This is a genomic window from Bacillus sp. FSL M8-0166, assembly GCF_038008825.1.
Taxonomy (GTDB): Bacteria; Bacillota; Bacilli; order Bacillales; family Bacillaceae; genus Bacillus; species Bacillus safensis.
Genome location: NZ_JBBOZZ010000001.1, coordinates 2759505 through 2817175, shown reverse-complemented (window position 1 = coordinate 2817175; position 57671 = coordinate 2759505). Strand labels below are relative to the sequence as shown.

Sequence of the window (57671 nt, the reverse complement as noted above, 5' to 3'; positions counted from 1 at the left end):
AGAAGACCCGAAAAAACAGGTGTTGTACCTGCCATCATTGTTGGAATTGGCTATCAGACAGAAGCGCCCTATCATCCGCTCAGGCATTATGATCTCACTCTAACCGGGCCTGACGCTTCCATTGGTGGCAAAAGAAAGGATTTCTCCACCCATACATATGGCGGCGCCTCTGCGTTCTTTTCTTTTTTAGAAAAGATTGTAAAGCCTTATATCGAGCAGCGCTTTCCGATCAACCAGAGTCGTCAAACACTGTTTGGGCACTCTCTTGGCGGTCTTTTTGTATTACACACACTATTTGAGCACCCTGATGCTTATCAGACATATATTGCAGGCAGTCCTTCTATCCACTGGAACAAAAAATTATTTCTAGAAAAAGAACACCAATTCACCAATCATATACGTCAGGTGCCTATGGATGTCAGGCTGCTTGTAGGTGTAGGTGAGTTAGAAAAACATCATCCGTGTCAAATGAATGATCATGCAAATTCACTAGCAAATCGTATGCTGCCTTTATCCTCATATGGCTTGCATACAGCCTATCACGAGTTCCCTAAAGAAGGACATACGTCCGTTTTACCGGTGCTGATGAATGACGCTTTTCGTTTTGCACTCTATCATGATGATCCTTTCACAACAACAGACATGAAGGAAAGGCAGTGAACACATGAAACACAGTGGTCTATCTCAAAAAATTGTCCTTGTCACAGGCGCAGGACAGGGTATTGGACAAGCAGTCGCAAAAAGACTAGCCGAAGAAGGTGCGATTATTGCAGCAGTTGATGTAAATGAAGATCAGCTGCAAAGCACCGTCCAGCAAATGAATGATGAAGGCATACGTGCCTTTGCCTATCCAGGTGACATTACCGATCAAGCATCTGTTCAGCACATGGTCGATCAAATTGAAAAGCAGCTTGGCCCCATTTATTTACTGGTCAATGTAGCAGGCATTCTTCGAATGGGTTCTATCGACCAGCTTAGTGCAGATGACTGGCAACAAACTTTCGCAGTCAACACACATGGTGTGTTTTACGTATCTCAAGCTGTCTCCAAATACATGATAAAAAGATCAGAAGGGGTCATTGTGACCGTCAGCTCTAACGCAGGTGCCATTCCTAGAATGAATATGGCTGCCTATGCCGCTTCAAAAGCAGCAGCTACTTCATTTACAAAAACGCTTGGATTAGAACTGGCTGCCTATGGAATCAGGTGCAACGTCGTCTCCCCTGGCTCTACCGCAACACCTATGCAATGGGCTTTATGGCCTGATGAACAAGGAGAAAATCAGGTGATTAAAGGTTCATTAGAGACGTATAAAACCGGTATTCCTTTACAAAAAATCGCTGATCCTCAAAACATCGCTGATGCAGTAATCTTCTTTGCATCTGAGCAATCAAGTCATATTACGATGCAGAATCTCACGATTGATGGCGGCGCAACACTCGGAATCTAGCATTTCATTCAAAAGGAGGCCTTTTCATGAAACATTCATTATTGTCGTCCGAAGAAAAAGTACAATTGCTTCAAGACTATCAGCCAGGTGCTTTTTTCCTTGCTTCCCCTAAACGCACGATACTTGCCGAAGGGATTTTCCAGCATATTGAAACCAATCAGCTAAATGAACTATCCACAAGGGTAGCGCACGTATTTGAAGATGCCAAACAAGCTGGAATTCAAACACCGATTGTGGCTGGTGCTGTCCCGTTTGATCCGGCGCAGCCCGTTCGTTTAAATGTACCAGTCCATGTACAGTTTAGTGATCCACTCGAATTTCAACAAGGTGATGAGGAATCAGAAGTGACATCACAATCCTATGAGGTGACACCTGTCCCTTCTCCTGAAGTCTACATGAATGGTGTGAACGAAGGGTTAGCTAAAATTGAAAAAGGAGAGCTTAGCAAAATCGTCATTTCTCGATCTCTCCATCTCAAATCAAATCAAGACATTCATACGAAAACAATACTCGAACGACTGGCTCGTCATAATACGAATGGCTATACGTTTGCTGCAAATGTAGCTGATCCGAAGTCTTCCCAAAAGCGCACACTTCTTGGGGCAAGCCCTGAGCTGCTCCTTTCTAAAACCGGTTCATCTGTGATTTCCAATCCACTCGCTGGTTCCCGGCCGCGCAGTTCGGATCCAGTAGAAGACCAGCGTCGCCACGATGAACTCCTTACTTCAGCGAAGGATTTACACGAGCATGCAGTGGTTGTTGAAGCTGTCACTAAAGCGCTTTCTCCTTACTGTCATACACTAGATGTGCCTGCATCACCATCCGTCATACAAACTGAAACGATGTGGCATTTATCTACTGTCGTAAAAGGAGAATTAGCAGATGACAGTGTGTCCTCAATAGATTTAGCGCTTAGCCTTCATCCAACACCCGCAGTATGCGGAACACCTACAGCAGATGCACGTGAAGCCATTCAAGCGATTGAACCCTTCGATCGAGGATTTTTTACAGGAATGGTCGGTTGGGCAGATGCAAATGGTGATGGTGATTGGATTGTCACCATTCGTTGTGCAGAAGCTGAGGGTCAATCCCTCCGCCTCTTTGCTGGTGCAGGAGTGGTCAAAGGATCAAAGGCAGAAGAAGAGCTAGCTGAAACATCTGCAAAATTCAACACGATGCTTCATGCAATGGGCATCCATCAGTTATAAAAATACATAGGAGATGACAAAAACATGTTTGTTCAACCACCTACATGGCCAGAAGAATTTGCAAAACGCTACCGTGAAAACGGCTGTTGGCGTGGGGAAACCTTTGGCGGTATGCTTCGTGAACGCGCCGCATCGTTAGGAAATAAAACAGCGATTACATACGCTGATACGCATATGAGCTACCAAGAACTTGATCAGCGTGTCAGCAGTCTTGCCGCCGGTTTTCATCAGCTTGGAATTCAAAAGGGAAGTCGAGTTGTCGTACAGCTTCCTAACATTCCTGCTTTTTTTGAAGTCATTTTCGCTTTATTTCGCATCGGTGCTTTACCCGTCTTCTCGCTGCCATCTCATAGAAGCAGTGAAATCACTTATTTTATTGAGTTTGCCGAAGCAGACGCATATGTCATACCAGATATCGATGGCGGCTTTGATTATCGATCACTCGCACGTCAAGTGAAAGAAAAGCTTCCCTCATTACCTCATGTCATTGTTGCAGGGGAAGCTGAGGAATTCCTTGACTTGGATGATCTGCGCAAGGATCCAGCACTTGATCCTCAAATTCACGTAGAGGCAAGCGATATTGCGTTTCTTCAGTTATCTGGAGGCAGCACAGGCCTTTCAAAGCTTATTCCTCGTACACATGATGACTATATTTATAGTCTTTGGAAAAGCAATGAGGTGTGCGAGCTCACACAAGATAGTGTGTATCTAGCTACACTTCCAGTTGCGCACAACTATCCATTAAGCTCGCCTGGCGTCCTTGGGACGTTATACGCAGGCGGAAGAGTCGTTCTTGCACCTGGATCAAGCCCTGATGTCGTCTTTCCACTCATTGGAAAAGAACGGGCGACCATTACCGCTGTCGTTCCACCAATTGCATTGATTTGGCTAGAGGCCGCTCCTCATCGATCAGATGACTTATCGAGTCTTGAAGTCTTACAAGTCGGTGGTGCTAAATTCAGTGCTGAGGCAGCAAAACGAGTGATGCCTGCCCTTGGATGTAAGTTACAGCAAGTTTTTGGCATGGCAGAAGGTCTGGTCAACTATACCAGGTTAGATGATCCTGAACATATCATTATTCATACACAAGGACGCCCGATGTCTGAATATGATGAGGTGCTAGTGGTAGATGATGAGGACAAGCCCGTCCCGCATGAAGTGGCTGGACATCTTTTAACAAGAGGACCTTATACGATTCGCGGCTACTATAAAGCCGATGAACAAAACAAAAAAGCATTTACACCCGATGGTTTTTACAGAACAGGTGACATCGTGCGATTAACCAAAGAAGGAAATGTTGTTGTAGAAGGCAGAGACAAAGATCAAATCAATCGTGGCGGCGAAAAGGTTGCTGCTGAAGAAGTTGAGAACCATTTACTTGCCCATCCTGACATTCATGATGCCGCCATGGTGTCTATGCCAGATCCTTTTCTTGGCGAACGCTCATGTGCCTTTGTCATTGCGAAAGGAAACAACAAACCAGCACCGCACGTCTTAAAATCATTTCTAAGAGAACGCGGGCTCGCAGCCTATAAAATTCCTGACCGCATTGAATGGATCGATGCGTTCCCACAAACAGGTGTAGGCAAAGTCAGTAAAAAAGCATTAAGAGAATTAGCTGCAACCCATACTGCCAACGTATAAAAATGAGGAGTGAAAATCATGGCAATCCCTACTATTCCTGCATATCCAATGCCAAGCACACAAGATTTACCCGAAAATAAAGTGAACTGGATACCAGATCCGAAACGTGCTGTTCTGCTGATACATGACATGCAGCAATATTTTTTAAATGCATTTCAACAAGATACTTCACCGATCACAGAGTTAGTGCAGCATATTGAACAATTACGTGATACATGCAATGAACTTGGCATTCCAGTCGTCTATACAGCTCAGCCTGGTGACCAAGACCCGAAGGATCGTGCCTTATTAACAGATTTTTGGGGACCTGGACTTGGTGATGATGAAGCATTGACAAAAATCATTGATCAGCTTGCTCCATCTGAAACAGATACAATGCTGACAAAATGGCGTTATAGCGCATTCAAGAAATCTAATTTTTTGGATATTCTTCAAGAAGGCGGGCGTGATCAACTGATCATTACTGGCGTATATGCACATATCGGCTGTATGCTGACAGCCGCAGAAGCATTCATGCTCGATATTGAAACCTTTTTTGTCGCCGATGCCGTCGCTGACTTTTCACTTAAGCATCACAAAATGGCGATGACCTATGCAGCTGAACGCTGTGCGGTCACCACAACAACAAACCAAATCATTAGTCGCTTAACAGGACAAGAAGCAAACAGTGATGATTTATCCTTTGAGGCCATCGTTTACCAAGTAGCTGAGTATCTCCAAATCGAGCCAAATGAAATACCGCTTGACGAGAATCTCGTCTACCTTGGGCTTGATTCAATTAGAATGATGAGCCTAGCGGAAAAGTGGAGGCAGCAAGGAGCGACAGTCAATTTCGTTGAGCTTGCAGCAAATCCAACGCTCGCTCATTGGCGGACTCTTCTTTTCCCAGAAAAACAGCCATCTATCCCAAATATCGATTACTTGTAAAGGAGGAATAGACCCTTGTCGATCCAGTCAGTCGATTCATTCCCGCTAACCGGTGCCCAATCAGGCATTTGGTACGCGCAGCAGCTTGATCCATCTAATCCTATTTTCAATACAGCTGAGTATATAGAGATTAAAGGTCCTATTGATTCCATACAATTTGAAGCAGCCATTAGAAAGACTGTCTTAGAAGCAGATTCCTTGTATATGCAATTCGTTGAGGATACTGACGGTCCAAAGCAATGGATGACATCTAAGAAAGAGATCCCATTTCAATATGTCAATTTACAAAATGAAAAACAGCCGTTTAATGAGGCTAAAGCATGGATGAAAGCCGATCTTTCAACACCAGTCTCTTTAGAGAAAGATGTATTATTCCGTGAAATACTTTTTCAACTTGCTGACGACCGATTTATCTGGTATCAGCGCATTCATCACATTGCCATTGATGGATTCGCCTTTTCGCTCATTGCACGTCGTGTTGCTGAGGTCTATTCAGCCTTATCGAAAGGGACACCTGTGCCTCCTCAAACATTTGGAGCCTTACATGACGTAGTCCAAGAGGAGACCACTTATCGACAGTCCAATCGATATGAAGCTGATCGAGCGTTTTGGAAAAATCGTTTTGCTGATCAACCGGAAATTGTCAGCCTTGCTGAACTTGCCCCAAGAACGTCGGATCATTTTATCCGAAAAACGGCTGGCTACGATGCCGAAAAGGTAAGCAAAATGAAAAAAAATGCTCAAACCTTCGGTGGTACGTGGCATGAAATGATCCTTGCTGCATCCGCTTTATATATGCATCGTATGACTGGTGCACATGATATTGTTTTAGGATTACCAGTTATGATGCGCCTTGGATCGTGCGCCTTACAAACACCTGGAATGGTCATGAACCTGGTACCGCTTCGTTTAACATGCAAACCAGAAATGACACTCTCAGCACTTGTTCGCCAAGTATCTGATGAACTAAAAGCCATTCGCCCTCATCAAAGATATCGTCACGAGGACATGCGGAGAGACTTTAAACTCATCGGAAGAAATCAGCGATTATTTGGCCCACAAATCAATATCATGCCATTTGATTATGATCTCATGTTCGATCAGAGCGTTGGTCAAGCACATAACCTTTCAGCAGGACCCGTAGATGATATATCGATTAACATATATGACCGCGCGGATGGGAACGGATTTCAAATCGACTTTGATGCAAACCCTGCCGTTTACAAAGAGCAAGCAGTTGACGCTCATCAGCAGCGTTTTCTGCAATTGCTGGAGGAAATAACCGGACTAGAGCAAGATCAGACGATCAGTCAATTCAACCTTCTTTTGTCTGAAGAGAAAGAGAACATCCTCAAGCACTGGAATAATACAAAACGAGAATTACCAAAGGAATCTTTACGGGAACTATTTGAAAAACAAGTGCGCAAAACACCACAAGCAAAAGCATTACAGTTTGAAGGAATTACTTTGACCTATGAAGAGTTGAATCAACGTGCTAATCAATTAGCTCATTATTTGAAAAAACATGGCATTGGACCAGAACAATTTGTTGCAATTGCTCTGCCTCGATCCATCGATATGGTCGTAAGTCTTTTAGCCGTCGCCAAAACAGGAGCCGCATATCTGCCATTAGACCCTGATTATCCTAACGATCGTGTTGCCTATATGCTAGAAGATGCCAAACCAGCGTGCTTGCTCACAGTCAAAGAGACAGCAGACGGTTTGGACCATCCGCACATCGTTCAGCTGGATGATTCAACTGTTCATCAGGAGATAGCAGACAGTCCGCATCTCAATCCGACTTGGAGCGAGGGCTCTACACATCAACCGGCTTACATCCTCTACACGTCAGGATCGACAGGCAAACCAAAGGGTGTTGTTGTAACAAAACGAAATGTGATCAACTTTATATTGTCTATGCAAGATTCATTTTTATTAGATCAAGAAGACCAGCTTTTAGCGGTAACGACCATTGCCTTTGATATTTCTGGGCTGGAAATGTTCCTCCCGCTTTTACATGGTGCTGCTATTTTATTAGCAAAAAAAGAAACCATACAAGAACCAGCAAAGCTTTCAGACATGATTCGTTCTCATCATGTCACAATCATGCAGGCAACACCAACGTTATGGCATGCGTTGGCAGATGAATACCCTGATGTGATCACAGGTATGCGTGTTCTTGTTGGAGGTGAAGCACTCCCTGCCTCCCTTTTGCACACACTGCAATCTCTTCAATGTGACATTACTAATTTGTACGGACCTACAGAAACGACGATCTGGTCTACGATGGAAAATGTCACAGCACATCGAGAAAATAGTGGACCGGCAATCGGTAAACCCATTTGGAATACGAGCATTTACATTTTAGATGAAGGACTAAACCCAGTCCCAGCAGGGTCAATCGGTGAACTTTATATTGCAGGTGAAGGAGTATCCAGAGGATATCTTGGACGATATGATTTAACGGCTGAACGCTTTGTCGCTGATCCATTCGGCACAAAAGGCACGAGAATGTATCGTACTGGTGATTTAGCCAGATGGCGTGAAGATGGTTCAATTGATTATATCAGCCGTGCAGATCATCAAATTAAAATACGCGGCTTCCGTATTGAGCTAGGTGAAATTGAAACAGTGATGATGCAGCACCAATCCATAAAGCATACATCTGTTATCGTTCGTGAGGATCAACCTGGACAGCAGCTGCTTTGTGCGTATGTTGTGCTGACAGACGGCTCTTCTCTGCACCCTTCAGAGCTCAGGCAGTTTGCGGCTGCATTACTTCCTGATTACATGGTGCCTTCTGCTGTTGTCGTTTTGCCAGAACTTCCACTTACACCAAACGGCAAAATCGACCGCAAAGCATTACCAGCACCAAATATGTCTTTAGTTAGTTCTGAGCGTACACCTAGAACACCACAAGAAGACATGTTATGTAGTTTATTTGCAGAAACCCTTGGTCTATCTCAAATTGGCATAGATGATAGTTTCTTTGACTTAGGAGGACATTCCTTACTCGCCGCTCGTCTGCTTCGACGTATTCGCGATACACTTGGTGCAGACCTAAGCATGAGTACCATTTTTGAATCTCCTCGAGTTGCTGAGCTTGCGCAGCACATTGACAAAGCGAAGGACATTCGGCCACCGCTTCAGGTAGAAGACAAGCCAGATGAGATTCCGTTATCCTTTGCCCAAAAACGGCTCTGGTTCCTTCATTGCCTTGAAGGACCAAGTCCAACTTACAATATTCCACTTGTCATTCAGCTGACAGGCACACTAGATCAAACAGCTCTAATGGGTGCTTTAGCAGATATCACTGAAAAACATGAAACCCTTAGAACCATTTTTCCAAATAAGAACGGCATGCCAAGACAGGTCATTTTACACCCCAAAAGTGTTCAGCCTGAGCTCCATGTCACAGCTTCAAGCGATCAACAAATTGAGAATCAATTAAACGAAGCCATTCGCTATAGCTTTCAGATCGAAGAAGAACCTGCACTGCGAGCTGAATTATTCATGCTTGATGCAAATCGGTCTGTCCTGCTTCTATTGCTGCATCATATCGCTGGTGACGGCTGGTCACTTGCACCATTGACACGAGACTTAGCGGCTGCTTATGAAGCCCGTATACAAGGAAAATCTATCTCCTTGCCAGCGGAACCTGTTCAATATGCTGACTATGCTATTTGGCAGCAGAAGCTGTTGGGCAGTGAAGAAGAGACGGATAGTCTATTTGCCAAGCAGCTCAGCTATTGGAAAGGTGCCTTACATGACCTGCCTGAAGAACTTGAGCTTCCCTATGACTTCCCACGTCCACAGGAAGGGAGCTTTAACGGTGCGACGATAGATTTTACGATTGAACCCGCTTTACATCAGAACCTCCTTGAGCTTGCAAAGCAGCATCAGGTGAGTTTGTTCATGGTGCTTCAAGCATCCCTTGCAGCATTACTGACACGCCTTGGGGCCGGTACAGATATCCCAATTGGCAGTCCAATTGCTGGACGGAATGACGATGCACTTGACGATATTGTGGGATTATTTGTGAACACACTAGTATTACGTACAAATACAGGTGGTAATCCAACCTTTAGTGAGCTTTTGAAGCGAGTGAGAGACGTTGACTTAGCAGCCTATGAGCACCAGGATCTGCCATTTGAAAGGCTAGTCGAAATCCTAAATCCAACCAGGTCCAGATCACGAAATCCATTGTTCCAGGTTATGCTTGCGTTCCAAAATACACCGAAGGCAGAAATGAAGCTGACACAACTTGACTCAGACCTCTACGTGAAACCAGTAGGGTCAGCTAAATTTGATCTGACCATCGAATTGGCAGAACAAAGAACGGAAACTGGGTCAGCAGCAGGATTAACAGGATTGTTTGAATTCAGTACAGATGTATTTAAACAAAGCACCATTCGAGCAATCGCTGACAGAATGAAGCGCTTTTTAACAGAGGTAGCTGAGCGTCCACATCTGCCGATTGGTCAAGTGAACATTTTATCAGATAAAGAGCGGCAAACATTTCTCCCTGACAAAAAGACATATGCTCAGTTAGACCAAGCATATAGTCTCCCGGCCTTATTTGAAAAAACGGCGCAGCAATACCCTGATCGAGTCGCAGTAACGGATGGCAAGAGGCAGCTTACCTATGAAGAGTTAAACAACAAAGCCAATCGTCTTGCTCATTTATTAATAGAAAGAGGCGTTGGACCAGAACAGTTCGTTGCACTTGCCCTGCCTAGATCAATCGATATGCTCGTAAGCTTATTAGCCGTTCATAAAGCAGGCGCAGCCTATGTTCCGCTTGATCCTGATTACCCAGCAGACAGGCTGGCATACATGATACAAGATGCCAAACCAGTTTGCAGCATCACAACAAAAGCAGATGCAATGCACCTGCCTGCTGATTGCGATTTGATTTTGTTAGACGAAAAGGAAACGAGCGATCAATTGCTGACTACGCCAAATCACAATCCGGCTGATATAGACAGAATTGAGCCGCTATCTTCTCTGCATCCGGCCTATATTATTTATACATCCGGTTCTACAGGGAAACCAAAAGGAGTGGTCATCCCACACCAAAATGTCATCCGTCTTCTAACATCTACTGAACATTGGTTCCATTTTGATGAAGAAGATGTTTGGACAATGTTCCATTCATATGCCTTTGACTTTTCAGTATGGGAAATTTGGGGACCACTTTTATATGGCGGCCGACTTGTCATTGTATCTCATACCATCTCTCGCTCTCCAGAAGAGATGCTGCAGCTCCTAGTTGAGGAAGGTGTGACTGTACTTAATCAAACACCTTCTGCCTTCTATCAGCTCATGCAGATAGACAAGGAACAACAAACACTTGGTCAAGCATTATCACTCCGCTATGTCATCTTTGGCGGTGAAGCATTAGAGCTTAGCAGATTAGAAGATTGGTACAGCCGTCACTCAGACTGTAAGCCAAAGCTAATCAACATGTACGGCATTACAGAAACCACCGTTCACGTTACGTATAATGTACTCAATCGAGATATGATCACAAAGAACTCCAGCAGTTTAATAGGCGAACCGATTCCTGATTTACACGTGTACGTACTAGATGAATACCTACAGCCTGTTCCCCCTGGGACGACAGGTGAAATGTATGTAGCTGGAGCTGGCCTTGCAAGAGGTTATCTAGGCAGACCTGACCTGACATCAGATCGATTCCCTGCCGATCCTTATGGAGCACCTGGCACAAGGATGTATCGCACAGGCGACCTTGCGCGCTGGACAGAAGAAGGGGCTCTTGATTACATCGGCAGAGCTGATCATCAAATTAAAATACGCGGATTTCGCATTGAACTTGGAGAAATCGAAGCCGTACTGGCACGCCACGATGCAGTTGCACAAGTTGCCGTCATGATGCGAGAGGATCAGCCTGGCGACAAACGCTTAGTCGCATATATCGTCACAACTGAAGAAGACCGTTTCGATACTGAAACCCTTCGTCATTTTGCAGCAGCCAGTCTTCCTGATTACATGGTGCCCGCGACATATGTACAAATTGACACCATGCCGCTTACAGCAAACGGGAAGCTTGATCAAAAATCACTGCCAGCACCTCAATTGCATATGCAGCAAGCAGATGGCCGCGGCCCAAGAAACCCGAAAGAGGAAATCCTATGTCATCTCTTTGAAGAGGTGCTTGATTTACCTAAAATCAGCATAGACGATCGCTTTTTTGACATTGGCGGGCATTCCTTACTTGCGGTTCGTTTAATCAGCCGCATTCGTGATGCACTTGGTGTCAAACTAAGCATCGGAACGTTGTTTGAAGCACCAAATGTAGCAAGTTTGGCAGAGAAACTAGAAAAAGGAAGCGATGAAAACGCACTAGACATCCTGCTGCCACTGCGAACAAATGGAGAAAGAAATCCTCTCTTCTGTGTTCACCCAGCAGGTGGTCTGAGCTGGTGCTATGCAGGTCTCTTGAATACATTAGAAAAAGACATCCCTATTTATGGATTACAGGCTCGAGGAATCGCAAGAAAAGATGACTACCCGCACACATTAGATGATATGGCTGCGGATTACATCAAGCACATCAAAACGATTCAGCCAAAAGGCCCTTATCATCTTCTTGGCTGGTCACTAGGCGGAAACGTTGTACAAGCAATGGCTACTCAGCTCCAGCAGCAAGGTGAAGAAATCGCACTCGTTGCGATGCTGGATGCCTATCCAAACCATTTCTTGCCGATTAAAGAAGCACCTGATGAAGAAGAAGCACTCATCGCTCTTCTTGCGCTTGGCGGTTATGATCCAGATACCTTAACAGGTGAACCGCTCACGATGAAAAGTGCCGTCGACATCTTGAAAAAAGATGGCAGTGCACTAGCTAGCTTAAGTGAAGATGCCATTAGAAATCTAAAAGAAACCTATGTTAATTCAGTTCGATTGCTTGGAGAATATCAGCCAAAAACTTATCAGGGGGACATATTATTCTTTAGATCTACCATTATCCCAGATTGGTTTACACCAATTGATCCCGAAGCATGGGCACCTTATATCAACGGAACAATCGAACAGCACGACATTCATTGCCGGCACAAAGACATGTGCCAGCCTAAACCCCTAGCAGAAATTGGTGTCATCTTAGACAACGCACTGCATCGGGTTAAACAAAAGCACTAAGAATAAAGGAGAGATGACAAATGACAAATCCCTTTGATCGTGAAGACGGTGTATTTCTTGTGCTTGTCAATGAACAAGGACAGCATTCACTTTGGCCATCATTTGCACCAGTGCCAGATGGTTGGGAAAAAGTCTTTGGTGAAGACACTAGAAATGCCTGCATCGATTATATCCAGACACACTGGCAGGACTTGCGGCCATTAAGCTTAACAAAAGAACCTGCACTAGCACATGGAAAAACGGAATAAATCATCGCACCCTGATCTCCATCAGGGTGCTTTTTTGACAGAATAAACATCACCATCTTTCAGCTCTTTCTGCTACAATTTAATTGAGAATGTTTATCAACCAATAAGAGATCAGGTGGTTTTATGGGAAACAACAATCAATTATGTACATCGGCAAATGCCGAACAATTCATCTATCGATTAACATATACTGAAAAAATAAATAATGCGGAGCTTCCACATACAGAGCAGCAGCTATCAGATACATTCTGCCTCCTCTTCAGCATAAGCGGCAGCGGTTTACTCACATTGAACGATCAAAAATGGCGTTTGAACCATCTGACACTCTATACGATCAAGCCGGGGGAAACATTTATGTTAAAAACAGAGCCTTATCAAAAACACGAGCTCTATCTGTTTCGCTTTCAGCTCTACACGCTACAAGATCAAAACATAGGAGAAGTATCAACGGAACACGCCCGTTCTTTACTGAATAAATGGCAATTTATCGATATTAGTTCGATTGAACACATTCATTCTTTACTGTCCGATATGACAGAGGAATGGCAAAGACCTGAATCCATTAGCTTTTTTAGAAGCCAAACTCTTTTTCAGCAGCTCATTATGCAGCTTTTCACACTGCATAAAGAAGATATTTGTGACACGGCACATGCCCTTTTCAAAACAAAACAATATATCGATCAACATTCCGAAGAACCCCTCAGCCTTACAAGCCTATCTCATATGGCTGGCATCAGCGCCAATCATTACAGTGAGCTATTTAAAAAGCATTTTGATGTGAGTGTCACTGATTATATCACCAAGAAAAGGATGGCTAGAGCCAAACAATTAATGGCAAAAGGCAACGCAAAGCTCAAAGACATTGCACTGGAAATCGGCTATCAAGATCCGTATTACTTTAGCCGCATCTTTAAGAAAAAAACGGGCATGACCCCTTCTACTTATATGAGAAGCCGTCAGCGAAAAATTGCAGCCTATGGCCATTCCATACTCGGCCAGCTCACACCCATTCATATCATCCCATATGCTGCCCCTCTTCACCCTAAATGGACAGCACATGATTTTGAGCATCATGCAGAAGAAATTCCGATTCACCTGAGTGCACATCGGATCAACGAGCACGCTGAAGCCAATTTACAGCAATTAAAGGAAGCAAAGCCTGAGCTGATCATTGCCAATGATCATGTGACAGAGGAAGAAAAACAAGTGTTAAAAACCATCTGTCCTGTTCACTTTGTTCCATTCACACAATTGGATTGGCGCACTCAATTCAGACAAACAGCTATGTTCCTAAACGAAGCGAAAGAAGCAGAAGAATGGCTGATTCATTACGAGGAACTCGTCATTCAAGCGAAAAAGGCATGCCTTTTCGATCATCCACCAAAAACCGTCCTGCCTCTTCGTATCTTTCAAGATCAGCTCTACTTGTCTGTAAATCGCACCATGTCCGAAGTGATTTTTCATGACATTGGTCTTCTGCCAGCGTTTCAGAATGATGGTCAGCTAATAGAAAAAAAAATCAGCATTCGCTCCATACAACAGCTAGACCCAGATGCCATCTTCCTCTTCTTGCATAAAGAACCAAAAACCATTGCTTTTTATCAAAAGTTAAAGCAACAGGAGGCTTGGCAAAATCTCAAAGCTGTGACGCAACAAGCAGTCTATCCGCTCACTTCTGACCCTTGGCGTGAATACACAGCAGCCAGTCATCAACGAGTCATTCAGGACCTTTTATCTTTTTTTCCGTAAAAAGTCCATCATTTGACAGAGAATTGTCTATGGATAAAAGGACGAAAGCCTAATACAATCTTTAATTGAGAACAATTATCAGTTAAAGGAGAAAACAAATGAAAAAATGGTTCGCATTGCTTATCCTTTGTATCATGACGATCACCGCAGCAGCCTGTGGTGCTGCAGAAAATAAACCTGCTTCAAACACAGCCAAAAGCAAGTCAGCTGAAACAGCAGAAACAAATATCAACTACTTAGATCAAACGTACAAACTCAAAACACCAGTGAAACGAATTGTCATTGCTGGAAGCCTTGAATCAATGGAAGATGCAAAATTACTTGGTATCGAGCCTATTGGTGCTTCTACTGTAGGCGGCACATTCCCTGAATTATTTAAAGACATCACAGCAAAAACAGAAGGCATTGGCGAAAAAACAGAACCGAACCTAGAAAAAATCCTAAAACTAAAGCCAGATGTGATACTCGGATCAACAAAGTTCCCACCTGCAACAATTAAAAAATTGGATAAAGTCCAAACGACGATCCCAGTATCCCATGTCTCTTCTGACTGGGAGAGCAATATTTTATTGCTCGGTACACTTACTGGAAAAAGTGAAGAAGCCAAAAACATCATTTCTGATTATCAGAAAGATCTCAAACAAGCGAAAGAAACCCTGAAAGACAAAAGCAGCAACAAAACAGCTGTCATTTTGCGCATTAGACAGGGCGACCTGTACGTATATCCTGAAGACGTATACTTCAACTCTACCTTATATGGAGACTTAGGATTTACAGTACCAAGTGATATCAAAAAAGCCAAAGCACAAGCATTGATTTCATTGGAGCGCCTAGGCGAACTCAATCCTGACTATATTTTTGTTCAGTTCTCTAAAGAGGAAAACTCATCGAATCCAAATGCATTGAAGGACTTAGAGAAAAATAAAATTTGGACAAGCCTAAAAGCTGTGAAAAATGGGCACATCAATGAAAATGTCGTTGATCCTATGCTTCAAGGAGGAACAGCACTAAGCAAAACAACCTTCCTTGATAAGGCCGTCAAATGGTTAGAGAAAAACAATTAAAAAAAGAAGCGCCAATTTGCGCAATCAGATTGTTGACAAAGGGCTAAAATGTTTAGCCCTTTGTCTTCTTTTCAACGTAGTTGAAAACCTTTAGGAGAGGATACACATGAACGGAACGTTTCTATATGACGAGCTTAACGGGCGTCAACTTGATATTTACCTTCCGCAGGACACCTCTATTGATGTTCCAGCTGTCTTTGTACAAGATGGCTCTTCTTTGTTTAGAACACACCTGCTAGAGATCGAAAGAATGATCGAAACCCAAACCATCTCGCCAATCATCATCGTCGGCATACACCCCTTCAATCGACTTGACGAATATACACCCTGGAAGGCGTCATCACTGCGATCTGGGTTCCCTGACTTTAAAGGCGAGGCACAGACGTATGTGTCTTTTTTAGCGAATGACTTGCTCCCATATATCAAAAGAGAATATCCAGTTCAAGAGACCTGTCATGAACATAGCCACGTAGGTGCTTCATTAGGTGGACTATTTGCAATTTATACCTTATTCATGCACCCTGACCTTTTCAAAAACATCGCATCTATCTCCGGGTCATTTTGGTATCAAGATTTTCTATCGTTTGCTAAACAACACAGCATTCAGTGTGTGGATCACTTTATTTATTTGTCTGTAGGCAGTGAAGAAGGAAAAGGCAAAACATCTGCTCAACAGCACATGCCTTTATTCACCAAACAACTACATGACCTTTTATTACAGAAAGGGATGCAGGAATGGCAGCTGCAATACCACATCGAACAAGGGGAGGGCCATCATCTGAAACAATTTCAAAAAAATTTCATATCGGCCCTAAAGTGGTTTTATAAAAAAGAACGCTAATTTTTTATCAGCATGGCACAAAGCCGATATGATATATTGGAACGTATAGATTTGAAAGAGGAGGGATTTGCGCATGAGACCTTTACAAATCTCAGCCGATACCGCACAAAAGCTTTCTGCATCACTCAATGTACCATTAGAACAAATTATGCATATGCCGCAGCACATCTTATTAGCTAAATTAGCGGAGCTTGAACAGAAGAAAGATCGTTCTTCTTAAAGAAATAAAGGAGTTTACATTCATGGAACAACAACTAGAAAAGTCAACATTACAACCTCGCAGTACAGGACAAACCATCCTGCTGATTGCTGGGATTTTGCTCATTGCATTTAATCTTCGGCCTGCCATTACATCTGTTGGCCCTGTGATCGGCGCGATTCGTTCCGATTTACAGCTTTCAAATGGACTGGCGGGTTTTCTCACGACATTACCACTGCTTTCATTCGCATTGCTTTCTCCAATTGCACCTAAACTCGGAAAACGACTTGGTAATGAACGAACCCTCTGGCTTGGACTTGCTGTCCTTCTCTTTGGGATTGTGATTCGCTCATTTGGCACCATCACCTTCTTAATGATTGGAACGGCACTAGTCGGCGTTGGAATTGCGATCTGTAATGTGCTCTTACCGGGACTTGTGAAGCATAAATTTCCTGCACATGCAGGCTTGATGACAAGTGTATATACGACTTCAATGTCCGTCTTTGCTGCACTTGCATCAGGTGTCAGTGTTCCGCTCAGTCATACAATGCCTGGCGGCTGGAATACATCATTCCTTGTATGGGCTGGACTTGCCCTTCTCGCCATGATGGTTTGGGCGCCGCAGCTTCTTCATCAGAATACAGCGGCCGTCAAAAGCATCTCGCTCACAGAGCAGCCGATATGGCGTTCACGTGTCGCATGGCAAGTGACCTTTTTTATGGGCTTGCAATCATTCCTTTTCTATAGCAGCATCGCTTGGTTTCCTGATATCTTAACATCACATGGAATGAACCTGTCGACAGCTGGCTGGATGCTGTCCATTATGCAGTTTGTTGGGCTGCCATCCACCTTCTTAACGCCCGTTCTTGCAGAAAAATTAAAAACACAAAGACCGCTTGTCGCCGGCCTTGTCCTTGTGTATTTACTCGGAATGATTGGACTTCTTCTCGGGGGATCGACGCCTATTCTTGTCATCTCTGTTCTATTGATCGGCATTGGACAAGGGGCCAGTATCAGTCTTGCCCTCACATTTATCGGTTTACGTACAACCAATATGGAACAAGCAGCTGCCCTCTCTGGAATGGCGCAGTCTCTCGGTTATTTATTAGCTGCTGTTGGGCCGTTCATGATTGGTATCCTTTTTGATTCCACACATACATGGACACCAGCAATTATCATCTTTATCATCATCCTATTTTTCATGTTTTTATCCGGTATGCGTGCTGGACGCAGTGTCTATATTTCAGATCCTTCATAAAAAAAGAACCCGCCTCCTCGTGAGACGGGTTCTTTTCTGCTTATGCCTGCTCTGTCACATGTACCTTTAACGTTGCTTGTACCTCTGGATGAAGCTTTACTGGTACATTTGTGTAACCTAATGCACGGATGGCATCATTCAGCTCGATTTTGCGCTTATCGAGTTTAATTTGATGATCTTTTTGCAATTTATCAGCGATTTGTTTGCTTGTAATCGAGCCAAACAAACGGCCGCCTTCACCTGATTTTGCAGTGAGTTCCACTGTTAACGCCTCAAGTGTTTCTTTTAGTTGTTTTGCTTGTTCAAGCTCTTGGATGGCATTCTTTTTCTCTTTGTTTTTCTGCCCTTCCAATGCACTTAGGTTCGTTGGAGTTGCTTCAACAGCTAACCCTTGTTTGATGAGAAAGTTGTGAGCGTATCCGTCAGCTACATTCTTGACTTCGCCTTTTTTCCCTTTGCCTTTTACGTCTTTTAGAAAGATGACTTTCATCTTTGAACCCCTCCTTCGAAATATTCGTCTATGGCAGCCTTTAACTTCCCTACCGCTTCTTCAATGGTTATACCATAAATCTGGGTAGCAGCGTTAGTCAAATGACCGCCGCCGTCTAATGCTTCCATAATAATTTGAACGTTGATATCCCCTAATGATCTGGCACTAATGCATACCGTGTCGTCATCTCGTCTAGCGACAGCAAATGACGCTTCTACCTCACTCATTGACAACAGGGAATCCGCTGTCTGGGCAATCGTAATTTGATCATAATACTCCGACCTGTCAGATGGCAATGAAGCAATGGCCACCTGATTTTGATACAGCTCTGTATGCTGAATGAGTTTTGCTCGTTTGATGTAATGATCGACGGTTTCTTTTAAGAACTTTTGCACAAGGACAGGATCTGCTCCCTTTGCACGAAGGTAAGATGCTGCATCGAACGTTCTTGACCCCGTTCTTAGAGAGAAACTCTTCGTATCCACGATGATCCCAGCCAGAAGCGCAGTCGCCTCAATCATGTTAATCCGCAATTTCTTCGGCTGATACTCTAAGAGCTCTGTCACAAGTTCTGCTGTAGATGAAGCATACGGCTCCATATAAACAAGTAAAGGATCACGGATAAATTCCTCGCCGCGTCTATGATGGTCAATGACCACGACGTTTTCAATCTTATTCAGCAGTCGTTCCTCCATGACGAGAGACGGTTTATGTGTGTCTACGACGACAAGCAATGTGTCATCCTTTGCAAGCTCCATTGCTTCCTCTGGGGTGATAAAACGTGACCAAAGCTCTTCATAATTTTTAATTTCACTAATTAAGCGTTGAACACTGTCGCCAATCTGGTTGGCATCAATGACAATATAGCCTTCTTTTCCATTGGCCTGGGCGACCTTTAAAATCCCAATGGATGCACCGATCGAGTCCATGTCTGGGAACTTATGCCCCATGATCATGACATTACCGCTTTCAGATACAATTTCTTTTAAAGCATGAGAAATGACCCGTGCGCGTACGCGTGTCCGTTTCTCCATTGGATTCGTTTTTCCACCGTAGAATTTCACTTTTCCATTCGGCTGTTTAATGGCGACCTGATCCCCGCCTCGTCCGAGGGCAAGGTCAAGACTCGACTGCGCAAGTGCTCCAAGCTCTTTCAAAGAAGGAACGGACGCACCGATCCCGATGCTCAGAGTGAGCGTCGCACTATGTGCCCCTGTTTTCTCACGGACCTCGTCTAAAATGGAGAATTTCGACGCTTCAAGCTCAGCTAAAATACTCTCATTTAGAACCGCCATAAATCGTTCAGACGAAATTCTCTTCAGGAAAATACCGTATTCTTGTGCCCAATTGTTGAGCAAAGACGTCACTTCACTATTAATAGCGCTGCGCACTTGATCATCAAGGCCCTGCGTGACATCGTCGTAATTGTCTAAAAAGATATAAGATAACACCGTTCGTTCATTTTCGTACTGTCGTTCAATCTGCACTTGTTCCGTGACATCAAAAAAATATAAAAGGCGCTCTGACCGTTTAATAATGACTTTGAATTTTCGGTCATTCAGCGTCACATTTTCGGTCTCAACCTCTTGTTTAATAAGAGGCACAATGGACTCGAATGTATCGTACAAGGATCTGCCGACAAGTGTGCTTTCATGAAAGCATGAAGCGAGAAATGGATTGGTCCATTCGATATAATACTGGTCATTAAACAGCATAATACCAATTGGCATCTCCATTAATGCTTCTTCTCCAACCTTTTTGACTCGATAGGATAATGTTGAAATATATGAATCAATCTCTTTCTGCACTTGCGTATCTGCCCACTTTAAGAAGTAGAGCACACCTGCAAGGACGAAAAGACCAACCGCTCCTATGATCCAATTAAAATAAAGGTTGAGGAGGACTGTGATCACCGCAAGAACAATTAACGCGAAGATCGGATACTTGATGACAGGTTTTCTATAGAAGCTTGGCACTGATATCAACTCCTCAACATTCAGAGTGAATTATTTGTTTTTTACTTTTTCTCTTAAATCAAAGCCTATGTCAGCAATCCCTATAATTCGCACAATCACACCGATCGGCGGAAAGAAAACCGTTAACACGACAGCGAAAATGGGTACCGCTTTTGAGATGTTTTTTTCGTGGCAATAATAGAAGAGAAAAGAAAATCCCTGAATAAGCACCAGTATAAATAAAATTTGAAACGCACTCGTTTGAACGAGCCATAAAAAGCTGCCTTTTTCCGTCTGAATCAGCATCAAAAGCAATGTGAGTAAATAATACCATACCATGCTTTTTGGCAGCCGCATATCCTTAAATTTCTTTAAGGACGGCATGTCTGAAACAAACCGTTTGAGCAAAGGCCGCACGAACCAATGATTCACAAAAGCCAGCAGCGTGACCAAAATCAATAACGCTATAGGTAAAGCACTTAATGCCGTATCCTGCAACTCTCTGAACTGCTTCAGCTGCTTCGCAATGTCCTTCTCAGACACGCCGGATTGCTTTAAAGTACTCTCTACCATCGGCATCATTTGCTCAATCGACTCTTTCGCAATATTCATGATATCGATTTGAAAGAGCTGAACACTGACAACAAAAGAGATGAGAATACTGAATAAATAAATCAGCGCACCTGTAATGATGGCATTCCCAGGCTGCCTTCTGCTGTAGAAAACACCCATGCCTAATCCGGCAGCAATCAGAATTGGTGCACTCATGAGCCCAGCCATAGACCCAATTAAAAAGCTGATCACTATGCCAATAGCGCCAGCAGCAATTCCTTTTTTCAAGCCGTGTCTGATTGTATAGAGGATGATCGGAATCGGAGCAGCTAGAAAGAAAATAATGGATAATAGCGGCACATATAAATAAAACAGCATCATGACCGCAAAAATACTCATCATGATCGCGCCCTCTACTAACGCTTTTGTTTGTTTCACACCTTCACCTCTATCCAATCCTTTTGTCTATATCTTGCTCAATGTGTACTTCTATGTATACGTACGATGTAAGCTCCTTCACGTCTTGCCCCAACCTTTATTTTACCATAGCGGTAAATCTCAAGTAAAATGCAGGCTATTCTGGGAGCGTTTCACGTGGAACACCGATATGGAATCGCACATGCAAGTTTTCAAACAGCGTGTTACAATTTTTTAGATTATTCTTAGCTATAAACCCTGAATTCAGGGTCAAAAGCTGTTAGAATAGAAACATCATCAATAAATGTAAGAAGGAGAATTCACATGGGAAAAACACTCGTATTCGGACACAAAAATCCTGACACAGACACGATTTGTTCTGCTATTGCTTACGCTGATCTGAAAAACAAAATCGGCACTGAGGCAGAAGCCGTCAGACTTGGAGAAATCAATGGAGAAACACAATACGCATTAGATTTCTTTAAACAAGAAGCACCTCGTTTCATTGAAACGGCTGCAAATGAAACAAAGCAAGTCATTCTTGTCGATCATAACGAATTCCAGCAAAGTGTAAGCGATATTGATCAAGTACAAGTAACTGAGGTCATTGACCATCACCGTATTGCCAACTTTGAAACAAGTGAACCTCTTTACTATCGTGCTGAGCCTGTAGGCTGTACAGCAACGATCTTAAACAAAATGTATAAAGAAAACCAAGTGACGATTGAAAAAGAAATCGCTGGCTTGCTTTTATCTGCGATCATTTCTGATTCCTTACTATTCAAATCCCCAACATGCACACAGCAAGACATTGATGCTGCGCATGAGCTTGCAAAAATCGCAGGGGTAGATCCAGAAGTTTATGGCCTAGACATGCTCAAAGCAGGCGCTGATCTAAGCCAAAAAACGGTTCAAGAATTAATTACACTTGATGCAAAAGAATTCGCACTAGGCAAAAGCAAAGTGGAAATTGCACAAGTCAATACAGTAGATATCGCTGAAGTGACAGCAAGACAGGCTGACATTGAAGCGAAAATCAATGAAGTCATTGCAGCAAAAGGTCTTGATCTATTTGTTTTAGTCATCACAGACATTTTAGAAAATGACTCCCTTGCTCTTGCACTCGGTGCTGAAGCAGCAAAAGTAGAAAAAGCATTTAATGTCACGCTTGAAAACAACACAGCTTTACTAAAAGGTGTTGTATCAAGAAAGAAACAAGTCGTACCTGCACTGACAGACGCACTTTCTTAATAAAACACGACAAGACTGCTGAATGATTCAGCAGTCTTTTTTGTCTATATTCTTTTTAATGAATATACATATCACTAACGAGAACATCCTTTAGCACGCTTGTTGGGATCGTGAATTCAACAACACCCATGTAACCAGGCGCCACATCATATTCATTAAAGGAAATCACAAGCTTTCCTTTTGAATTGATATAGAAGTTTTGATCCGGCTTAATTTTCTTAAATGGATCTGTTTCTTCTTTGCCAATCCAGTATATTTTGTTTGAATCCTCTTTCATCTGTTTCTTCATTTGTTGTTTAATATTTTCACTAATCACATCAATATAACGATCATCTTTAAACAGGCTTGGTAATGTAATGAGTACGTGGTTTTTCTTATCAACCGTATCATACGTCATTTCCTCTGCCGCTGAAGCCTGAGTCGTCACTTTGTATCGACCTAGTGAGAGAATTTGATCATTGTTCGTTCTCACTTCATATCCGCTCTCAACACTTAAATGGCCATTTTTATAACCCTTTGTTTCCTTCTCAAAATCTTGATACAGCTTTTTGTTTTCAGCTAAATATTTTTGATTCAGGCTGTCTTGTAATGTTCCGTCCCCAAGTCCTGAAACGTGTGGTGTTTTAAGGTCAATATTCGTTCCTTGATCGCTCTTTTTAAATTCTGTAAACGTCACGACTTTCACCAGCTCGCCAATGACAGGTACCTCTGAAATCGCTCTTGCTGCCTGTGGACTGACATTAACAGTTGTGACAAAAAGAGCAGCCGCCGCAACAAGTCCGATGGTCCATTGCTGAAAATGAGGTTTTTTATTTTTTCGTTTTAACGTTCGTTCAACCATTGCATCATATTCCGGTGGAATAGGAATTTCTAAATATTCATCTTTTAAATGTTCCAAATACTTATCCATTTATATTTCCTCCTGTGATAATTCTACTTTTAAAAGCCGCAGCGCCTTATATAATCTTGTTTTAATGGTGTTTTCATTTTCATCGAGAATCTGGGCGATGTCCTCTAATTTTAAATCTTCAAAGAATCTCAAAATAATGATGACCCGATACATCTCAGGCAAATCCTCTATAGCCCGTTTGACGTCTTGATCCTCGTATACATCTGATTCGCCCTGTGATAAGAATTCAAGCGTATCATCATCTGTCACCTGCACCCGCTTCTTCTTTCGTAAAAAGTCTAGGGCAGCGTTCACCACGATTTTATAAAACCAGCTATGCATCTTGCTCGCATCCTCTAATCGGTGAACAGATTTGAGTGCTTTATGAATGGCCTCTTGTACAACATCCATAGCATCTTCTGGGTTTTTGACATAACTATAGGACAACCGATAAAAACTGTGTTTATGTTCCATGACGTAATCCGCAAATTGATCGTCTATTTTTCGTTTCTTCATTTTACAAAGAGCTCCTTTATCTTAAATGCGCATCTGTTATTTCTTACATTGGATAGACGCGCACCTTTTGAAAATAGTTTGCGCTCGGTTATTTTTTTAACATGTCATCGCATTTACGTTCCTATACAAAAAGAGCGAACCTGATGGGTTCACTCTTTCCAAGCGGATAGTGTTTGATGAACAAACTGTTTTAGTGAAGAAAGCGGATGAATGATAGGAACGCCTGTCTCCCGCTCCATCTGCTGTGCCGCATGAACCATCGAAAGCTGCATCACACAAATGTCTTTCCCTTTTTGCTTCATACATCTTCTCAGCTGCTCCTTGATTTGTTCATCATAGGCTTGCATATCACCGTTTAGACAGAGATGAAAGGCATCCTCCATCACAACCAATTCCACTTCAACCTGTTTGCCCCGCTCTGTTGCATATGATTCAAGCCGCTGCATCGTCCCTTCCACTGTATCTGGGTTGGAAAACACTAGTTGAAGAGGCCCTTTTTTCTCACAAATCAGCTCAAATAACGGTTCATCGATCGGAACAATCGGTTGTTTGAAAAGGTGCTGCTGATCACCTAGAGCAGCAATGTATTGTGTACACGTGAGCAGAATGAGATCAGCTTCACTTTCTTGCTTTAATCTGTTGATAGCATACGTTTGCTGCTTGTATTGATCAAATGCAGGATCTTGAGTGGCGTGTTCTATAAATGATGAATCGACTGTGTGATGCAAATCAACATCTGTATCACCAAAAACATCTTCTATATATGACTGATTGGATGGATGGGCGTGAAGGCAGTGTAATCGAATCATCTGGTTTGCTCCTCGTGAAAGTTTTCAATCATTATATCAATCCTTGTATGAAATAGGGAACAACATGACCATATTGTTAGGGAGATATTGAAGGAGGGATTCGAATTGAAAGAAGATCAACAGCCTAAACCATCTTCAGAGTCAGAAGAAACCTTAACGAATCGGCAAGGTCATCCCGTAACAAACAATCAAAATATGAGAACTGTTGGAAATAGAGGACCCACTACGCTTGAAAACTACGATTTCCTAGAGAAAATCAGTCATTTTGATCGTGAACGCATCCCTGAACGTGTTGTACATGCACGCGGTGCTGGAGCTCACGGTTATTTTGAAGCCTACGGCACATTCGGGGATGAACCCATCTCCACCTATACGAGGGCAAAATTGTTTCAGGAAAAAGGGAAAAAGACGCCTGTTTTCGTTCGTTTTTCTTCTGTGATTCACGGCGGTCATTCGCCAGAAACATTACGCGATCCGAGAGGGTTTGCGATTAAATTTTATACAGAGGAAGGCAACTGGGATCTCGTGGGGAACAACCTGAAAATTTTCTTCATCCGAGATGCTTTAAAGTTCCCTGATTTGGTTCATGCCTTTAAGCCAGATCCTGTCACCAATCGTCAGGACGGCGAGCGTATTTTTGATTTTGTCTCACAATCACCTGAGGCAACGCATATGGTGACATTTCTCTTTTCACCGTGGGGCATCCCCGCAACATACAGGCACATGCAAGGCTCAGGTGTCCATGCGTACAAATGGGTAAACCATGAAGGAAAAGCCGTGCTGGTTAAATATCATTTTGAACCGAAACAAGGTATTCGCAACCTGACCCAAGAACAGGCGCAAGCGATTCAGGGCGAAAATTTTAATCATGCCACACAGGATTTATATGAAGCCATTGAGCAAGGTGATCATCCTGAATGGGAGGTATATGCACAGATCATGGAAGATGATGTTCACCCTCACCTCGACTTTGATCCGCTTGATCCGACAAAGCTTTGGTACAAGGATGACTATCCATGGAAACCAATCGGACGGATGGTATTAAACAAAAATCCAGAAAACTATTTCGCAGAAGTTGAGCAGGTTGCCTTTGGGACTGGTGTACTCGTAGACGGTTTGGACTTCTCAGATGATAAATTGCTTCAAGGCCGCACCTTCTCCTACTCTGACACGCAGCGATATCGTGTAGGGCCAAACTATTTACAGCTGCCGATCAATGCACCGAAAAAGCATGTCGCCACCAATCAAAGAGATGGACAAATGGAATACCATGTCGATCAAGGCAAAGGGCAAAATCCCCATGTGAATTATGAACCGTCGATCCTCGGGGGATTAAAAGAAGCCAAACAGGATGGAAAGGATCATACGCCTTTTGTAGAGGGTGAAGTCAAACGAGAAGCCATTGACCGCCCGAACAACTTTGGACAAGCGGGAGAAACATATCGCCGTTTTAATGATTGGGAGCGTGAGGAACTGATTAAGAACTTGGTCAATACCCTTGCGACATGTCAAAAGGACATTCAAGACCAAATGATCGAAAACTTTACAAAAGCAGACCCTGATTACGGAAAACGTGTCGCTGACGGCTTAAAAGCCTTTAAACAAGAGCAGCCAAGCGGACCTATCGGCTCTACAGGTGCTGCCGAAGCCGTGGACGAAGCCATCAACAACAGCACACCATCAGATCCTTATTAATGACAAAAAGAATGCAGCGGCGAGACTGCATTCTTTTTGTTTACATCTATTAAGCGTTTTGACCTTTTTTGATCCATTCTGCTACATTGACTGTACGTTTTGCCTGATGTTTCACAGCTGCTTCTGCATCCTCTTGGATTTTTCCATTTTGGTCAACAGTGACACTTACGCCGTAAGGGTTGCCCCCTGCACCGTATAAGGAATCATCTGTGTATCCAGGAGCGGCAATAATTGCTCCCCAGTGGAACATCGTCGTATAAAGGCTGAGAACCGTCTGCTCCTGTCCGCCATTTGCGTTTTGAGCAGATGTCATCGCGCTCACTGCTTTGTTTGCCAATTTACCTTGGAACCATAAGCCGCCTGTCGTATCTAAGAACTGCTTCATTTGAGCTGGCAGGTTACCGAAACGTGTCGGCATGCTAAAGATGATGGCATCTGCCCACTCTAAATCACTTAATTGAACCTCTGGCATATCCTTTGTTTCGTCTAAATGTGCTTTCCATGCTGGATTTGAAGCTACAACTGCTTCTGGTGCCAATTCAGCAACCTTCAATACTTTGACTTCTGCGCCAGCTTCTTTTGCTCCAGCTTCAGCCCATTTCGCCATCTGATAGTTTGTACCTGTTGAACTATAATAAATAATCGCTAATTTTACGTTTTCCATTTGTTCCATCTCCTTTTGTTTATTTTGCCCAAAAAGCTTCTGTAAAAATCCCACCTGTATTCCCCACCTTATTTAAAATTGACGACGATACCATAAAGCAGCAGCATCGACTTCTTCTCTCGTTAGCTGATGTCCGCGATTTTCCCAATGAAGTGTAACCGATGCGCCTGCACCCTGCAGCAATTGCTCCAGCTCCTGTGATTCCTCTGGACGGCACATTGGGTCATTTTCACCAGCTGCTATAAAGACTTGTTTCCCAGCTAATGAAGGTAATGAAACCCCGCGTCTTGGAACCATTGGATGATGCAGGATGGCGCCTTTTAGGGCATCCCCATAATGGAATAACAAGCTTCCAGCAATGTTCGCCCCATTGGAATATCCGATAGCCACCACATTGTGGCGATCAAACCCATATTCATCGGCTGCTTCTCCGATAAATGTATATAGTTCCTCTGTACGCTCAATCAAATCCTGCTCATCAAATATACCCTCTGCCAAACGTCTGAAAAAACGCGGCATGCCGTTTTCTAACACATTCCCTCTCACACTAAGAACAGATGCATCAGGATCTACGATCTCTGCAAGCGGCAATAAATCTTCTTCCGTCCCGCCAGTTCCATGCAGTAATAACAGGACAGGTCTTTGTTCATTCTTTCCTTTTCGAAAAAGATGCTTCATCATGAATCTCCTTTCTCTTTAACTTCTCTCACTTCAATTGGAAGCACAATTTGTTCAATCTGACTGCGCTGCGCCTCGTATTGCGGTGGCAGTTTCAATGCTTCACCCATTGTTTCCACTGATTCGTCGTGTGCAAACCCTGGAGGATCCGTGGCAATCTCAAATAATATGCCGCCAAGCTCTTTAAAATAAATAGCATTGAAGTAATTTCGGTCTTGCACAGGTGTCACTTGATACCCGCTTTGTGCAATATGTCTTTGCCAATCTAATTGGTCCTGATCATCTGTTGCTCTCCATGCAATATGGTGCACAACCCCAACACCCATACGTCCTCGTGGAACAGGCGTCTTGTTCACATCAATCACATTGCCTATTTCACCAAACGAACGGAATCTCACATAGTCTCCTTCTGCTCCGACTCGTTCAAGTCCCATCGTTTGCTCTAGCAGCTGCATCGTTTGCTCCGGCTGTGATGTTAATAAAACAGCTCCGCCAAATCCTTTAATGGCTACATCGGGTGTGACTCCATTAAATGTCCACTCGTTTTGCTTTCCTTCCGCACGTTCTACTAGCTCAATCAATAAGCCGTGTGGATCTTCGAATGAGAGAAAAGCTTCACCAAAGCGTTCAACCGTTTCATAAGAGACATCAAACTGCTCAAGGCGATCCTTCCAGAAAGAGAAAGAGCCTGTCGGTACAACATATGTCGTCACGCCCACTTGCCCTGCACCAATTTGACCTTTCTGTGCTCCCGGCCAAGGGAAAAACGTAATAATTGTCCCTGGAGAACCGCCTTCATTTCCAAAATATAAATGGTATGTGCCCGGATCATCAAAATTCACGGTCTTCTTCACGAGACGAAGTCCTAAAACACCTGCATAAAAATCAACGTTCTCCTGAGGATGACCCACAATCGCTGTAATATGGTGAATTCCTTCTGTTTTTTTCACTTCTCATGACCTCCTAATTGAAGTAACAAGCCTCTATTCATTATGTCTTTACTGACGTCTTTATATTATCTCGAATTCGAGATATTAGATCAAAAAAATATATTTATCTCGAATTAAGGATATGATGTTTTTAAGTAAATGTCAATGATTTTTGTTTTTCTTTTAAAAAAGCAGAGCTGTTTTGCATGAAACAGCCCTGCTTTCCCTTGATTATTGCAGCAATTTTTTCTTTTTTAAATAGGCTTTCGCTACCTGAAATGCATCCTTCCCCTTCACATTGACTTCATAATTCATTTCTCTCATCTCATCGTCTGTGATTTGACCCGCAAGCTTATTGAGAGAGGTCTCAATCTCAGGGTATTCAGTTAATGTCTCCTGCCTGAGCAGAGGTGCTCCTTGATATGGCGGGAAAACATGCTGATCATCATTAAGCACCTTTAATTTGTATTGTCTCAATTCACTGTCTGTCGAATACGCATCGACCAAATTGATATCCCCTTTCTGAATCGCTCGATACCGAAGCTTTGGCTCCATCGTCACGACATCATCAAAGGAAAATTGATAGACCTTTTGAATGCCTCGATACCCATCCTGACGATCAGAAAATTCTAAGGTGAATCCAGCTTTTATACGGTTTTTGATCTTACCTAGATCTGAAATATTGGACACCTCATATTGATCAGCCAGTGACTGCGGCACGGCTAAAGCATACGTATTGTTGTATGCCATGGGCTCAAGAAGACGGAGCTGAAAGGACGATTCCAATCCGCGCCGCGCTTGCTCATACACTTTTCTTTTATCTGTGCTTTTCGCTGTTTCTTTGAGGAATTCGGAAATCGCTGTACCTGTAAACTCAGGATAAATGTCGATATCACCAGAGCGTAAAGCCTGGAAAACAAAGGACGTCTTTCCAAGACCGGGCTTCAGGTTCACTTGAATATCTGTATCCTGTTCAATCAAAAGCTTATACATCGAGATCAAAATCTCAGGCTCTGATCCTAACTTTCCGCCAATGGTGATTTCTTTCTTTTCTTGCTGAAACAGCGAGGGGGCAGCGACAACTGCTCCTGCAATCAGAGCAAAAACAGCTACAGAGATCACAGTCTTTTTAAAGGAAATTTTCTCAAAGGTTCGCAGCACCACATCAAATAAAAGTGCGAGTAAGGCTGCTGGTATAGCACCAATGACAATAAGAGACATATCATTTCGATCAATTCCCAGCAGGATTAAGCTTCCTAATCCCCCAGCTCCGATCAGTGCTGCCAGAGTGGCCGTTCCCACAATGAGTACCATCCCGGTTCGGATACCCGCCATAATTACTGGCATGGCAAGTGGAAGCTCCACCTTTAATAACCGTTTCCGATGATTCATCCCCATAGCAAGCGCCGCTTCTCTCAGGGAAGGATCGACCTCCTGAATGCCTGTATATGTATTTCTTAAAATAGGGAGTAAGGCATAGACCACAAGTGCAATAATCGCAGGCACTTGCCCAATCCCCACGAGAGGAATCAGCAAGCCAAGAAGTGCAAGCGACGGAATTGTTTGCAAGACAGCCGTCACCCCAATGACCCATTCCGCTAGCTTTGGAACCCTCGTTAAATAGATACCTAATGGAATGGCAATCAAAATCGCTAAAAATAAAGCAATAAAAGAAATTTGAATATGCTCAAGTAAAGCGTGCCCCAATTGTTCTTTTCGTTCCCATAACACACGGGTCCAATCATTCATGTGATTCGCCCCTCTCTTTAGGAGAATCAGCTAAAAACTGAATCACTGCTTGACGATTCACTAGTCCAATACGCTCCCCATTCTTTTCAACAGCCAATTCCTCGTGCTTTGCCAAGCGTGACAAGACTTCATCCAGTGTGGCATGTGCTGAGACCGCCTCATAGCCTAAAAGAGCTTCGTGAGCCATTGCTTGAGTCAAAGTCTCCAGTTCGAATGCTTGATGTTCCACATGACGGACAGCCCCTGAAACAAACTCCTGTACAAAGGCATTGGCTGGATGTTGAACCAATTCCTCAGGACGTCCGATCTGCACTACTTTTCCTTCATTCATCACACAAATCCGATCACCAAGCTTCATAGCTTCCTGCATATCATGCGTCACAAAAACAATGGTCTTTTGAATACGGCGCTGCAAATCAAGCAGATCATCCTGCAATTTCTCCCTCGTTAATGGATCTAACGCACTAAAAGGTTCATCCATCAGGACAATCTCAGGATCAGCTGCAAGTGCACGTGCCACACCGACACGCTGCTGCTGCCCACCAGATAGCTCTGCTGGCTTTCGATGCCGATACATAGCAGGATCAAGCCCGACCATCAACATGAGTTCATCGACACGCTGATTGGTCTCATTTCGGTTCCACTGTTTGAGCTCTGGCACCACAGCAATATTTTCCTCTATGCTCATATGAGGAAAAAGTGCAATTTGCTGCAGAACATAACCGATATCCCAGCGCAGCTCATACAGATCATAATCACTTATTTTTTGACCCTTTATGTAAATCTCACCTTCTGTAGAAGAAATGAGACGATTGATCATTTTCAATGTCGTCGTTTTCCCGCTGCCACTAGGCCCAATCAATACAAAAAACTCACCTTGCTGAATCTCCAAATCAACAGATTGAACGGCATAGCGCTCATCAGAAAATTGCATTGATACCTTTTTAAATTCAATCATCTTCCCACACCCTGACTGCAATTATTTACTAGACTACCAATATGACAGATCAACCTCATATTTGTATAGAATAAACTGTCACTTTTACATACTTCCCCTAGGTTGACTGCCAAAAACAGCTCTAGCAAAAATAGATGAGTTTCTTAGTGAGACAAATAAAAAAAGCGAAGAGCTCGGGGCTCTCCGCTTTTAAGTCAACGACTTACTCACCAGTAACGTATGGAAGTAATGCCATTTGACGTGATTTTTTAATCGCTAATGTCAATTTACGTTGATACTTAGCGCTAGTTCCTGTTACACGACGAGGTAAAATTTTACCACGCTCAGAAACAAACTTTCTAAGAAGATCAACATCTTTGTAATCGATGTGCGTGATACCGTTAGAAGTAAAGAAACATACTTTACGACGTTTCGCACGACCGCCTCTGCGTCCACCTGCCATTTGTTTTCACACCTTTCCTTTAGTCATTTTTTTCAGATCAATTAGAATGGCAAATCATCATCGGAGATGTCAATCGGTTTACCATCATTCGCAAATGGGTCATCATTGAAGCTATTTCCCTGATTACGATTTTGTTGGTTACTTTGATTGCCATATGGATTTTGACTTGGTTCATTTCCAAATGGATTCTGATCGTTTTGGCTGCCGCCATAATACTGGCCTCCGCTATTGCCACCGCCGCTGTATCCACCTGAACCAGCACCGCCGCTCTTAGGCTCAAGAAATTGAACACTTTCAGCTTGAACCTCTGTCACGAAGACACGCTGTCCTTGCTGATTTTCATAGTTTCTTGTCTGCAAACGACCGTCTACACCGGCAAGACTTCCTTTTTTCAAGAAATTAGCCACGTTCTCGGCTTGTCTTCTCCAAGTAACACAGTTAATGAAATCGGCTTCACGCTCTCCAGATTGATTCGTAAACGTACGATTCACAGCTAGAGTAAACGTGGCTACAGCCGCACCATTAGGCGTGTAGCGAAGCTCAGGGTCTTTTGTTAGTCTACCGACCAATACAACACGGTTTAGCATATTGAAAGACCACCTTTAAATATATATTTCAATGATTTATACTTCTTCTTTAACAACAATGTGGCGAATGATATCGTCACTGATCTTAGCTAAGCGGTCAAATTCTTGAACTGCTGCAGCGTCAGATTGAACGTTTACGATTTGGTAGAAGCCTTCACGGAAATCGTTGATTTCGTATGCAAGACGACGTTTACCCCAATCCTTTGTTCCAGTGATCTCCGCACCGTTAGAAGTTAACACGTTATTGAAACGCTCGATAACTGCTTTTTTAGCCTCATCGTCAACTGTTGGGCGGATGATGTACATAACTTCGTACTTTCTCATCTGATTGCACCTCCTTTTGGTCTAAGCGGCCCTAAACGGGCAAGGAGCAATAAATTATATTACTCACAATTGTATATTATAACAAATCACTTGGCCTATGACAAGAACCTATACATTAAAACGGAAATGAATGACGTCTCCATCTTTCACTACATATTCTTTACCTTCTAGACGGACTTTTCCAGCCTCTTTTGCAGCAGACATGCTTCCGCCAGCAAGTAAATCTTCATATGCAACCGTTTCAGCGCGAATAAACCCACGCTCAAAGTCCGTATGAATGATTCCAGCACATTCCGGTGCCTTCATTCCTTTTTTAAACGTCCAAGCGCGTACTTCCTGCTCACCTGCTGTGAAATAAGTAGCTAAGCCAAGAAGTGAATAAGATGCTTGAATCAGCTGATCTAGACCTGACTCTTTGATGCCAAGCTCTTCAAGGAACATCTGCTTCTCTTCTCCTTCAAGCTCTGCAATTTCAGACTCGATCTTCGCACAAACGACGATGACTTCAGCGTTTTCACCAGAAGCAAACTCGCGGATTTGCTGCACATATTCGTTGCCGTCATGATCCGCTACTTCATCCTCACTCACATTTGCTACATAAAGAACTGGTTTAGATGTGAGTAAATGAAGCTGTTTCACAAGCTTTTGCTGCTCATCAGTAAATTCTACAGATCTTGCCGATTTCCCAGCTTCAAATGCGTTCATTAGCTTCGACAAAATCTCAAATTCAGCTACCGCTTCCTTATCCTTTTGTTTTGCAAGCTTACTCACACGAGCCAAACGCTTTTCAACTGTTTCTAAATCAGCCAAAATCAATTCAAGATTAATCGTTTCAATATCTGACACCGGATCAACCTTACCAGCTACGTGTGTAATGTTATCGTCTGCAAAAGCTCTGACAACGTGACAGATCGCATCTACTTGACGAATATGAGAAAGGAATTTATTCCCTAAACCTTCACCTTTAGATGCACCTTTGACAATACCCGCAATATCAGTGAATTCGAAAGCAGTGGGAACTGTCTTTTTCGGCTGCACCAATTCTGTTAGCTTTTGTAAACGCTCGTCTGGAACTTCTACAATTCCGACGTTTGGATCAATGGTACAAAACGGATAGTTAGCAGACTCCGCTCCAGCCTGTGTAATTGCATTAAATAGCGTTGACTTCCCGACGTTAGGTAAGCCAACAATACCAGCTGTTAAAGCCATTCTTTCATCTCCTCTATATCAAACGTGCTCGTTATACTGCGTAATATGAACCTAGAGCAATTATAAGTAGGTTTACATGAAAAGACAAGCTAACCATCATGCATTTTCAATAGAAGAAACTTCGTCAAAAAGAATAAATCAATGCTTTAAAACGGGAAATTGCACCTGGCTCTGCTGTAGAAAAGACAAATTTAATGAAAAAAGCATGAGGCCTACTTAAGCAGTTGGCTCCTCATGCTTGACGAGAATTTTCTTCATTTTTCGTTCAAAATCTCTTCTTGGAATCATCACGCTGTGTCCGCAGCCTTCACATTTAATGCGGATATCCATGCCCAAACGAATGATCTTCCACCGATTGGCACCACATGGATGGGGCTTTTTCATTTCAACAACATCATGTAACCCAAACGCTTTGTCTGCCATCAGCCTTCACCTCTCTTGCTCACTTCATTGCATCTATTGTACAAAAAAACGGCGATGGAGGGCAATGCACAAAACAAAGAGTCTCTTTCAATCGTTCATCCTATTCTTTATTAAAGAAAAAACCCTTCTTTTAGATCATTTTATTTGTGACCAATAGTTACTTAAACTCCGCTTTTTTTCAATATTGTCACAAACACTGTAGGCCAAAAGGTTTTTATTGGTAGAACGCTGTGGTTTTTCCATATTTTTTGATTTATGATATCTGCATAAATGTTATGTGAGGGAGCAGGTACGATGGTCAATCGAAAGGATAGATTAACTGATAAAGAATATAAAATCATATCCGATCATGCTGGAAATATAGACAATTACCAGCAGCACCATACGATAGAAATAGGTCAGCAAACGCTCACTGTCCACGATTTTCTAAAGATCGACCATAAATTATATGGTTTAACAATGCAGCCAGAACAATCAGATGAATTCATCGTTGCTTTTCACTGTCCGCTGCCAAACCAAATGACGGTGACATCGCCGCAAGATGTACACAACGCAGCACAGACATTGCTCAAAACAGATTATGCCTATCCAATTGAAAGAAAGTCCCTTGACGGCAATCAAGATCATGTCTTTTTTAAAGGGAAGGAATACATAGAGACAGTCTGTCAGAAGCATCCAAATGCAGGTATCTATCTCACTGGACAAGCCCTTGCCGGTGCTGTTTGTGCTTATGTTGCAACAGAACAGCCAGCTGTCAAAAAAGCCGTCACCTTTGACAGTCCAAATATATGGAGCAGCCTGTCGCCTTCGATTCAGCAAAAGGCGAATCAAGGTCAATATACACGCATGTTGACTGAATATATTCAGCCTAGTCATTACGTCGGTTTACTCAATCGTCATGATCAAGGAGTTGGACAAGTCAAGTACACCATACCGCCACGACAGCAAGACTCAGTCCAAGAATCCGCGAAATACAAAAAAAGGGAAATTGACACCTTTTTAAAATCAGCTTTTGCATCTATGAATATAGAATGGAACGAATCCTTTGATACAAATGCTTTTTTAGCTCTCATTTCAGGAGAATTCAAAGCAAATGGATATTCATTCCACCCAAATGGATCTGCCCGTATTTTAGATGAACAGCTTGATCATAATACAAGTTTTACAGCCATGCTGCTGCAAGAAATTCATTCTGGACGTGCATATGCACAAAACGGACTTGAAATTATCATAAAATCCCATTTACTGAAAAATTCATCCTATGATCTACAAAGTATTATTGAACATGAAGTGCACACTGTATTTGAAAAAATCGATGGAATTGATGAAAGCGTAAAAGACGCCGTCCATCATGTAAAACAAGAGCTCAAAGGACTCGTCGGCTTTGGCCACTATGATTTATTAAGTCATAGTGATGTGGAAGCACTGGTAGAGGAAGTTAGGATGGAACAGACGCATTCCTCCTTTTATTCACACGAAAAACAATTGAATGCCTTGTACACCCTGAGGGATTACGAACAAGAGCTTTCTGCCCTTTCAAGACATATGTACACAATGGGTGATGATTACGCAAAGGCAGATAGACGCCTTGCGGTGCAAATGGGTATTCATTAAGAAAGGAGTCATCGCATGATCAATCAAAATAAACCTCCTAGTGACGCCCAGCGTTTCTTGCAAAATGTGAGTGCCCGCCGCTCCATGTCTGTATTCGAAAATCAATCGGCACCACACACACAAACACAGTCTCCTGAAGAAATTGCCGCCATTCAGGCCATGCGCAGAGAAGGACAGCGAAAGGATCTAAAACGGCTGCTCAAAATGCGGCTGTACGACGAATTAGCAAATACTCGCGTGCACTTGGAGTATCAATTGTCTAAAACAGAAGACATGATAAACCAGACGACCATTGTCAAACAACACATCTCCCAGCATTTAAAGGGGCAGGCCATTTCAGAATTAGAGGATCGCCTCCAGCGTCTCAAGCAAATGCCTGTCTATGATGATATCAAAGAAGCTATTGATTCAATTCAGATTAAATAAGCACAGCTCTTAAAAAGAGAGGTACTTATTTTATTTTATCAATATAATTTTTAGGTCGAGAAAATATCTTTTTACTTAAAATCGGATATAGCATTAAACAGACGAGCAAATAAAGATTCAACAAACTATAAATCGGATACAAGAAAGCAATCAAATCAGCAAACCCAAGAGATGTTAAAGGTGCCATCAAAAGAAGCATCACCAATACAACCAGCCAGCGGGGCATTCGTACAAAAGAAAGCATCCGGCTGGATAATCCAAATAAACCTGCTGCCGTCGTCGTATAAATCGCTAGACAAAGGACAACGGTCATAAACACAAACAAAGACGTCGGCGCCCCTTCTAATACTGTAAACAAAGGAATTCCCTCTGCTGAAAGGCTTCCAGAAATATCAACCAGTATTTCGTTATACACATACGAGATCACACCAAAAATGAGACCGCTTAATATACTCGCCACTTTGGCTTCCCCAAGCCCCTTCATTTCTTTACCAACCGAAGACAGCACAGCGACAACAGATAATATGTTCAAAGAAGCAAAGACAATGCTGGCAGGCCAATTGTACTGCTGCCCAAAATCAATCCGCCACATATGATCATGGTTCATATAATAAAAAACAAACGCATAGATGAGCCCCGCCACCAAAATTGGTATAATGAAAGCATTCACAGATAAAAGCCCTTTCACATCCCAGAAAAAAATCATAAATGAAAACAAACAGAACGCGCCGATGCCAACCCAAAAAGGCACATGATACATCTCAAGAGTCACCCCGCCTCCGGCAATCATGACCGTCGTTGTCGTGAATAAATAAAGGACAATTAACACGTCATACACCTTGGCCAGCCATGGTCCGACAAGCCGTTCCAGCACTGGCACAAAGTGATCGGCACGAACCTCATAACTGATTTTTAACACCACATAGGTAGACAGCATAAACATCAATGTAAACAGTAGAATGGCTAGTCCGCTATCAATGCCAAAAAACTGCCAAATTTCTTGACCGGAAGCATATCCCGCTCCTATTAAGCTTCCTAAAATTAAAAGCGTCCACCTTGAACCAGCCTTCCACACAATCATCACCTCATAGGTATAGAATTAAGCTTGTTTCCGTATACTGTTACTAACTACTATGACAAGGAAGTGAGACCTATGAATAGCAAGAACGGTCTTTTTTTTAGAAATAGGGTGAAAGAATACGTGTCCCATACGGATACAAATGCCATTCAACAGCTTAAAAGTATTTTATTCTCGCATCTTCAGAAAGCAGGAAAAAGACCCGTTGCCATCGTCTGTATTGGAACAGACCGCTCAACTGGCGACTCTCTAGGTCCACTTGTTGGTACAAAGCTTTCAGGTCTAGATTTGAAAAAGCTTCATGTATATGGAACACTCTCTGACCCAGTGCATGCAATCAATTTAAAAGAAAAGCTCGCTGAAATTGAACAAGCTCATAAACACCCGTTTATTGTAGCGGTTGATGCCTGTTTAGGAAGAGTGAAAAGTGTCGGTTCCTTCCAAATTGGAGATGGGCCGTTAAAGCCTGGAGCTGGTGTGCAAAAGGAGCTGCCAGAGGTAGGAGATATTCATATTAATGGGATCGTCAATGTGAGTGGTTTCATGGAATACTTCGTTCTCCAAAACACACGTCTTCATCTAGTCATGTCAATGGCCAATACACTTTCTGAAAGTCTATCTCACATTGACCAAATGGATTGGACGAGAGAAAAAAGCCGGTCTCTCTTCACCCCTATTCAAAATATCACTGGGAGAATATAAAAAAGACCATCTCGTATCAAGATGGTCACTCTGATGATTCCCTCGTAGAAAGCAATTCAAGGATTCTTTCTAAATCTTCATTGGAGAGAAATTCAATCTCAATTTTCCCTTTTTTCTTCTGTTTCTTGATCGTCACTGAAGTACCAAAGTAGTTTTGTAAGAAAGACTCTCTTTCTTTCAACACTCGATCCTTTGGTGCTTCTTTTTTCTTTGTTTCACGTGGAACATTTTCATTTAACTGCTGAACAAGTTTCTCAACCTGACGTACGTTTAACCCCTCATCCACGATTTTCTTTACCAAAGGCGCTAGCTTCTTTTTGTTCTTTAAGCTAAGTAATGTCCGGCCATGTCCCATTGATAACGTTCCATTTGCAATCAGCTTTTGTACGTCATCCGGTAAAGTCAACAGACGGAGATGATTCGCAATATGCGGTCTGCTTTTCCCTAATCGCTTCGCTAATTCCTCTTGCGTCACACTTAGATGATCCAGCAAGGACGCATAGGCTTCCGCTTCCTCTAGTGGAGATAGATCCTCACGCTGCAGGTTTTCTAAAAGGGCAATTTCTCTCATGAGCGTTTCTGAAAACTCTCGAACGATCGCAGGAATTGTTGTCAGACCAGCTTGTTGTGCTGCGCGAAAACGGCGTTCACCTGCTACTATGTCATATCCTTTAATCGATTTACGAACAATAATCGGCTGTAAAACACCGTGCTGCTGAATCGATTCTTTAAGATCAGACAACGCATCATCATCAAACGTTTTCCTTGGCTGATACGGATTCGGACGCAAATCCTTTAATTTAATTTCTTCAACCGTTTCTTCATTTGAGTCTACGTTGTTAAATAGTGCATTAATACCCTTTCCAAGACCTTTAGCCATTCGCATCCACTTCCTTTGCTAAGTCTAAATAGACATCTGCACCTCTTGAACGTGGATCATACAAGATAATCGGCTTCCCATGACTAGGCGCTTCACTCAGCCTTACATTTCTTGGAATGACAGTCTGATAGACTTTATCTCTAAAGTACTTCTTCACTTCTTCGATAACCTGAATCCCAAGATTTGTTCTGGCATCAAGCATTGTCAGCAAGACACCTTCAATGGCAAGATCAGTATTTAAATGTTTCTGCACGAGACGAACTGTGTTTAACAATTGGCTCAATCCTTCAAGCGCATAATATTCGCACTGAACTGGTATTAAAACGGAATCGGATGCAGTTAACGCATTAATCGTCAGTAGTCCAAGTGATGGCGGGCAGTCAATAATCATATAATCATAATTCTGCTTAACAGATTCAAGTGCTCTCTTCAGCCTCACTTCACGTGAGATTGTAGGCACAAGCTCTATTTCAGCCCCTGCAAGCTGTATCGTCGCAGGAATGACATCAAGATTTTCGACCTCTGTCGTCTTAATCACATCAAGAACATCTGCATCATCAACTAAAATATCGTACACACACTTCTCTACGTCGGCCTTCTCAATCCCAATACCACTCGTGGCATTGCCCTGCGGATCAATATCAACTAACAACACTCGTTTGCCTATGTATGCTAAACACGCACCCAAATTAACAGAAGTTGTCGTCTTCCCGACGCCGCCCTTCTGGTTGGTAATCGCTATGATTTTTCCCACGATGTCACCCACTTTCAACTTAACAAGTTTCTCATTCATTCATACTTCCTATTCTATCAAAAAAAGTATGAAACGTTTGCTTTTTTTGTTTCCCTATTATAAATTCGTCGGTGAAAGTTGATTTTCGTACATGAAAAAACGAATGAAAACACACTAAAAAATATATTAATATATCTTTTTTAAGAAATAGACATACATCAAAACCCTCACTTCTATTAAAAGTGAGGGTCACATATCAAAAGTATAATTCACCTATTTTACGGCCTTCACTGACAATGACCTTAGGAGTTACTGTTTTATAGCTTTTCTTTTTTAAAAATCCATAGGGTGTCTTAATGGTAAATGTCGCATGTCCCAAAGCGTCCCCTGTTTTCCCATAGGCCTGCCACACGATCTTTGAACAATAAGTCGGGTCCAATGATTGAATTGACATGGTGATGGAGTAGCGAGCCTTCGGATGACCTTTCACATAATCGTGTGCCCATTCCCCTGCTAAATCTGCCTTCTCGTCTTGATTAATCCGAATTACCTTTGTATTGGCACTATAGCGAAACCAGTTATGAATGGAATCAAGTTGAGGATGCTGCCGAAACCCTGGAATAGAAGCATAGCTTTTCTCATTAATGACGATACCTGCATGTCCAACCAAACCCTTCACAGCATCAGTGGTTGTCACCAAGATATCTCCTTTTTTAGGGATAATTTCGGTACCAGGATACGGCTTTCCTAAAAGTTGCTTGAGGGTGTGCGGTTTTTCATCCGTCACCAACTCATCCTGCTTATTTTGTCGTAAACCATAGTTCTTCAAATCATCGTCAGCTGTAATCAAGTCGATCGAATCGTCGGAAGACGCATGCTCTTGATTGAATTGCTGTACAGTCACATCTTTAGAAACAACACCTTGCTTCTTCAGAACGTTTAATTCTTCTTTGGTCATCAGGCCTTCATCCGCATGAGCCGTTGGCGATTTCACAGCGTATATTGTCGCTTCATTTGGAAAAAGAGAAAAAGAAATTAGTAAATAACAAATAATGGCGAAAATAGTCTTCTTCATTTTCATCAGTAGCTGTCCCCTCCTTTATACTAAGAAAATCATATTTTACCAATTTATAAATATTATGTAAATATGGTGTGTGCAGGAAATATGACAAACAAAAAAAGCTGACGAGTAGCGCTCATCAGCTTATTTCTATTTAGGAATTCGAATCGTTAATTGGATATATTCCTCAAACTCTTCTTCCTCGGTATTTATTTTAAGTCCGCTGTCTTCTACCATGTGGAGAGACTGACGAATGGTATTCATCGCAATTCGTGTATCACGACTAAACGCCTTACGTTTTGGCTTCGGTTTGCGATCCGTTTTTTGTTCAAGCATCTTCACTACACGCTCTTCAGTCTGTTTCACATTCAACTGCTTTTCGATGATTTCCTGCAATAGCGCGATTTGTAATTCTGGAAGCTTTAGGGGCACAAGTGAACGTGCATGCCTTTCAGAGATTTTTTTCTCTAAAATGGCCTGTTGTACCTCTTCAGGCAACTTTAAAAGTCTTAATTTGTTTGCAACAGTTGATTGTCCCTTGCCTAAACGCTGAGCAAGCGCCTCTTGTGTTAAATCATGAAGCTCTAAAAGACGTGCATAAGCATGAGCCTCTTCAATAGAAGACAGCTCTTCTCTTTGCAAATTTTCAATCAACGCCACAGATGCCGTTTCCGTATCAGTAAAATCTTTTATAATAGCAGGGATTTTCTCCCATTGAAGAGTCTGTACCGCTCTCCAACGTCTTTCGCCGGCGATCAGTTCATATTTTCCTTCTTCTTCTGTTGGTCTAACAACAATAGGTTGGATAATGCCATGCGTATGAATCGTCGTGGCCAGCTCTTGTATCTTTTCTTCTGAAAAAATGGTGCGTGGCTGAAAACGGTTTGGCATAATTGTGTCGACCGGGAGCTCCTGTATCTCTTCCTTTAATGTATCATGCTCAGCAATCTCTGCCTCTATTTCGGTTTCACGCTCAGGATGTTCTTTGTCTCCAAGCCCGAAGAAGCGTGAGAGTGAATGCTTCATGAACCTACACCACCTTTAAAAACTACCTTTTTATAATTCTATTTTCTCATGTTTTTTCCTTCTGTAAAATCATAAATATTGAAGAAAAACCGACCTTTTACATGATCAACCTTCTATTGGTGATTTATTAGGTGTTCCTGGTTTTCTAGGATATTTTTTTGGTGTTTGCTTTTTCTTTTCAATGACAATGATGTTCCGTTCGCTTTCTTCTAAAGGGAGAACAAAGGAATGCTTTTCAACAACCTCTCCTCCGAGGACTGTGACAGCTTTTTTCCCTGCTTGCATTTCTTCATCAGCGGCAGATGCTTTTAAGGCAACAAACAATCCTTCCTTTTTCACTAGAGGCAGACATAGTTCGCTCAAGACGGATAAACGCGCAACTGCTCTAGCAGTGACAAGATCATAGCTTTCACGCTTTTCCTTACGTTGCCCAAACGTTTCCGCACGATCATGATAAAAAGTAGTATCTTGTAAGTTTAATCCTTTTGCTAACTCATTGAGAAACGTAATTCGTTTCTGAAGAGAATCAACAATGGTCACATGTAGATGAGGGAAACAAATTTTAAGAGGAATGCTTGGAAAACCAGCACCAGCTCCAATATCACAAATCGTCGTCACTTTGTGAAAATCAATAAAAAATGCTGCTGATATTGAATCATAAAAATGCTTTAAATACACTTCTTCCTTTTCAGTAATGGACGTTAAATTCATTTTCTCGTTCCATTCTACAAGCATGCGGAAGTAGGTTTCAAATTGTTCAAGCTGCACAGGAGAAAGGGTGATCCCTTTCTCCTCTAGTGCTGCTGTAAATTGTTCAATGTTCATGCCGACATCCTTTCTATTCTGCTATCTTCGCAATACGGCCCTGCTCTAAATATACTAAAAGGATAGAAATATCAGCAGGGTTAACGCCTGAAATACGAGAAGCCTGTGCAACAGAAAGCGGTCGGACTTCTTTCAACTTTTGTTTCGCTTCAGTTGCAATCCCTTTGATGGCGTCATAATCAATACGATCAGGAATCTTTTTGTTCTCCATCTTTTTCAGTTTTTCAACTTGCTGGAGTGACTTTTCAATATAACCTTCGTATTTAATTTGAATCTCTACCTGCTCACACACATCAGAAGGAAGCGGTGTTTCAGAAGGAGCTAATTTCACAACAGATTCATAGTTCATTTCTGGCCGCTTCATCAAATCGCTTGCACGAATGCCGTCCTTCAGCTCACTTCCACCGAGTGAACGAATAAATTCTTGAGTCTCTGCTGTTGGTTTAATGATGACAGAATATAAACGTTTTTTCTCTGCTTCAATGGCTTCTTTTTTCTGCTGGAATGCTTGGAATCTTTCATCAGAAATTAATCCAATTTGATGGCCAAGTTCAGTTAATCTTAAATCAGCATTGTCATGACGTAGAAGTAGACGATACTCAGCACGTGATGTCAAGAGACGGTACGGTTCATTTGTTCCTTTTGTGACAAGGTCATCGATGAGAACACCGATATATGCATCAGATCGGCTTAAAATGACTTCTTCTTTACCTAATGCTTTTCTTCCTGCATTAATACCTGCCATAATCCCTTGACCTGCTGCTTCCTCATAACCAGACGTACCATTAATTTGGCCGGCTGTATATAATCCAGAAATTTTTTTCGTCTCAAGAGTAGGCCACAACTGAGTAGGCACAATCGCATCATATTCGATGGCATAACCCGCTCTCATCATTTGTACATTCTCGAGTCCTGGGATGGTTGAAAGCATGCGCTGCTGTACATCCTCCGGAAGACTTGTAGACAATCCTTGAACATAAACTTCCTGAGTATTACGACCTTCTGGCTCTAAGAAAATTTGATGTCTCGGTTTATCATTGAAACGAACCACTTTATCTTCAATGGATGGGCAGTATCTAGGACCAGTTCCTTTAATCATACCTGAATACATTGGAGAACGGTGAAGATTCTCATCAATAATTTGATGAGTCTCTAAACTCGTGTATGTTAACCAGCATGGCAGCTGGTCAGTAATATATTCAACCGTTTCATAGGAGAACGCCCGCGGTACATCATCACCTGGTTGAATTTCTGTTTTACTATAATCAATCGAGTGGCTATTCACTCGAGGAGGTGTTCCTGTTTTAAAGCGAACCAAATCGAATCCTAGTTCTGCTAAATGATCTGATAATTTAATGGAAGGCTGCTGGTTATTTGGACCGCTTGAATACGAAAGGTCTCCTAAAATAATACGGCCTTTTAAGAAAGTCCCTGTCGTTAAAACAACAGACTTCGCACGATAGTTCGCCCCTGTTTGAGTAACAACACCTTTACATTCATCATCTTCTACAATTAAATGATCTACCATACCTTGCAGCATTGTCAGGTTTGGTTCATTTTCCATTGTTTTTTTCATTTCATGCTGATATTGGAACTTATCTGCTTGCGCTCTTAACGCACGGACAGCAGGTCCTTTCCCCGTATTCAGCATGCGCATTTGAATATGCGTCTTATCTATATTTCGTGCCATTTCTCCGCCTAGAGCATCAATTTCTCTGACGACAATCCCTTTTGCGGGACCGCCTACTGACGGATTACATGGCATAAAAGCAACCATATCGAGGTTGATAGTCAATACAAGTGTTTTGGCGCCCTGTCTTGCAGAAGCAAGAGCAGCCTCAACTCCAGCATGACCGGCACCCACGACGATCACGTCATAATTGCCAGCTTCATAACCCATTTCTCATGTTCCTCCCTTTACTTTCCTAAACAGAATTGAGAGAATAACTGATCAATCAAGCTTTCATGAACAGCATCCCCAATAATTTCACCTAGCTGTTCCCAGCAGCGTGTTAAATCTATTTGAACTATGTCGATCGGTACGTCCATTTCAATTCCTTCAAGAGCATCCTCAATGGATTGTTTTGCTTCCTGAAGGAGAGCAATATGCCTTGTATTACTTACATACGTTAAATCTCCACTTTCAATTGAACCCGTGAAGAATAGTGATTGAATCGCGATTTCAAGCTCATCAATCCCCTTTTCTTGTAATAATGATGTAGTAACTACCGGACGATCCTTCGCTAACTGCTTGACCTTTTCGATATCAAGCTTAGGCTCAAGATCTGTCTTATTCACGATCACGATGATATCCATCCCTGAGACGGCCTCGAATAGTTTGATATCCTCTTCTGATAATTCCTCGCTATAATTGAGCACAAGTAAAATCAGGTCAGCTTCTTTTAAGACCTGTCTAGATCGTTCAACCCCTATACGCTCAACAATGTCCTCCGTCTCACGTATACCCGCAGTATCGACTAAACGAAGCGGTACACCTCTAACATTTACATATTCCTCAATGACATCTCTCGTTGTTCCAGGAATATCCGTTACAATCGCTTTTGTTTCCTGTACAAGACTATTCAACAAGGAAGACTTCCCAACATTCGGTCTTCCAATAATGACAGTAGATAAGCCCTCGCGCAGTATTTTCCCCTGCTGAGAAGTCATTAGCAGTGACTCAATTTCCTTTTTCACTGATGTTGCCTTTTCAACTAAGACTCGATGCGTCATTACTTCAACATCGTCATACTCAGGGTAGTCAATATTGACTTCAACATGGGCCAGTGTTTCCAATATCTCGCCGCGAAGTCGTTTAATCAAACTGGAGAGGCGCCCCTCCATTTGAGTAATCGCTACATTCATCGCACGATCTGTCTTTGCACGAATTAAATCCATTACCGCTTCAGCCTGCGAAAGATCAATTCTTCCATTTAAGAAAGCTCGCTTTGTAAACTCACCTGGCTCCGCTAATCTTGCTCCTTCTCTTAAAGCAAGCTGCAGTACTTTATTGACCGTTACAATCCCGCCATGGCAGTTAATCTCAATAACGTCTTCTCTCGTAAATGTTTTTGGCGCTCTTAATACTGACACCATGACCTCTTCTATTACTTGCTCAGTGCTAGAATCCACAATATGACCATAATGAATCGTATGGGAATCCACCGATACAAGTTTTTTTTCCTTAGGGCCTTTATACATCCGATCAGCAATCTGTACCGCATCAGGCCCGCTTAAACGAATAATCGCAATTGCTCCTTCACCCATCGGTGTCGAAATTGCTGCAATTGTATCCATCGCTCATTCACCTCTTTCTCTACTTAATAGACAGTCTGTTATCTATTAAATGGACAATGTCCATCTCTATATCAAAAACGCTTAATCCAAAATTTAAAGATACCATAAATGAAAGCGAAGTGAAAGTATCCCATATCTAATTATCCACAACTTTGCATCTTATCTATTTTAACACTTAACTTATCCACATGTGAATAACGACGTTTGAAACTTGTCTTCACATCTTACACCTAAATCCAATAAATTTAAACGCCCTGATCCCTTTACTTACTTGTAAGAATGGCATTTTCCACTCATATCACATACTCATTTTTTAGAAATAAAGGATAAATCCTCTATAAAAAGCAATTTTTCAATAAAAAAAGACTAAAATCCAGCTTTGCTGAATCTTAGCCTTTCTGCTATTTTTTATACAGCACCACAACATGACGCTTGCTGCCTGTATCTTCAGATGCCGTTGCAAGTTCTTTAGAGAATGCAGCAATCGCATCATGAACAATTTTTCGTTCATTCGAAGGCATAGGTTCTAAATGAACCTTTCTCTTCGTTTTTAAAACCCGATTTGCTGTCTTGACGGCATATTGTTCAAGTGCTTCTTGTCGTTTCTTCCTATAATCGCCAATATCAATTGTTATATGGTGATAATGATCAGAATAACGATTAAACACTAGCTGTACCAACGTTTCTAAAGAGTACAATGTTTGTCCTCTTTTTCCAATCATTAATGACGTTTTATCTCCATCAATGTGGAAAGAAATCTTTTTCGGTTCCTGTTTGGAAATAATCTTTGCTTTAGGATCAATCGTTTTAACAATTTTATCTAAATACTGTGTAGCTAATTTAAGTGCATTTATCTTTTCTACTAACTTGACCACAGCTTGTCTTTTACCAAATAATCCTAAAAATCCTTTATTTCCTTCATCTACTATTGTGATTTCTACTTCTTCTTTTAGTAGCTGAATTTGTTTAAGTCCGGAATCTACTGCTTCTTCGATTGTGCGACCGACAGCAGTTATTTCCTTCATTTTTTATTCCCGCCTGCTTTTTCTTTTGTATCAACTTTTACTTGAGGCGTTTTAATCACCAATGTTTGAATGATCATGAAAATGTTACCTACAACCCAATACAATGAAAGTGCTGCTGGGAAACTAATTGCAAATACAATGATCATAATCGGCATCACCCATAGCATGATGGCCATTTGAGGGTTGTCCGAAGGATTTCCAGCCATCATCAGCTTTTGCTGAATGAAAGTAGCTACACCTGCAATAATCGGTAATAGGAACAATGGATCTGGGCTGCCTAAGTCAAACCATAAGAATGTATGCTTTTTAATTTCTGCTGTTCTCATAATTGCATGATAGAAACCAATGAGGATTGGCATCTGAATTAAAATCGGGAAACAGCCTGCTAATGGATTGACGCCATTTTTTTGAAAAAGGGCCATTGTTTCTTGCTGTAGCTGCTGCTGTGTTTTTTGATCTTTAGAGCTATATTTTTCACGAAGCTTTTTCAATTCAGGCTGTAATGCTTGCATCGCTTTTGTACTTCTTAACTGTTTAATCATTAATGGTAAAATAAGCAAGCGAATTAACAGTGTCACAATAATAATCGCTACACCATAGTTTTCACCAGTTAAGTTTGCCATGTACGTGATTAATTGAGATAGGGGGTAAACAATATAAGAATTCCAGAATCCCTTACTATCTGATGTAATTGGTTCATTGATCTGTGTACATCCTGCCAATAGAACCAATACGCCAATCAAGCTAAATATTAGTAATAATCGCCTTTTCAACAAGATTCCTCCCATTACTTCAAACTTTATTTAAGTTGGAATTGATTACGAAAGTGACTCACCTATTCAGTATGGTAACATTTTTTCTTTGCAAAGTGGTGGTTTCATTTTAATTCACTAGATGAAGGAAGCGCTTTTAAAAATTGATTCAACGAAAGTTTCTATTACGAAGACTTTTTCGGTTGTTGTTGATAAACAGCGGATTTTCTAAATAAATGTTGGAGAGACTTCTTTGTTTCTTCAAAGGTCAATTCACTCGCTGGTTTTCGTGCAATGACAATGTAATCTTTTTCTTGCTTTAACTTATGACCTTCCTCTAAAAACACCTGACGGATCAGTCGTTTAATTCGATTTCTTATCACTGCATTACCAATCTTCTTACTGACAGACAATCCTAAACGCAGTTCATCTTGATTTGGTTGATCCAGCTGGTAAATAACGAATTGGCGATTCGCCATTGATTGACCTTTTTTGAACACCTTTTGAAACTCTTCATTTTTTTTTAGCCTGTTTCGCTTCTTCATGTTTTTCCACTCCGATAAAAACTGACAGTTCATTTACGATTTTATGTAAAAAAGACCACTGACATTATTCAGTGGCCTAAGCTGATAATTTTTTTCTACCTTTGCTGCGGCGTCGCTTTAAAACTAGACGTCCGTTTTTAGTACTCATACGGCTGCGGAAGCCATGAACTTTACTACGCTTACGGTTATTTGGTTGAAACGTTCTTTTCATTTATGACACCTCCCTGAGGAATAGCTGTTTAAGACAGTCTAACTCATTATATTTGTGTAACCCATCGATTGTCAATATCAATGATAAAACTCTTATTATCAACCTTATAAGCATAACATAAGTTATCAAACGAAGAAACCTTCTTTTTCAGTTTCCAGCATTTTAATCTTTTTTTCCTCCTAAAAGACCTTCAAAACAAGGATGTGGATATTTTTCCGGCATATTTAGACTATCCACATCCATTATCGACATTTTTTTCACACAAATAACCGATGTGGATAATTTTTTTTCAACAGGCTGTAAAGTGTGTGGATAAGTTTGTGACACCCATTGCACCATCTTGTTTATTTTGATATTATATTTGTGTTTTAACTCTTAATTAGTTATCTGGCCCATTTATATTATCCACAATCTGTGGATAACCTGTGGAAAGTTATTACACAGCCTGTTGAATTGTTTATCCACAGCTTGTGTAATTTGTCGAAAAGACGTTTTTCTACTATATTATTTGTTTTCAACAAAGTATGTGCACGAATGGTGATGACCATTTGCTCTTTTTCGTGTTCTATAACAGTTTGATACTGGTCATTTTAAAAAGAAAAGGAGGGGGGAGAAGCCTTATGGAAAATATTTTGGATCTGTGGAATAAAGCACTTGAAAAAATAGAGACAAAATTGAGCAAACCCAGTTTTGAGACATGGATGAAATCGACAAAAGCCCATTCTCTTCAGGGAGATACGCTTACAATTACGGCACCTAATGAATTTGCTAGAGATTGGCTCGAGTCAAGATATCTTCACTTAATTGCTGATACCATCTATGAACTAACAGGCGAAGAGCTCAGCATTAAATTTATTATTCCTCAAAATCAGGACGAAGAGGAAGCCATGCCAAAGTCTCCTATCAAAAAAATGTCTAAAGAAGAGCCCGTTGACATTCCACAAAATATGCTGAATCCAAAATATACATTTGATACTTTTGTTATTGGTTCAGGCAACCGTTTTGCTCATGCCGCTTCACTTGCAGTCGCGGAAGCACCAGCAAAAGCATATAACCCGCTTTTTATTTATGGGGGCGTTGGTTTAGGAAAGACTCACTTGATGCATGCGATTGGTCATTACGTGATCGACCATAATCCATCAGCCAAAGTGGTCTATCTATCATCTGAAAAATTTACTAATGAATTTATCAACTCAATCCGAGATAACAAAGCTGTCGACTTCCGTAACCGCTATCGGAATGTAGATGTGCTTTTGATAGATGATATTCAATTTTTAGCAGGAAAAGAACAAACACAAGAAGAATTTTTCCATACATTCAACACACTTCACGAAGAAAGTAAGCAAATCGTCATTTCTAGTGACCGGCCTCCAAAAGAAATTCCGACACTTGAAGACAGATTACGCTCTCGATTTGAATGGGGCTTAATTACAGACATTACCCCGCCAGATCTAGAAACGCGTATCGCGATCCTGCGAAAAAAAGCAAAGGCAGAAGGCTTAGACATTCCAAATGAAGTCATGCTGTACATTGCCAATCAAATCGACAGCAACATTCGTGAGCTGGAGGGTGCTTTGATTCGTGTCGTTGCTTACTCATCTTTAATTAATAAAGACATTAATGCAGATCTAGCAGCTGAGGCGCTAAAGGACATCATTCCTTCATCAAAGCCTAAGGTCATTACAATTAAAGATATTCAAAGAATTGTAGGGCAGCAATTTAATATTCGATTAGAGGATTTCAAAGCGAAGAAACGTACGAAGTCAGTTGCTTATCCAAGACAAATTGCCATGTACCTCTCTAGAGAAATGACCGATTCCTCTCTGCCTAAAATCGGAGAAGAATTTGGCGGTCGTGATCATACGACTGTCATTCATGCTCATGAGAAGATTTCGAAATTAATCGTTGAAGATGAACAGCTTCAGCAGCATGTCAAAGAGATCAAAGAACAATTAAAATAACCAAGCTGATATAATGAGTACGGGAAAATGTGAATAACTAGAGCATAGTCATACACAGTCTGTCCACATGTGGATAGGCTGTCTTTCCTTTCTTTTTCTCGACTTATCCACATATTCACAAGCCCTACTATTACTTCTACGATTTTTATTAATAAAATATATATACATGTCATTAAGAAAATTTAGGAGGACCACTATGAAATTCACGATTCAAAAAGATCGTCTTGTCCAAAGTGTCCAAGATGTATTAAAGGCCGTATCCTCTAGAACAACAATTCCTATTTTGACAGGGATTAAAATTGTTGCGTCTGATGAAGGGGTTTCTCTAACAGGAAGCGATTCTGATATCTCAATTGAATCTTTCATTCCTCAAAGAGATGGAGATTTAGAGGTTATCACCATTGATCGTCCGGGAAGTATTGTGCTTCAAGCCCGCTTCTTTAGTGAAATTGTAAAGAAACTGCCTATGGCTACTGTCGAAATTGAAGTAGAACAAAATCACCTGACCATCATCCGCTCTGGTTCAGCGGAATTTAACCTAAACGGCTTAGATGCTGAAGAATATCCGCATCTTCCACAAATTGAAGAGCATCATGCATTTCAAATTCCAACAGATCTGCTTAAAAATTTAATTCGTCAAACTGTTTTTGCAGTGTCCACCTCAGAAACACGACCTATCTTGACAGGTGTAAACTGGAAGGTGGAACAAGGTGAATTAATATGCACGGCGACGGATAGCCACCGTCTTGCTTTAAGAAAAGCGAAATTAGATATTAACGAGGAAAGTTCGTATAATGTCGTGATTCCAGGGAAGAGTTTAACAGAGCTAAGTAAAATTCTTGATGATGGACAAGATCTTGTGAGCATCGTCATTACAGAAACACAAGTTCTTTTTAAAGCACAAAACGTCCTGTTCTTCTCACGATTGCTGGATGGTAATTATCCAGATACAGCTCGTCTGATCCCGCAAGAAAGTAAAACGGATGTCGTGGTCAACACGAAAGAGTTCCTTCAAGCCATTGATCGTGCATCACTTTTAGCAAGAGAAGGACGTAATAATGTCGTGAAACTGTCAGCTGATCCTGAACAAAGCCTTGAAATCTCTTCTAATTCACCTGAGATCGGTAAAGTGGTGGAGACGGTTCAAGCAGATGAGATTAAAGGGGAAGATCTTAAAATCTCCTTCAGTCCAAAATATATGCTTGATGCGTTAAAAGTATTAGAGGGAACTGATATTCATGTAAGCTTCACTGGTGCAATGAGACCGTTCCTTCTGCGTACGCCGAATGATGATTCTATCTTGCAATTGATTCTTCCGGTAAGAACATATTAATTCAATCTAAAATGGCTGCTGTGTGAGTGCACAGCAGCTTTTCTTCTCGTTTTCCATGCTTTCTTTCATCCCAGTTCGCTTTCCCCCTTTCCTTCTTGTCTTGTTTTTTAGTACAATTAGATATTAGTGATATTGAAAGAGGTCGATACAATGCCTAATCTTATAACCATTGAAACAGAAATGATTACATTAGGACAGTTTTTGAAATTAGCCGAAGTCATCCAATCTGGCGGAATGGCGAAATGGTTTTTGAGTGAACATGAGGTGTTCATTAATCAAGAGCCAGATAATAGACGGGGACGCAAACTATACCCAGGAGATGTTGTCGAGATTGAAGGTTACGGCACATTTCAAGTTGTGAATTAGAAACGGGTGACAATACATGTACATTCAAAGTCTGGCGTTAACTTCATACCGAAATTATGAACACACCGAGCTTCAATTCGACAATAAGGTGAATGTCATGATCGGTGAGAATGCCCAAGGTAAAACGAACTTGATGGAAGCGATCTATGTATTGTCGATGGCAAAGTCTCATCGTACGTCAAATGATAAAGAACTTATCCGATGGGACCAAGACTATGCTAAAATAGAAGGTAGAGTCATTAAAAAAAATGGTCCACTCCCAATGCAGCTCGTAATCTCAAAAAAAGGAAAAAAGGGCAAGGTCAATCACATTGAACAACAGAAGCTCAGTCATTATGTTGGTGCGTTAAACACCATCATGTTTGCGCCAGAGGACTTAAGTCTTGTGAAGGGCAGCCCGCAAATCCGCAGAAGATTCCTCGACATGGAGATTGGACAAGTTTCTGCTGTCTACTTGCATGATTTATCGCTCTATCAAAAAATCCTCTCTCAGCGGAATCATTACTTGAAACAATTGCAGACAAGAAAGCAAACAGATCAAGCGATGCTGGAGGTTTTAACAGAGCAGTTGATTGATGCGGCAGCGAAAGTTGTCAAAAGACGACTGACTTTTACGAAACAGCTCGAAAAATGGGCGCAGCCGCTGCATTTTGGGATTTCTAGAGAGCTAGAAACACTCACGCTCCAATACCAGACGGCAATAGAGGTATCAGAAGCGTCAGACTTGTCGAAAATAAAGAATAGCTATGAAGAATCGTTTCAGAAACTAAGAGACAGAGAAATAGACCGAGGGGTGACACTGTGGGGACCTCACAGAGATGACCTGCTTTTCTTTGTGAATGGTCGGGATGTTCAAACATATGGCTCTCAAGGGCAGCAAAGAACAACAGCTCTTTCACTAAAGCTGGCAGAAATTGATCTGATACATGAAGAAATCGGAGAATATCCCATTCTTCTGCTTGATGATGTGTTATCTGAACTTGATGATTACAGACAGTCTCATTTGCTCCATACCATTCAAGGTCGTGTACAGACCTTCGTCACCACAACAAGTGTTGAAGGCATTGATCATGCCACCCTGAAAGAAGCGGAAATTTTCAGAGTAGCCAGTGGAAAAGTAATTGACTGATAAATGAGGTGTGAGTCTTGTATATTCATTTAGGTGATGATTGTGTTGTTTCTACACGAGAGATTGTCGCAATTGTTGATTACAAAATGAGGTCGTCTTCTGTTGTAGAAGAATTTCTACAAAAACAAGAGAAACATATCATTTCGTTATCACAAGGGACGCCCAAATCCATTGTCGTCACAACTGAATCTGTTTATTACTCTCCTCTTTCCTCAAGCACGCTCAAAAAACGTGCTTCGTTTGTGATTGAAATTGAAGTCTAAAAACTCAATTCATATAAATATATCGTTTAAGAAAAGTGTAGGTGAATGTACGTGGCAATGGAACAGCAACATAATAGTTATGATGAAAATCAGATACAGGTGCTCGAAGGACTAGAAGCTGTTAGAAAACGTCCAGGAATGTACATTGGGGCAACCAATGCAAAAGGACTTCACCATCTTGTATGGGAAATTGTCGACAACAGTATTGATGAGGCATTAGCTGGTTATTGTACAGACATTACAGTGCAAATTGAAAAAGATAATAGCATTACAGTAAAAGATAATGGCCGCGGGATTCCTGTTGGAATTCATGAAAAAATGGGGCGTCCTGCTGTAGAGGTCATTATGACTGTTCTTCACGCTGGTGGTAAATTTGACGGCAGCGGTTATAAAGTATCTGGCGGTCTGCATGGTGTAGGGGCATCTGTTGTAAATGCATTATCTACAACCTTAGACGTGACCGTATACCGTGATGGAAAAATTCATTATCAGCAGTTCAAACGCGGCGTTCCAGTGGGAGATTTAGAGGTTATTGGTGAAACAGATGTAACCGGGACAACCACTCACTTTGTGCCAGACCCAGAAATTTTCACGGAAACTATTGAATTTGATTACGATACACTTGCCAACCGTGTTCGTGAGTTAGCTTTCTTAACAAAAGGTGTAAACATCATCATTGAAGACTTGCGTGAAGGCAAAGAACGGAGAAATGAATACTGCTACGAAGGCGGTATTAAGAGCTATGTAGAACATTTAAACCGCTCAAAAGAAGTCGTTCATGAAGAACCTGTGTACATCGAAGGTGAGAAAGACGGAATCACAGTTGAAGTGGCATTACAATACAACGATTCCTATACAAGCAATATCTATTCCTTCGCCAACAACATTAACACGTATGAAGGCGGGACACACGAAGCTGGCTTTAAAACCGGTCTAACGCGTGTCATCAATGATTATGCTCGTAAAAATGGCGTATTCAAAGATGGAGATTCGAATTTGAGCGGTGAAGATGTGCGAGAAGGCTTAACAGCCATTATCTCCATCAAACATCCAGACCCTCAATTCGAAGGGCAAACGAAGACAAAGCTTGGGAACTCAGAAGCGAGAACCATCACAGACTCCCTTTTCTCAGAAGCACTTGAGAAATTCTTGCTTGAAAATCCTGATTCTGCGAAAAAAATTGTGGAAAAGGGACTGATGGCAGCTCGTGCAAGAATGGCTGCCAAAAAGGCTCGTGAGCTGACAAGACGTAAAAGTGCGCTGGAAGTCTCCAGCTTACCTGGGAAACTGGCGGACTGTTCTTCTAAAGATCCTTCCATCTCTGAGCTCTATATTGTAGAGGGAGATTCTGCGGGCGGATCTGCTAAGCAAGGCCGTGATCGTCACTTCCAAGCGATCTTACCGTTAAGAGGGAAAATCCTAAACGTAGAAAAAGCTCGTCTAGATAAAATTTTATCGAACAACGAGGTTCGTGCAATGATTACAGCGTTAGGAACTGGAATCGGAGAAGATTTCACTTTAGAGAAAGCACGCTATCACAAAGTTGTGATTATGACAGATGCCGATGTAGATGGAGCGCATATCCGAACGCTTCTCTTAACATTCTTCTATCGTTACATGCGTCAAATCATTGAAAACGGTTATGTGTATATTGCGCAGCCGCCTTTATATAAAGTGCAGCAAGGAAAACGTGTGGAGTACGTGTATAACGATAAACAGCTGGATGAGCTGTTAAAATCACTACCTCAAACACCAAAGCCTGGACTTCAGCGTTATAAAGGTCTTGGAGAGATGAATGCTACTCAGCTTTGGGAAACAACAATGGACCCTGATGCGAGAACACTTCTTCAAGTCACACTTGAGGATGCGATCGATGCTGATGAGACATTTGAAATGCTGATGGGAGATAAAGTAGAGCCGAGACGGAACTTTATCGAAGAAAATGCACAATACGTGAAAAACCTTGATATTTAGATGAATCCCTCCTGAGAACAACCTTATTTCTTGTTTGGAATAAGGTTGTTTTTCAAGAAACAGGGGTGTGAAACGAATGTCCTGGTTTTCCGTGTTTTCGTTGATTTTCTAGTAAATTAATGTGTATAAAGCCGAGATTATTGATATAATGGAGAATAGTCTTGTGAAGATAAATACATATTTTACTCCCACATAATTTATTTCATGTGATACGTAAAGGGAGGTTCTTATAGTGAGTGAACAACATACACCAAATGTACGCGAAGTGAATATTAGTCAAGAAATGCGTACGTCCTTTTTAGATTATGCAATGAGTGTTATTGTTTCGCGTGCATTACCAGATGTGCGAGATGGATTGAAGCCCGTGCATCGAAGAATTTTGTATGCGATGAATGACCTAGGTATGACAAGTGATAAACCATTTAAGAAATCTGCACGTATCGTTGGGGAAGTTATCGGTAAGTACCACCCTCACGGTGACAGCGCTGTATACGAAGCGATGGTTCGTATGGCGCAAGACTTCAACTATCGAAATATGCTAGTTGAAGGACACGGAAACTTTGGTTCTGTCGATGGAGACAGTGCAGCAGCGATGCGTTATACTGAGGCGCGTCTATCAAAAATTTCAATGGAGATCCTGCGTGATATCACCAAGGATACGATTGATTATCAAGATAACTACGATGGCAGTGAAAGAGAACCAATCGTTATGCCTGCTCGATTCCCGAACTTATTAGTCAACGGGGCAACAGGTATCGCTGTAGGGATGGCAACCAACATTCCGCCTCACCAACTAGGTGAAGTGATTGATGGGGTACTGGCGATTAGTCAAAGCCCAGAAATGACAACACAGGAACTAATGGAGATCATTCCAGGACCAGACTTCCCAACTGCGGGACAAATCATTGGCCGAAGCGGAATCCGTAAGGCATATGAAACAGGCCGGGGCTCTATTACATTACGTGCAAAGTCTATCATCGAAGAAACATCCAGCGGTAAGCAGCGGATTGTCATCAATGAAATTCCATATCAGGTCAACAAAGCCCGTTTGATCGAAAAAATCGCTGATCTTGTGCGCGATAAAAAGATTGATGGTATTACAGATCTGCGTGACGAGTCTGATCGTAATGGAATGCGGATTGTGATTGAACTGCGAAGAGACGCGAACGCCCACGTTCTATTAAACAATCTTTATAAACAAACGACACTCCAAACATCATTTGGAATCAACTTATTGGCACTTGTCGATGGACAGCCGAAAGTCTTGTCCCTCAAACAATGTCTTGAATATTATCTAGAGCATCAAAAAGTGATCATTCGCAGAAGAACAGCATATGAACTTCGAAAAGCTGAAGCAAGAGCTCATATTCTAGAAGGTTTAAGAATCGCTCTTGACCACTTAGATGAAGTCATTTCATTAATTAGAAGCTCTCAAACTGCTGAAATCGCGAGAAATGGCTTAATGGAGAACTATAGCTTGTCCGAAAAACAAGCACAGGCCATTCTTGATATGCGCCTTCAGCGCTTAACTGGTTTGGAAAGAGAAAAGATAGAAGAAGAATACAAAGGACTTGTTGATTTGATTGCTGAGTTGAAAGCCATCTTAGCAGACAATGAGAAAGTTCTTGAAATCATTAGAGAAGAATTAACAGAAATCAAAGAACGTTTCAATGATACGCGCCGTACTGAAATTGTGACGGCAGGTATTGAAACAATTGAAGACGAAGATCTGATTCCTGTTGAGAACATCGTGATTACGCTGACTCATAATGGTTATATCAAGCGTTTGCCTGCATCAACATACCGCAGCCAAAAAAGAGGCGGTAAAGGTGTTCAGGGCATGGGAACCAATGAGGATGATTTCGTAGAACAGCTGATTTCAACATCTACCCATGATACGATTCTCTTCTTCTCTAATAAAGGGAAGGTCTATCGTGCGAAGGGATATGAAATTCCTGAATTCGGACGGACGGCGAAAGGGATTCCGATTATTAACCTGCTTGAAGTAGAAAAGGGAGAGTGGATTAATGCCATTATTCCAGTAAGCGAATTTGATGAAGATTCGTATCTCTTCTTTACAACAAGACACGGTGTATCAAAACGAACATCATTGTCTCAGTTTGCCAACATTCGAAACAATGGACTTATCGCTTTAAGTCTTCGTGACGAAGATGAACTGATG

General features: G+C 41.8%; 53 protein-coding genes (2 of these 53 cut by a window edge). 24 read left to right on the top strand and 29 right to left on the bottom strand.

Annotated elements, in window-relative coordinates:
- The 12 genes from NSS92_RS14575 to NSS92_RS14520 all read left to right on the top strand — a co-directional run.
- Positions 1-660: the 3' portion of an alpha/beta hydrolase gene (locus tag NSS92_RS14575; RefSeq protein ID WP_340868791.1), read on the top strand. Its footprint begins 225 nt before the window's first position; the window shows 660 of its 885 coding nt (coding positions 226-885); the start codon falls outside the window, past its left edge; the stop codon is at positions 658-660.
- A gap of 4 nt (positions 661-664) precedes the next feature.
- Positions 665-1450: a 2,3-dihydro-2,3-dihydroxybenzoate dehydrogenase gene (locus tag NSS92_RS14570; RefSeq protein ID WP_267587062.1), complete on the top strand. Its 786-nt coding sequence runs from the start codon at positions 665-667 to the stop codon at positions 1448-1450.
- Between the two features lie 26 nt (positions 1451-1476).
- A complete protein-coding gene (gene dhbC, locus NSS92_RS14565) occupies positions 1477-2658 on the top strand; it encodes an isochorismate synthase DhbC (RefSeq protein ID WP_340868788.1) in 1182 nt (393 codons plus the stop codon).
- Between the two features lie 24 nt (positions 2659-2682).
- Complete coding sequence (locus NSS92_RS14560) at positions 2683-4302, top strand: (2,3-dihydroxybenzoyl)adenylate synthase (RefSeq protein WP_340868786.1); 1620 nt, start codon at positions 2683-2685, stop codon at positions 4300-4302.
- Between the two features lie 18 nt (positions 4303-4320).
- Complete coding sequence (locus NSS92_RS14555; RefSeq protein WP_340868784.1) at positions 4321-5229, top strand: isochorismatase family protein; 909 nt, start codon at positions 4321-4323, stop codon at positions 5227-5229.
- Between the two features lie 15 nt (positions 5230-5244).
- Positions 5245-12393 carry an amino acid adenylation domain-containing protein gene (locus tag NSS92_RS14550; protein WP_340868783.1) on the top strand — a complete coding sequence of 2383 codons (7149 nt, stop codon included), beginning with the start codon at positions 5245-5247 and terminating at the stop codon, positions 12391-12393.
- A gap of 20 nt (positions 12394-12413) precedes the next feature.
- Complete coding sequence (locus tag NSS92_RS14545) at positions 12414-12641, top strand: MbtH family protein (RefSeq protein ID WP_025093680.1); 228 nt, start codon at positions 12414-12416, stop codon at positions 12639-12641.
- A gap of 123 nt (positions 12642-12764) precedes the next feature.
- The gene (locus NSS92_RS14540) at positions 12765-14390 is read left to right on the top strand and encodes a helix-turn-helix domain-containing protein (protein ID WP_340868781.1); all 1626 of its coding nucleotides are present in this window, start codon (positions 12765-12767) and stop codon (positions 14388-14390) included.
- Between the two features lie 98 nt (positions 14391-14488).
- Positions 14489-15454, top strand: a complete 966-nt coding sequence (locus NSS92_RS14535; protein ID WP_340868779.1) for an iron-hydroxamate ABC transporter substrate-binding protein — start codon at positions 14489-14491, stop codon at positions 15452-15454.
- Between the two features lie 106 nt (positions 15455-15560).
- Positions 15561-16295 carry an alpha/beta hydrolase gene (locus tag NSS92_RS14530; protein WP_340868776.1) on the top strand — a complete coding sequence of 245 codons (735 nt, stop codon included), beginning with the start codon at positions 15561-15563 and terminating at the stop codon, positions 16293-16295.
- 73 nt (positions 16296-16368) lie between these two features.
- On the top strand, positions 16369-16515 hold the full coding sequence (locus NSS92_RS14525; RefSeq protein WP_340868774.1) for a YycC family protein: 147 nt from the start codon (positions 16369-16371) through the stop codon (positions 16513-16515).
- 22 nt (positions 16516-16537) lie between these two features.
- On the top strand, positions 16538-17752 hold the full coding sequence (locus tag NSS92_RS14520; RefSeq protein WP_340868772.1) for a CynX/NimT family MFS transporter: 1215 nt from the start codon (positions 16538-16540) through the stop codon (positions 17750-17752).
- A 40-nt stretch (positions 17753-17792) separates the two neighbouring features.
- On the opposite strand, the gene rplI is transcribed toward NSS92_RS14520, so the two are convergent.
- Genes rplI through NSS92_RS14505 form a run of 3 tightly spaced genes read right to left on the bottom strand, consistent with a single transcriptional unit; the run spans position 17793 to position 21187 of the window.
- A complete protein-coding gene (gene rplI / locus NSS92_RS14515; RefSeq protein ID WP_008359128.1) occupies positions 17793-18242 on the bottom strand; it encodes a 50S ribosomal protein L9 in 450 nt (149 codons plus the stop codon).
- Positions 18239-20218 carry a DHH family phosphoesterase gene (locus NSS92_RS14510; RefSeq protein WP_048238316.1) on the bottom strand — a complete coding sequence of 660 codons (1980 nt, stop codon included), beginning with the start codon at positions 20216-20218 and terminating at the stop codon, positions 18239-18241. Before NSS92_RS14510 ends, rplI begins: the two co-directional genes overlap by 4 nt.
- 30 nt (positions 20219-20248) lie before the next feature.
- Entirely contained in the window at positions 20249-21187 is a 939-nt protein-coding gene (locus tag NSS92_RS14505) for a YybS family protein (RefSeq protein ID WP_340868768.1), read from the bottom strand.
- Positions 21188-21490: 303 nt separating this feature from the next.
- Here NSS92_RS14505 and NSS92_RS14500 point away from each other — a divergent pair, with 303 nt between their 5' ends.
- Complete coding sequence (locus tag NSS92_RS14500; RefSeq protein ID WP_073979340.1) at positions 21491-22417, top strand: manganese-dependent inorganic pyrophosphatase; 927 nt, start codon at positions 21491-21493, stop codon at positions 22415-22417.
- A 55-nt stretch (positions 22418-22472) separates the two neighbouring features.
- On the opposite strand, the gene NSS92_RS14495 is transcribed toward NSS92_RS14500, so the two are convergent.
- The 3 genes from NSS92_RS14495 to NSS92_RS14485 all read right to left on the bottom strand — a co-directional run bounded on the left by NSS92_RS14495 (position 22473) and on the right by NSS92_RS14485 (position 24631).
- The gene (locus NSS92_RS14495; protein WP_340868765.1) at positions 22473-23327 is read right to left on the bottom strand and encodes a DUF3298 and DUF4163 domain-containing protein; all 855 of its coding nucleotides are present in this window, start codon (positions 23325-23327) and stop codon (positions 22473-22475) included.
- Positions 23328-23822 (bottom strand): RNA polymerase sigma factor, encoded by a 495-nt coding sequence (locus NSS92_RS14490; RefSeq protein ID WP_034283625.1) that lies wholly within the window; start codon positions 23820-23822, stop codon positions 23328-23330.
- Between the two features lie 149 nt (positions 23823-23971).
- Entirely contained in the window at positions 23972-24631 is a 660-nt protein-coding gene (locus NSS92_RS14485) for an aspartate/glutamate racemase family protein (RefSeq protein WP_340868763.1), read from the bottom strand.
- A gap of 84 nt (positions 24632-24715) precedes the next feature.
- On the opposite strand from NSS92_RS14485, the gene katX reads away from it, so the two are divergent.
- Positions 24716-26326 (top strand): catalase KatX, encoded by a 1611-nt coding sequence (gene katX / locus NSS92_RS14480; protein ID WP_411353423.1) that lies wholly within the window; start codon positions 24716-24718, stop codon positions 26324-26326.
- A 49-nt stretch (positions 26327-26375) separates the two neighbouring features.
- Here katX and wrbA read toward each other — a convergent pair whose 3' ends face one another.
- The 10 genes from wrbA to NSS92_RS14430 form a co-directional block, all read right to left on the bottom strand.
- On the bottom strand, positions 26376-26990 hold the full coding sequence (wrbA, locus tag NSS92_RS14475) for an NAD(P)H:quinone oxidoreductase (protein ID WP_340868760.1): 615 nt from the start codon (positions 26988-26990) through the stop codon (positions 26376-26378).
- 72 nt (positions 26991-27062) lie between these two features.
- A complete protein-coding gene (locus NSS92_RS14470; RefSeq protein ID WP_267587076.1) occupies positions 27063-27671 on the bottom strand; it encodes an alpha/beta hydrolase in 609 nt (202 codons plus the stop codon).
- Positions 27668-28618, bottom strand: a complete 951-nt coding sequence (locus tag NSS92_RS14465) for a ring-cleaving dioxygenase (RefSeq protein WP_340868758.1) — start codon at positions 28616-28618, stop codon at positions 27668-27670. Before NSS92_RS14465 ends, NSS92_RS14470 begins: the two co-directional genes overlap by 4 nt.
- A gap of 210 nt (positions 28619-28828) precedes the next feature.
- Complete coding sequence (gene opuFB / locus NSS92_RS14460; protein ID WP_340868756.1) at positions 28829-30346, bottom strand: osmoprotectant update ABC transporter permease/substrate-binding subunit OpuFB; 1518 nt, start codon at positions 30344-30346, stop codon at positions 28829-28831.
- Positions 30339-31304, bottom strand: coding sequence for an ABC transporter ATP-binding protein (locus NSS92_RS14455; RefSeq protein WP_340868754.1), 966 nt, complete (start codon positions 31302-31304; stop codon positions 30339-30341). The genes opuFB and NSS92_RS14455 overlap by 8 nt, the downstream gene beginning before the upstream one ends.
- A 202-nt stretch (positions 31305-31506) precedes the next feature.
- The gene (gene rpsR / locus NSS92_RS14450) at positions 31507-31746 is read right to left on the bottom strand and encodes a 30S ribosomal protein S18 (RefSeq protein ID WP_008347556.1); all 240 of its coding nucleotides are present in this window, start codon (positions 31744-31746) and stop codon (positions 31507-31509) included.
- Between the two features lie 41 nt (positions 31747-31787).
- Positions 31788-32333: a single-stranded DNA-binding protein SsbA gene (ssbA, locus tag NSS92_RS14445; protein WP_003215157.1), complete on the bottom strand. Its 546-nt coding sequence runs from the start codon at positions 32331-32333 to the stop codon at positions 31788-31790.
- Positions 32334-32369: 36 nt separating this feature from the next.
- On the bottom strand, positions 32370-32657 hold the full coding sequence (rpsF, locus tag NSS92_RS14440; RefSeq protein ID WP_003215073.1) for a 30S ribosomal protein S6: 288 nt from the start codon (positions 32655-32657) through the stop codon (positions 32370-32372).
- A gap of 108 nt (positions 32658-32765) precedes the next feature.
- Entirely contained in the window at positions 32766-33866 is a 1101-nt protein-coding gene (gene ychF, locus NSS92_RS14435) for a redox-regulated ATPase YchF (protein WP_048238325.1), read from the bottom strand.
- Between the two features lie 216 nt (positions 33867-34082).
- A complete protein-coding gene (locus NSS92_RS14430) occupies positions 34083-34289 on the bottom strand; it encodes a DUF951 domain-containing protein (RefSeq protein WP_060698947.1) in 207 nt (68 codons plus the stop codon).
- A gap of 294 nt (positions 34290-34583) precedes the next feature.
- Between NSS92_RS14430 and NSS92_RS14425 the strand changes: the two genes are divergently transcribed.
- Together NSS92_RS14425 and NSS92_RS14420 are read left to right on the top strand one after the other, a co-directional pair.
- Positions 34584-35903, top strand: coding sequence for a hydrolase (locus NSS92_RS14425; protein ID WP_267587080.1), 1320 nt, complete (start codon positions 34584-34586; stop codon positions 35901-35903).
- 15 nt (positions 35904-35918) lie between these two features.
- Complete coding sequence (locus tag NSS92_RS14420; RefSeq protein ID WP_267587081.1) at positions 35919-36329, top strand: hypothetical protein; 411 nt, start codon at positions 35919-35921, stop codon at positions 36327-36329.
- A gap of 25 nt (positions 36330-36354) precedes the next feature.
- Here the strand turns inward: NSS92_RS14420 and NSS92_RS14415 are convergent, their stop codons facing one another.
- Positions 36355-37410 carry a YkvI family membrane protein gene (locus NSS92_RS14415; protein WP_142946024.1) on the bottom strand — a complete coding sequence of 352 codons (1056 nt, stop codon included), beginning with the start codon at positions 37408-37410 and terminating at the stop codon, positions 36355-36357.
- Positions 37411-37482: 72 nt separating this feature from the next.
- Here NSS92_RS14415 and yyaC point away from each other — a divergent pair, with 72 nt between their 5' ends.
- Complete coding sequence (yyaC, locus tag NSS92_RS14410) at positions 37483-38109, top strand: spore protease YyaC (RefSeq protein WP_340868745.1); 627 nt, start codon at positions 37483-37485, stop codon at positions 38107-38109.
- A gap of 25 nt (positions 38110-38134) precedes the next feature.
- On the opposite strand, the gene NSS92_RS14405 is transcribed toward yyaC, so the two are convergent.
- The 12 genes from NSS92_RS14405 to NSS92_RS14350 all read right to left on the bottom strand — a co-directional run bounded on the left by NSS92_RS14405 (position 38135) and on the right by NSS92_RS14350 (position 48790).
- The gene (locus NSS92_RS14405) at positions 38135-38989 is read right to left on the bottom strand and encodes a ParB/RepB/Spo0J family partition protein (RefSeq protein WP_048238329.1); all 855 of its coding nucleotides are present in this window, start codon (positions 38987-38989) and stop codon (positions 38135-38137) included.
- The gene (gene soj, locus NSS92_RS14400; protein ID WP_008360890.1) at positions 38982-39743 is read right to left on the bottom strand and encodes a sporulation initiation inhibitor protein Soj; all 762 of its coding nucleotides are present in this window, start codon (positions 39741-39743) and stop codon (positions 38982-38984) included. The genes NSS92_RS14405 and soj overlap by 8 nt, the downstream gene beginning before the upstream one ends.
- A gap of 235 nt (positions 39744-39978) precedes the next feature.
- Entirely contained in the window at positions 39979-40803 is an 825-nt protein-coding gene (locus tag NSS92_RS14395; RefSeq protein ID WP_340868743.1) for an orthopoxovirus pf05708 family protein, read from the bottom strand.
- A gap of 129 nt (positions 40804-40932) precedes the next feature.
- Positions 40933-41808, bottom strand: coding sequence for a nucleoid occlusion protein (gene noc, locus NSS92_RS14390; protein ID WP_024424067.1), 876 nt, complete (start codon positions 41806-41808; stop codon positions 40933-40935).
- 105 nt (positions 41809-41913) lie between these two features.
- Positions 41914-42633 (bottom strand): 16S rRNA (guanine(527)-N(7))-methyltransferase RsmG, encoded by a 720-nt coding sequence (gene rsmG / locus NSS92_RS14385; protein WP_024424068.1) that lies wholly within the window; start codon positions 42631-42633, stop codon positions 41914-41916.
- Positions 42634-42646: 13 nt separating this feature from the next.
- Positions 42647-44533, bottom strand: a complete 1887-nt coding sequence (mnmG, locus tag NSS92_RS14380; RefSeq protein ID WP_340868742.1) for a tRNA uridine-5-carboxymethylaminomethyl(34) synthesis enzyme MnmG — start codon at positions 44531-44533, stop codon at positions 42647-42649.
- Between the two features lie 17 nt (positions 44534-44550).
- Positions 44551-45930 carry a tRNA uridine-5-carboxymethylaminomethyl(34) synthesis GTPase MnmE gene (mnmE, locus tag NSS92_RS14375; protein WP_340868741.1) on the bottom strand — a complete coding sequence of 460 codons (1380 nt, stop codon included), beginning with the start codon at positions 45928-45930 and terminating at the stop codon, positions 44551-44553.
- 401 nt (positions 45931-46331) lie between these two features.
- Complete coding sequence (jag, locus tag NSS92_RS14370) at positions 46332-46955, bottom strand: RNA-binding cell elongation regulator Jag/EloR (protein ID WP_340868740.1); 624 nt, start codon at positions 46953-46955, stop codon at positions 46332-46334.
- On the bottom strand, positions 46952-47734 hold the full coding sequence (gene spoIIIJ / locus NSS92_RS14365; RefSeq protein ID WP_089374159.1) for a YidC family membrane integrase SpoIIIJ: 783 nt from the start codon (positions 47732-47734) through the stop codon (positions 46952-46954). Before spoIIIJ ends, jag begins: the two co-directional genes overlap by 4 nt.
- A gap of 158 nt (positions 47735-47892) precedes the next feature.
- Positions 47893-48252 carry a ribonuclease P protein component gene (gene rnpA / locus NSS92_RS14360; RefSeq protein ID WP_008360906.1) on the bottom strand — a complete coding sequence of 120 codons (360 nt, stop codon included), beginning with the start codon at positions 48250-48252 and terminating at the stop codon, positions 47893-47895.
- A gap of 76 nt (positions 48253-48328) precedes the next feature.
- Complete coding sequence (rpmH, locus tag NSS92_RS14355; RefSeq protein WP_073208224.1) at positions 48329-48463, bottom strand: 50S ribosomal protein L34; 135 nt, start codon at positions 48461-48463, stop codon at positions 48329-48331.
- Positions 48464-48625: 162 nt separating this feature from the next.
- Complete coding sequence (locus NSS92_RS14350; protein ID WP_340868739.1) at positions 48626-48790, bottom strand: hypothetical protein; 165 nt, start codon at positions 48788-48790, stop codon at positions 48626-48628.
- Between the two features lie 293 nt (positions 48791-49083).
- On the opposite strand from NSS92_RS14350, the gene dnaA reads away from it, so the two are divergent.
- From dnaA to gyrA, 7 genes are all read left to right on the top strand, one after another.
- The gene (gene dnaA, locus NSS92_RS14345; protein WP_267587086.1) at positions 49084-50424 is read left to right on the top strand and encodes a chromosomal replication initiator protein DnaA; all 1341 of its coding nucleotides are present in this window, start codon (positions 49084-49086) and stop codon (positions 50422-50424) included.
- Positions 50425-50620: 196 nt separating this feature from the next.
- Positions 50621-51757, top strand: a complete 1137-nt coding sequence (dnaN, locus tag NSS92_RS14340; protein WP_142946020.1) for a DNA polymerase III subunit beta — start codon at positions 50621-50623, stop codon at positions 51755-51757.
- 150 nt (positions 51758-51907) lie between these two features.
- Positions 51908-52123 (top strand): S4 domain-containing protein YaaA, encoded by a 216-nt coding sequence (gene yaaA / locus NSS92_RS14335; protein WP_008360916.1) that lies wholly within the window; start codon positions 51908-51910, stop codon positions 52121-52123.
- 16 nt (positions 52124-52139) lie between these two features.
- Complete coding sequence (gene recF, locus NSS92_RS14330) at positions 52140-53252, top strand: DNA replication/repair protein RecF (RefSeq protein WP_061406450.1); 1113 nt, start codon at positions 52140-52142, stop codon at positions 53250-53252.
- A 17-nt stretch (positions 53253-53269) separates the two neighbouring features.
- Complete coding sequence (remB, locus tag NSS92_RS14325) at positions 53270-53515, top strand: extracellular matrix regulator RemB (protein ID WP_034283648.1); 246 nt, start codon at positions 53270-53272, stop codon at positions 53513-53515.
- Between the two features lie 57 nt (positions 53516-53572).
- Positions 53573-55489 carry a DNA topoisomerase (ATP-hydrolyzing) subunit B gene (gene gyrB / locus NSS92_RS14320; RefSeq protein ID WP_267587112.1) on the top strand — a complete coding sequence of 639 codons (1917 nt, stop codon included), beginning with the start codon at positions 53573-53575 and terminating at the stop codon, positions 55487-55489.
- A 232-nt stretch (positions 55490-55721) separates the two neighbouring features.
- A protein-coding gene (gene gyrA, locus NSS92_RS14315; protein WP_267587087.1) for a DNA gyrase subunit A crosses the window boundary here: on the top strand, positions 55722-57671 show its 5' portion. The gene runs 555 nt beyond the window's last position; the window shows 1950 of its 2505 coding nt (coding positions 1-1950); the start codon lies at positions 55722-55724; its stop codon lies off the right edge, out of view.

Bases quoted from the DNA above. Each gene is read 5' to 3' on its own strand.
- NSS92_RS14570 (WP_267587062.1), top strand. From the start codon at position 665: ATGAAACACAGTGGTCTATCTCAAAAAATTGTCCTTGTCACAGGCGCA.
- dhbC (WP_340868788.1), top strand. From the start codon at position 1,477: ATGAAACATTCATTATTGTCGTCCGAAGAAAAAGTACAATTGCTTCAA.
- NSS92_RS14560 (WP_340868786.1), top strand. From the start codon at position 2,683: ATGTTTGTTCAACCACCTACATGGCCAGAAGAATTTGCAAAACGCTAC.
- NSS92_RS14555 (WP_340868784.1), top strand. From the start codon at position 4,321: ATGGCAATCCCTACTATTCCTGCATATCCAATGCCAAGCACACAAGAT.
- NSS92_RS14545 (WP_025093680.1), top strand. From the start codon at position 12,414: ATGACAAATCCCTTTGATCGTGAAGACGGTGTATTTCTTGTGCTTGTC.
- NSS92_RS14540 (WP_340868781.1), top strand. From the start codon at position 12,765: ATGGGAAACAACAATCAATTATGTACATCGGCAAATGCCGAACAATTC.
- NSS92_RS14535 (WP_340868779.1), top strand. From the start codon at position 14,489: ATGAAAAAATGGTTCGCATTGCTTATCCTTTGTATCATGACGATCACC.
- NSS92_RS14530 (WP_340868776.1), top strand. From the start codon at position 15,561: ATGAACGGAACGTTTCTATATGACGAGCTTAACGGGCGTCAACTTGAT.
- NSS92_RS14525 (WP_340868774.1), top strand. From the start codon at position 16,369: ATGAGACCTTTACAAATCTCAGCCGATACCGCACAAAAGCTTTCTGCA.
- NSS92_RS14520 (WP_340868772.1), top strand. From the start codon at position 16,538: ATGGAACAACAACTAGAAAAGTCAACATTACAACCTCGCAGTACAGGA.
- rplI (WP_008359128.1), bottom strand. From the start codon at position 18,242: ATGAAAGTCATCTTTCTAAAAGACGTAAAAGGCAAAGGGAAAAAAGGC.
- NSS92_RS14500 (WP_073979340.1), top strand. From the start codon at position 21,491: ATGGGAAAAACACTCGTATTCGGACACAAAAATCCTGACACAGACACG.
- NSS92_RS14495 (WP_340868765.1), bottom strand. From the start codon at position 23,327: ATGGATAAGTATTTGGAACATTTAAAAGATGAATATTTAGAAATTCCT.
- NSS92_RS14490 (WP_034283625.1), bottom strand. From the start codon at position 23,822: ATGAAGAAACGAAAAATAGACGATCAATTTGCGGATTACGTCATGGAA.
- NSS92_RS14485 (WP_340868763.1), bottom strand. From the start codon at position 24,631: ATGATTCGATTACACTGCCTTCACGCCCATCCATCCAATCAGTCATAT.
- wrbA (WP_340868760.1), bottom strand. From the start codon at position 26,990: ATGGAAAACGTAAAATTAGCGATTATTTATTATAGTTCAACAGGTACA.
- NSS92_RS14470 (WP_267587076.1), bottom strand. From the start codon at position 27,671: ATGATGAAGCATCTTTTTCGAAAAGGAAAGAATGAACAAAGACCTGTC.
- opuFB (WP_340868756.1), bottom strand. From the start codon at position 30,346: ATGAATGATTGGACCCGTGTGTTATGGGAACGAAAAGAACAATTGGGG.
- NSS92_RS14455 (WP_340868754.1), bottom strand. From the start codon at position 31,304: ATGATTGAATTTAAAAAGGTATCAATGCAATTTTCTGATGAGCGCTAT.
- rpsR (WP_008347556.1), bottom strand. From the start codon at position 31,746: ATGGCAGGTGGACGCAGAGGCGGTCGTGCGAAACGTCGTAAAGTATGT.
- ssbA (WP_003215157.1), bottom strand. From the start codon at position 32,333: ATGCTAAACCGTGTTGTATTGGTCGGTAGACTAACAAAAGACCCTGAG.
- rpsF (WP_003215073.1), bottom strand. From the start codon at position 32,657: ATGAGAAAGTACGAAGTTATGTACATCATCCGCCCAACAGTTGACGAT.
- ychF (WP_048238325.1), bottom strand. From the start codon at position 33,866: ATGGCTTTAACAGCTGGTATTGTTGGCTTACCTAACGTCGGGAAGTCA.
- NSS92_RS14430 (WP_060698947.1), bottom strand. From the start codon at position 34,289: ATGGCAGACAAAGCGTTTGGGTTACATGATGTTGTTGAAATGAAAAAG.
- NSS92_RS14425 (WP_267587080.1), top strand. From the start codon at position 34,584: ATGGTCAATCGAAAGGATAGATTAACTGATAAAGAATATAAAATCATA.
- NSS92_RS14420 (WP_267587081.1), top strand. From the start codon at position 35,919: ATGATCAATCAAAATAAACCTCCTAGTGACGCCCAGCGTTTCTTGCAA.
- NSS92_RS14415 (WP_142946024.1), bottom strand. From the start codon at position 37,410: ATGATTGTGTGGAAGGCTGGTTCAAGGTGGACGCTTTTAATTTTAGGA.
- yyaC (WP_340868745.1), top strand. From the start codon at position 37,483: ATGAATAGCAAGAACGGTCTTTTTTTTAGAAATAGGGTGAAAGAATAC.
- NSS92_RS14405 (WP_048238329.1), bottom strand. From the start codon at position 38,989: ATGGCTAAAGGTCTTGGAAAGGGTATTAATGCACTATTTAACAACGTA.
- NSS92_RS14395 (WP_340868743.1), bottom strand. From the start codon at position 40,803: ATGAAAATGAAGAAGACTATTTTCGCCATTATTTGTTATTTACTAATT.
- noc (WP_024424067.1), bottom strand. From the start codon at position 41,808: ATGAAGCATTCACTCTCACGCTTCTTCGGGCTTGGAGACAAAGAACAT.
- rsmG (WP_024424068.1), bottom strand. From the start codon at position 42,633: ATGAACATTGAACAATTTACAGCAGCACTAGAGGAGAAAGGGATCACC.
- mnmG (WP_340868742.1), bottom strand. From the start codon at position 44,533: ATGGGTTATGAAGCTGGCAATTATGACGTGATCGTCGTGGGTGCCGGT.
- mnmE (WP_340868741.1), bottom strand. From the start codon at position 45,930: ATGGATACAATTGCAGCAATTTCGACACCGATGGGTGAAGGAGCAATT.
- jag (WP_340868740.1), bottom strand. From the start codon at position 46,955: ATGAAGGAAATAACTGCTGTCGGTCGCACAATCGAAGAAGCAGTAGAT.
- rnpA (WP_008360906.1), bottom strand. From the start codon at position 48,252: ATGAAGAAGCGAAACAGGCTAAAAAAAAATGAAGAGTTTCAAAAGGTG.
- rpmH (WP_073208224.1), bottom strand. From the start codon at position 48,463: ATGAAAAGAACGTTTCAACCAAATAACCGTAAGCGTAGTAAAGTTCAT.
- dnaA (WP_267587086.1), top strand. From the start codon at position 49,084: ATGGAAAATATTTTGGATCTGTGGAATAAAGCACTTGAAAAAATAGAG.
- dnaN (WP_142946020.1), top strand. From the start codon at position 50,621: ATGAAATTCACGATTCAAAAAGATCGTCTTGTCCAAAGTGTCCAAGAT.
- yaaA (WP_008360916.1), top strand. From the start codon at position 51,908: ATGCCTAATCTTATAACCATTGAAACAGAAATGATTACATTAGGACAG.
- recF (WP_061406450.1), top strand. From the start codon at position 52,140: ATGTACATTCAAAGTCTGGCGTTAACTTCATACCGAAATTATGAACAC.
- gyrB (WP_267587112.1), top strand. From the start codon at position 53,573: ATGGAACAGCAACATAATAGTTATGATGAAAATCAGATACAGGTGCTC.